The following is a 56,291-nucleotide window of genomic DNA, read 5'->3' on the forward strand; positions in this document are numbered from 1 at the left end:
AAGCACTGGTTCGCTACCGCCGACGGCGCGTTCCAGCAACTCGTCGGCAGTGCGGGGAATAGTCCGGTCACGCATCGCAAGGGCAATGGCGTTGCGGACATATCGATCAACTACCGGTTCTGAGTGACGCACAAACGTGCAAGCGACAGGGAGCGTAACCGGACCGGTTACGCAACCAGCGCGGTTACGGATTCACGCGCGGCGCCGCTTGCAGCCGATGCGTGTTTTTCGACGCCGCAGCGGCGGATGCCGCCGCTTCCGATACGCCTGCGGGACCGGCTGCAATATCGCTCGGACGCGAACTGCTGACCGCCTGCGGATAGAGCGCGAGCAACGCGCGCAATACGCCGTTGGTCCAGCCGAATCCATCCTGCAACGGATATTCGCCGCCGCCCGCGGACACGCCGGGCGAGGCCGCTTCCACATCGTATTTTTCGACGAGTTTTCCAGTGTGCTGAAAGTAAGAGACGTTGGTCTTGATCCAGCGCGTCGCGATGGTTTGCGCGAGCGCGGGTTCGCTGTAACGGCGCAGGCCGATCACCGCGAGATATTGCAGCGGCGCCCAGCCGTTTGGCGCATCCCATTGCTGACCGCTCGCGACCAGTGTAGTAGCGAGGCCGCCGGGGCGCAGCAACTGGCGCTGCACGGTCGCCGCGACGGCCTTCGCCTGCTGCCGGCTCGCGACGCCCGCATAAAGCGGATACACCGTGGCCGCGGTCAGCCTGTGCGTGAGCGTGCGATGCACGAAGTCGTAGTCGCCGAACGCCTGCAATTGCGGGTCCCACAGCACGCGTCGAATGGTGTCGGCGCGGCTCGCGGCGCGCTGCGCCATGTTCTCCGCATGCGTGACGTCGCCGCGCATCCGGTACGCCTTCGCAAGCGCGCGTTCGAGATCGACCAGCAGGCAATTGAGATCGACGGGCACGAGCGACGTGACATCGACGGTAGCGAGCGTCTTGCCGTCGGCGAACCAGCGCGAGCTGAAGTCCCAGCCCGTTTCGCCGCCCGCGCGCAGATTGCGCCACAGGTCCTCCGCGTTGCGTTGCGGCGTTTGCTGCGACGTGGCGACGTCTTCGCGATACGACTCGTCGCGTGGCGCCGCGCGCTCGTCCCAGTAACGGTTGAGCAGCGTGCCGTCCGCGAGGCGCACGACATGGCGGTTCGCATGGCCGGCGGCGAGGCCTTCGCTGCCGTTCATCCAGTACGCGTATTCGCGTTGCAGCTCGGGCAGGTATTGGGCGTAGACAGCGTCGCCGTCCTTGTCGGCCACGAGCCGCACCATCTGCGCGAAGAAAGGCGGTTGCGAGCGGCTCAGATAGTAAGTGCGGTTGCCGTTTGGAATATGGCCGTAGCGATTGATCAGGGTTGCGAAATTTTTCAGTTCGTCGACGACCCACGCATGCCGGCCGCTTGCCTCAAGACCGAGCATGATGAAGTACGAGTCCCAGTAATAGATTTCGTCGAAGCGGTCGCCCGGCACGATGTACGCATCGGGCAGCGGCAGCAGCGACGACCAGCGGCTTGCAGTCGAGTCCGGCTCGCGGCGCAATACCGGCCACAGCGTATCGATGTGGCTCACCACGTCCTCGTTCGGATTGGACACGTAGCTTTTCGATGCTCTTGCAGGCAGCGTGAAATTGCGCTTCACGAAGTCGCCGAGATTGAAGCCGGGCTGTTGCCGCGTGCTCGCGTAGTCGGCGGCGATCTGCTCCGGGGGCGCGAGCGGCACCATATCGGCGAACGTCTTGCTGTCCGGAAAGAGGTGAGCGAGCTGGACGTCGCGATAAAGCTCGGGATATTGCCCGGAAGGCGGGACGGGCACAACCGGCGATGCCTGCGACGGCGGCTCGACGTGCAGCGCGACGCGCGTGATGCCGTTCGCCGTGTGGGCAACGTCGGCAGTAGAAGCAGCAAAAGCAGCAGTCGCGAAAGACGCATGCAGCACGAACGCCGCAACGAGCGCGCTGCGCAAACGAAGGCGGTTGGAAGCGAAGGCTTTATCGGTCATCGGCTGAGCCAGGAGAAGGAACGCATGAATGAATAAGCGGGCATTGTTCGCATCATTGACCGCGGCCGGTCCAGCAAAGTTGCGTGCTTCTTGCGGTCTTCGCGAAGTAAGTCAGAGCGCGCTCACGCACGCAAAAAACGAGACCCGTCCTGTATGATTAAGCGTTTGCATAGCCACGCATGAATCTCGCCGGAGCCCTGAAAAATATTCCGGATCGCAATGATCCGCCTTGCCGAATATAGAAAAAATGACCGCATCCCAGGCTGTCGACGAACACTACTTTCGCGGCATCATTCGCCGCAACATCGCGTTGCCCTTGCTAGTCGGACTGATCACGATAGCCGTGTTCGTCGGGCTCATTGCGTACCTTGTTTCCACCACGAGTCTGGCCGAGCATTCGGAGCGCGTGATTGGCAAGGCGAACCAGATGCTGCGTCTCGCAGTAGACCGCGAATCGTCGATGCGCGGTTTTCTCATCACCGGCGACGAGCATTTTCTCGCGCAATACGAAAACGGCGGACCGCAGTTCAAGGCGCAAATGGACGAATTGCAGGCACTCGTCGCCGACAACCCGCCGCAAGTCGAAAAGCTCAAACAGGTCGCCGCGATTCAGGAGCGCTGGAACCGCGTGGCCGAAGACATGATCGATGCACGGCGCAGAATGCGCGACGTCGCGAGCATTGTGGCGAGCGGCCGCGGCAAGATGGAATTCGACGAGATACGTAAAGAGTTCGACGACTTTCTCGCCGTCGAATTGCGCCTGCGCCAGGAGCGCAGCGAAGCGTCGCGGCGCGTCACTGGAATACTGGTGAGCGTCTTCCTGCTCTTCAGCATCGGCGTGAACGGTCTGCTTGCGTGGCTGGGCCGCCGTGAACTGCTGAACCTCGCCGGCATCTACGACAAGGCTTTGCGCCAGCAGGAGGAGCAGACGGAAGTACTGGAAAAACAGGTGTGGTTGCGCTCGGGGCAGCGCCTGCTTGCCGAGCGAGTAGTGGGCCAGGCCACGCCGCAACTCGTCGGCCGCGCGATGCTCGATTGCCTCGCGCAATACCTGGATGCGGCGGTCGGCGCGCTCTACGTGCGCGACAAGCGGCAAGGCACGCTGCGCCGCATCGCAACTTACGGCTTTAGCCGCGAAAGCGAGCAGGCGAGCGCGCGCGACCTGGGCGAAGCCGACACGCTGATCGGCGAGGCAGCGCTCTCGCGTCGCATCGTCGTGTTGCATGAGGTGCCCGAGAACTACATACAGGTCGTCTCGGGAACCGGAAAAAGCGCGCCGAAGAATCTCATCATCGCGCCGGTTGCGAGCGAGGGCGAGGTCAACGGCGTGGTCGAATTGGGCTTTATTCGGCCACTCGCGCCGCGTGACCAGGAGTTTATCGAAGTCGTCAGCAACAGCATGGGCGACTTCATCGAGGCCGCGCTTTATCGGGAGCGCTTGCAGGATGCGCTAATCGAAACGCAACAGTTGAACGAAGAGTTGCAGGTTCAGCAGGAAGAACTGCGCGTGTCGAATGAAGGCCTCGAAGAGCGCGGCCGTGCGCTGCTCGAATCGCAAACGCGTCTCGAGGCGCAACAAGCGGAACTCGAACAGACCAACGTGCAACTCGAGGAATACGCGAACCGGCTCGAGCGGCAGAAAGCGGACCTGCTACGCGCACAGGACGATCTTGCGGCAAACGCGGAGCGTCTCGAACAGTCGAGCCGCTACAAGTCCGAGTTTCTCGCGAACATGTCGCATGAACTGCGCACGCCGCTAAACAGTTCGCTGATTCTTGCCAAGCTGCTGCAACAGAACCGCACCGGTAATCTGACCGAAGAGCAGGTGCGTTACGCGGAAACGATCCACGCATCGAATAGCGACTTGCTGGTGTTGATCAACGACATCCTCGATCTTTCGAAGGTGGAGGCCGGACAGGTGAACGTCGAACTGGAGACGGTTTCCATCGACGCAACGCTGCAATCGCTCGAAGAACTCTTCAAGCCATTGGCGGGCGCGAAGCACCTGAGTCTCGTATTCGACCGCTTGCCGGGCGTGCCGGATACGATGGTCAGCGACGGCCAGCGTGTCACGCAGATCCTGCGCAATCTGCTGTCGAATGCGGTCAAGTTCACGGCGCATGGCGAGGTCGCGCTGTCGGTCGCGCCGGCGGACGACGACATGCTGCGTATCGACGTGCGCGATTCCGGCATCGGCATTCCCGCCGACAAGCTCGAGATGATTTTCGAAGCGTTCCAGCAGGCCGATGGATCGACGAGTCGCCAGTACGGCGGCAGCGGCCTCGGCCTGTCTATCTCGCGTGAATTCGCGCGCTTGCTGGGCGGCCGCATCACCGTTGCAAGCGAAGTGGGCAAGGGCAGCGTGTTCACGTTGTGGCTGCCGCTCGATGGCCGCGCGGCGCTCACTGCGGGCAACGAGAGCGCGCTCGCGGATTCGGCTGCGCAAACGCTCGCGAGTGCGACCGCGTCGAACGGCAACGCGCAAGACGCGCTGCTCGCGCGTGCAGCGTGGAGCGACGCAGCGCCCGCGGTGATCTCGCCCGCCAACGGATTGATGCCGGCAATGTCGGCGAACGGGGCGAATGGTGCAGGCGCCAGCGCCGCGCAGGGCAGCGCACCGGAGGGCGGCGTGGCGTCCATCGCTTCCATCGCCGACGACCGCGACAACCGCACGCGCACGGGCCGTCTGATCGTCGCGATCGAAGACGATCTCGCGTTTGCTGAAATCCTGCGCGATCTCGTGCACGAACTCGACTTCGACTTCGTGCATGCGAGCAACGCGGCAAGCGGCCTCGCGCTCGTGCGCGACATGCGCCCCGCAGCGGTATTGCTCGACGTGGGCTTGCCGGACCGTTCGGGACTGACCGTGCTCGAATGGCTGAAGAACGATCCGCTGACGCGCCATATTCCGATTCATATCGTGTCCGCGACCGACCACGCGGACAAGGCGCTGCATCTCGGCGCAATCGGCTATACGCTCAAGCCGACCGCGCGCTCGACGATGGAAGCCGCGATTCGCCGTCTCGAAGCACGCTTGCAACAGCAACTGAAACGCGTACTGGTGATCGAAGACGATGCGCCGATGCGAGAAAGCATCCGCGCGCTGCTGCAAAGCGAGAACACCGAGATCGTTGCCGCTGCAACGTTGTCGGAGGCGCTGCAGTATCTCGAGAAGTCGTCGTTCGACTGCGTGGTGACCGACCTCGCGCTGCCGGACGGCACCGGCTACGATTTGCTGGAGCGCCTCGCGGCAAACGCCGAACATGCCGCGCTGCCGGTGATCGTCTACACGGGGCGCATGCTGTCGGACGAAGAAGAGCACCGCCTGCGCCGCTATTCGAAATCCATCATCATCAAGGGTGCGAAGTCGCCCGAGCGCCTGCTCGACGAAGTCACGCTGTTCCTGCACAGCGTGGAGTCGTCGCTTGCGCCCGAGCAGCAGCGCATGCTGCGCACGGTGCGGCAGCGCGACAATGCATTCGAAGGGCGCACGATCCTGCTTGCCGAAGACGACGTGCGCAACATCTTTGCGCTTTCGCATGTGATCGAGCCGCTCGGCGCGAAGCTGCAAATCGCGCGCAATGGCCGCGAAGCACTCGAAGCGTTGGAAAACGGCCCTGAAGCAGACCTGATCCTGATGGACATCATGATGCCCGAGATGGACGGCTTGACCGCGATGGGCGAGATACGGCGCAATCCGCGTTTCGCGCATCTGCCGATCATTGCGCTGACGGCGAAGGCCATGGCGAACGATCGTCTGCGTTGCCTCGAAGCCGGCGCGGACGACTACGTGTCCAAGCCGATCGACGTGGACAAGCTCGTTGCGCTGTGCCGCGTGTGGCTGCGCCAGCGCTAGCCGCAAACGGATCAGCATAGCGACACGGAAAGAACGAATGAGCCACCCAGAATTCGACGCACGGCAACGCATGAGCGATTTCGACATCGAGTTGAAATTGCTGCTGGAGGCTATTTACCTGAAGTACCAGCACGATTTTCGCCACTACGCGATGTCGTCGCTGCGCCGCCGCCTGTCGCAGGCACTCGATGAGTTCGGGCTCGGCACGCTGTCGCAATTGCAGGACCGCATCATGCGCGACAGTGAGCAGTTTTCGCGGCTGTTCCAGTATCTCACCGTGCAGGTCAGCGATATGTTTCGTGATCCTGCCTATTTTCTCGCGCTGCGTGAACATGTGTTGCCGCGTCTTCGCACGTATCCGTCGATCAAGGTGTGGGTCGCCGGCTGCAGCACGGGCGAAGAGTTATGGTCGCTGAAGATTCTCTTCGATGAGGAGGGCTTGACCGAGCGCACGCTGTTCTATGCGACCGATATCAACCCCGACGCGCTCGCGCGCGCCGAAGCCGGCATTTACGCGCTGGACCGCATTCAAGGCTTCACGCAGAACTATCTCGCGGCGGGCGGCACGCGCTCGCTGTCGGACTACTACCACGCGGCGTATAGCGGCGCGCGTTTTGCCGGCTCGCTCAAAGGCCGCGTGGTGTTCGCCGACCACAGTCTTTCCACCGACGAAGTCTTTCTCGAAGCACACCTCGTCTCATGCCGCAACGTCCTGATCTATTTCGATCGCGGCTTGCAGGACCGCGCGTTGGGGCTATTCGAAAACGCGCTGGTACGGCGCGGTTTTCTCGGCCTCGGCAGCAAGGAGACCTTGCGGTTTTCCCGTCATTACGAAGCCTTCGACGAATTCCGTCCAGGCGAGCGTATTTACCAGAAGCGCTGAGACCAACGTGATGCCGCGCTCAATCACTCAACCTGACGTCGACGCAGTGCGTGACGCACGCGATGCGCGCGCGTGCGAACTCGTCGTGATCGGCGGTTCGGCTGGCGGCATGGAGGTCATCAACTTGCTGCTCGCCGCGCTGCCGGCGAGCTTTGCACCCGCTGTGATGATCGTCATGCATCTGCCGCCCGACCCGCCGAGCTATCTCGTGCAAGCGTTGGCGCACCGTTGCGGGTTGCCCGTGATCGAACCGGACGCGGGCGAGCAGATCATGCCGGGCCGCGTGCATGTCGCGCCGCCCGGCTATCACATGCTGGTCGAAGTAGACCGGACCGTTGCACTTTCAACCGATGCGGCCGTGCGTTTCTCGCGGCCTTCCATCGACGTGCTGTTCGAGTCCGCGGCCGACGTGTATCGCGAGCATTTGCTGGCGCTGCTGCTCTCCGGTGCGAACGACGACGGCGTGAATGGCTTGCAGCGCGTGCGTGCGTTGGGCGGCGTCGCGTGGGTGCAGGACCCGGCCACCGCCATGTCGTCCGAGATGCCGCGCACCGCGATTGAACGCGGCGCGGCCGACTACGTCTATTCTCCCGAAACCATGGCCCGGCGGCTCGCAGCATGGCCGGCCTCTCTTTGACCCGATGCCATGTCGAACTCACCCGTCAATATTCTTATCGTCGACGACATCGCCCATAACATCACCGCGCTGAAGGCGTTGCTGACGCGTCCCGATGTGGCCGTGCTGGTGGCCGACTCGGGCACGGCCGCGCTCGATCTGCTGCTCAAGCACGAGGTGGCGCTCGCGATTCTCGACGTCAACATGCCCGGCATGAACGGCTTCGAACTGGCGGCGTTGATGCGCGGCAGTCCTCGAACATCGCATGTGCCGATCATCTTCCTGACCGCTACCGCGCAGGATGCGTCGCGCACGTTTCGCGGCTACGAAGCGGGCGCTGTGGACTTTCTCTACAAGCCGTTCGATCCGCGCATTCTGCAATCGAAGGTGGATGTATTCGTTCAGCTCGAACAGCAAAAGCGCCAGCTTGCCGCGCAGCTCGTCACCACGCGTCAGATGCTCGAAGCCAACGAGATGCTAATGGCCGTGCTCAGTCACGATCTGCGCACGCCGCTTGGGGCCGTGCTTGCGTCGGCGGAATACCTGATGCGCACGGCAGCCGATCAGCAATCCGCAACGGTCGCGGCGCGCGTTAAAAACAGTTCGCTGCGCATGGCGCGGATGGTCGATCAGTTGCTCAACCTCGCGCGTCTGCAAGGCGGACGTCTGCCGTTGCAGCCTCGTTCGATCGAACTGGCAACGCTATGCCGGTCGGTGATCGACGAATTCGCTTCGCGCGAGAACGGCAAGCGCATCCTGTTCAGGAGCCGCGGCAATACGGCGGGCGCGTGGGATACGGATCTCGTGTGGCAGGCGGTGTCCAATCTCGTCAGCAATGCGCTGCACCACGGCGCGGCAGGCGACGTGAACGTGGAGGTGGACGGCGAAGCGGCGGATTTCGTGCGTCTGAAAGTGGCGAATCGCGGCGTGATTCCACCCGAGGTTTTTCCGCATCTCTTCAAGGCGTTCGGGCCCAACAACAACGGCTCGCGTTCGCGCGAGGGACTGGGTCTCGGCTTGCATATCGTCCATGAAATCGCGCGGATGCACGGCGGTACGGTCGACGTGAAATCGGACGAAAGCGGCGGCACGGTGTTCACGATCGAGTTGCCGCGAATGGTCACGCTGCAACGCGGGTCGTTTTCGGGGAGGTGATCGGGACGAACTGCGCGCGACGAACTGCGCGCGACGAACCGCGCAGTGCTTTTGCCGCGACGGCATGCGCTATGAACACCGCTGCCGACGCACGCCGCGACGCGCTGTGCTACGCTTGACGCACCCCATCAATGCCGCGCGAGCCCGAAGCCATCATGCGTTCCTGGCGCATTTCCCCGCCTCACCGAAACGAACAGATCAGCACCGCGCGCGCGGCCGATCTGGTCATGTCGATTGCGCACGGCGACGCCGACGCGCTCGCCGCCAGCATGCTGAGAACGGTCGGCGACATGATGCCGGTTTCGCAGTGCACCGTATTCGCGTATGAATTCGACGCACGGCCGCGCACCATTTCCGCCGCCGACCATCGCGGCGGGCGTTTTCTCCGCGACGTCGCGAATCGCTATGCCGCGCATTTTTATGCACTCGACGGCAACCGCGCGATTGTCGATAACCCGCACTCGCGCGACGCGCTCGTCTTGCATCAGCAGCAAAGCGACGAGATCGGGAACGAAGCGTATCGCGCGGCGTGTTACGCGCAGCCCAATGTGTCGGATCGCCTGTCGTTGCTCGTGCAACCGATGGAAAGCGTGTGGCTGTCGATCAACCTGTATCGCGATCGCGCTTACGGCGTCTTCGAGACGAGCGAGTTGCAGCGAGTCGAAAGCCTCGCGCAGCTCTTCGCGCAGGCGGCGAAAACGCATTACGCGCTGCATACGCAGCATGAAGAGAGTCCGGCGGCAACCATGCTCGCACGCGTCAGACGAATCTGCCCGGCGCTCACCCCGCGCGAACTCGACGTGCTGCGCGGCACGCTCGAAGGTGCGAGCGCAGTCGAAATCGCGGAACGAATGGGCGTGAAGCCCGCGAGCGTCGTCACTTATCAGAAGCGCGCTTACGCGCGGCTCGGTATTTCGGGGCAGCGGCAACTGTTTGCGCTATGCGTGACGCCGCAGCGCGGCTGATTTCCCGCTTAAACCACGCTTCAACCACGCCCCAACCGCGTTTCACCCGCGCTTCACCCGCGTATCCGCCTGCGTCTCACGATCCCAGCGCTTGAGCCACGGCAGCAAAAAATCCGCGAAGCCCGCAGCAGGCGGCGATAACGCGCGTTCGGTCGAGCGGTACAAACACACCTCGCGGATCGTCTCCGGTTCGACAATCCGCTTCATCACCAGACCGAAGGTGCGTGCGAGCGGCGCGACATAAGCCGGCGCGAGCGTCACCGCGAGGCCGCGCGATGCGATACCGAAAGCGGTGGTCACGTTGTCCACCACGTCCGCGGGAACGATGCGCGCCTCGACGGGGAGATCGGCAAGCATCTGGTCGACCGCGCGTTCGTGATCGCGGCCGGTCGCGACGATAGGGACGTCGCGCAACTGCTGCCATTGAACACGTCTGCGCGCGGAGAGCGGATGCGACGGCGCGCACCACATCACCCACGGACTTGCGAACGCCGCGTCCCGGCGCACACGCGCACCGCTTGGCCTGTCCGGCCCGATCGCCAGATCGACGTCCGCGCTTTCCACGCGCTCGACCAGTTGCTCCACCACGGTATCGCAAATGCGCACGACGACCTTGGGCTTGTCGCGCGCGTAATCGGCAATCGCCGCGGGCAACGCGGTGGACGCCAGCACGAGCGGCGCGCCGATCCGCACGATGCCGGCCGCGCGGTTGCGAATATCGTCGGCAGATTGGGCGGCGGCGCGCACGTGGCGCAGCACCGATTCCGCCGATGCGAGGAAATCCTGACCCGCGCTCGAGAGATTCACGCGCCGCGTGGTCCTGTCGAAAAGACGAAAGCCGAGTTCCGCTTCGAGTTCCGCGAGCAATTGGCTCACCGCGGACGAAGTCAGCCCCAGCCGTTCGGCCGCCGCGCCGATGCTGTGAAGATCGACAATGGCGAGAAACGCCTCGTATTGACGGATGGTGACGCGAGTAAGTGCCATGACGCGATTCTAAAGAAAAACTTACGAATCGTGCAAAATCGGTTGATTGTAGATTGCCGCGCGGTCATCGACACTTGTCCCAATCGACGGAAGCACACAAAGGCGCTTAGACTTTCCGCCTCGCCTCTGTGGACGTATGCGTGCGCCACGCCAGGCTCCCTTCAAGGAAATGCCATGTTCGACCATATTCCCGCCTATCCCGGCGACCCGATTCTCAGCCTGAACGAAGATTTCCAGCTCGATCCGCGCCCGAACAAAGTCAATCTGAGCATCGGCATTTATTTCGACGACGCCGGCAAGCTGCCCGTCATGGATGCCGTGCGCCGCGCCGAAACCGCGTTGCTCGACGCAATCGGCCCGCGTTCCTATCTGCCGATGGCAGGCTTGCCGCTCTACCGGGAAGCCGCGCAGACGCTGGTTTTCGGCGCGAGCAGCGAAGCGCGCGCGGCGGGCCGCATCGCGACACTGCAAACCATTGGCGGCTCCGGCGCGCTGAAGGTCGGCGCCGATTTCCTGCGGCGCTATTTTCCCGCTTCGCAAATCTGGATCAGCGACCCGAGCTGGGAGAATCATCGCGTCGTGTTCGAGGGCGCGGGCCTAACCGTCAACACCTATCCGTATTACGACGAAGCGACAGGCGGCCTGCGTTTCGCCGATATGATCGAGACGATCGGCCAATTGCCCGAGCGCAGCATCGTGCTGCTGCATGCGTGCTGCCACAATCCGACGGGCGTCGATCTGAGCAACGAGCAATGGGCTGAACTCGTGCCGGTATTGCAGCGTCGCAAGCTGATTGCGTTCGTCGATATGGCTTACCAGGGCTTCGGCGCGGGCCTCGAAGAAGACGCCGCTTGCGTGCGTATGCTCGCGGAAGCCGACATACCGCTGATTGCAGCCAATTCGTTTTCGAAGAATTTCTCGCTGTACGGCGAGCGTTGCGGCGCATTGAGCGTGGTCTGCAAGAGCGCCGATGAAGCGGGCCGCGTGCTCGGCCAGTTGATGTCCACGGTGCGCGCGAACTACAGCAATCCCCCGACGCATGGCGCGCGTCTTGTCGCGAACGTGCTGTCCGATGCGTCGTTGCGCGCTTCGTGGGAAGCGGAACTCGCCACCATGCGCGAGCGCATTCTCGCGATGCGCGGCACGATTCACGCGGGACTCGCAGGCCGTGTCGATGAAGTGATGCGCGCGCGTTACGTCGCGCAGCGCGGCATGTTTACCTATACGGGCCTGAGCGAGAGCCAGGTCGAGCGCCTGCGCAGCGAACACGCGGTGTATGTGCTGCGCTCGGGCCGCATGTGCGTCGCGGGCCTGAATGCGCGCAACGCGGAGTACGTGGCGTCGTCGATTGCCGCGGTGGTCGCGGGCGCATAGCGACCGCGGCAGCGCAGCCAACGCGAACGAGCACGCAACGCGCACAGCCAACAGATAACCCTGGAGACGTCGATGACGACACTTGATATGCCACCGGCAAGTGCGCCGCAAAAAGCCGGCATGCATGCGGACGAATGGCAGGCGCGCGTTCAACTGGCCGCGTGCTACCGCATCTTCGACATGCTCGGCTGGACCGAGATGATCTACAACCACATCACGTTGCGTGTGCCGGAGAGCGTGAGCGGCGGCGAGCGCCAGTTCCTCATCAATCCGTTCGGCTTGCACTACAGCGAAGTCACGGCGAGCAATCTGGTGAAGATCGACGCGCAAGGGCGCGTGCTCGACGGCTCGCGTTATCCGGTGAATCCCGCTGGTTTCGTCGTGCATGCGGCGATTCACGAAGGCGTGCCCGGCGCGCATTGCGTGATGCACACGCATACCACGGCGGGCGTCGCCGTCGCGTGTCTCGAAGACGGTTTGCAGCAGACCAACTTCTACACCGCGCAATTGCACGACCGCATCGCGTATCACGACTTCGAGGGCATCACCGTGCATGCGGAAGAGGGGCCGCGGCTCGTCGAACATATCGGCGACAGGCAGGCGGTGATTCTGCGCAATCACGGGCTGCTTGCATGGGGCCGCACGTTGCCGCAAACTTTCGCGGTTCTATGGACGCTCAACCGCGCATGCGAGATTCAGATGGCGACGTTTTCGATGGGCAAGGCGCGGCCGGTTCCCGAAGACGTCGCGATTCGCTGCTCGCGCGACGCGTTGCAATTCGATCCCCGTCACGGCGCGGGACAGGACGTGTTCGATGCGCTCGTGCGGCGCGTCGAGCGCATCGATGCGAGTTACAAGGAATGAAGCGATGAAAGTAGCGATTTACGGCGCGGGCGCCATTGGCGGATGGATCGGCGTGAAGCTCGCGCAGGCGGGCCACGAGGTCGGCGTGGTGGCGCGCGGCGCGATGCTGGCCGCGTTGCGCGAGCAGGGCTTGAGGATGATCGAAGGCGGCAGCACGCAAACCGTCACTGTGCAAGCCGCGCAAGACCCGACCGAGCTTGGTGTACAGGATCTCGTCGTGGTCGCGGTCAAAGGGCCGGCAATGGCCTCGGTGGCCGCGCACATCGCGCCGCTGCTCGGCGCGCAAACCGTCGTGCTGACCGCAATGAACGGTGTGCCGTGGTGGTTCTGCGACGGTCTGCATGGCGACTTCGTGGGCAAGCGGCTCAAGTCAATCGATCCCGACGGCGCAATCGCCGCCGCGATTCCAAGCGCGCAAACAGTGGGCTGCGTGGTGCACGCGAGTTGCCTCGTCGAGGCGCCGGGCGTGATCCGGCATCATCAAGGCAATGGGCTGATTATCGGCGAGGCTCTCGGGCGTCCGAGCGAACGCGTGAAGGCGCTCGCCGAGACGCTGGCCGCGGCGGGTTTCAATGCGTCGGTGTCGGAGCAGATTCAGCGCGACGTCTGGTACAAGCTGTGGGGCAACATGACGATGAACCCGATCAGCGCGATCACGGGCGCCACCACCGACCGCATTCTCGGCGATGAACTGGCGCGCAACTTCGTCACGAGCATCATGCTCGAGGCGAAGGAAATCGGCGCGCGTTTCGGCATTCCCATCGATCAGGCGCCCGAGGACCGGCACGCGGTCACGCTGAAACTCGGCGCGATGAAAACGTCGATGCTGCAAGACGTGCAGGCGCGCAAGGCGGTCGAACTGGACGCACTCGTGAGCGCGGTCCGCGAACTCGGGCAATTGACCGGCGTGAAGACGCCTTATACGGATGCGCTGCTCGGTCTCGCGCGCTTGCATGCCAGCACGCTGGGTCTGTATTGAACGCAGCGCAGTGCCACGTTAAAGCAGAAAGCCGCCGCGTGTTTTTCTCGCGGCGGCTTTTTTATGCCTGTTTTATAGGGCTATTCCAACTAAACAGCCGTCGCCGTGACGGCTTCGGACCTTGGCAAGCGCGCCGCTTCGATCAAGGACACAGCCCGTTGTGCATCGTCGAGGTCGGTGATGCACAGCAGCGCGAGGCGAGCGAGATACAGCGGAGCATCGGCTTCGCCTTCGGCGCTGAGCGTATGACAAAGCGCCGTATAGACGCGGTCGAGATCGCTATCGGTCATGACTGGCTCTCCTTGTTTTCCATGTTCAGTGCGGCCATCAGCGCGCGCTGCGTGGCGGCCGCGCTGCCTTCGCGCCAGCGCGCGAGCACATGGCCGTCGGGGCGGATCAGATAGACAGTGCCTTTTTCGGCATCGAGCATTTGATGCAGACGGCCGGTGTGATCGATTGCGGTTGTGCCGTTAGCGTTGGCCTCGTCGCTTGCATGAACCACCACGGTGATTACGTTGAACGGAATCGCGCGGCTTGCCAGGTCCTCTTGCATGTCCCGCCACGCGCTCTCTTGCGATGCATCGGCGGAAAAGCGCAGCGCGGTGAAGCAGGGCGCAAGCAGATCGGTGAGGTGCATGTCGAGCAGCTTGCCATCGCGAATGGACTTGAGGCGGCACTCCGGCAGCACACTGCCTGGCGCCGTGCCATTGGTGAACGGGTTCTCCGTTGCCTCGGCCGCCACGCGATTGAGCGGCGATTGCGCATAAGCAATCGGATGCGTCTGCCGCGGATTGATCAGCGGACGCACGGCGGCATGACGTTCGGCGAGGCCCAACACGGCGCTTCTCATCAGCTCGAAAGCGAAGGTCGGCGGCGCCATGAATTCGGTGCTCTTCATGCCGTAGCTCAAATTTTGGCGTGCGGCGAACACGCGCTCGTCGCTATAGCTATCGAGCAGCTCGGGCGACGCGATGCCGTTCACCACGCAGCCGAGTTTCCAGCCGAGATTGTCGGCGTCGTCGATACCCGAGTTCGCGCCGCGCACGCCGAAGATCGGCACCAGATGCGCCGCGTCGCCCGCGAACAGCACCGAGCCGTGGCGATAACGTTCGAGCGTCAGCGCGTTGGCCTTGTAGACGGTGATCCAGATCGGCGACCATTCGCCTGTTTCGCCCATCGCGTCCAGCACGCTTTGCACGCGCGGCATCACGTTGCCGGGTTCGACGGCCGCCTGCGGGTCTTCGTCGTCGCGTAGCTGGTAGTCGATGCGCCACACGTTGTCCGGCTGCTTGTGCACGAGAACGGTCGAGCCGGGATTGGACGGCGGATCGAAATAGGCGAGCCGCTCGGTCGCGCGGTCGCTGTGCAGTTCGATATCGACGATCACGTAGCGGCCTTCGTACGTCGTGCCGGTCAGTTTGAGTCCGAGCGCCTCGCGTATCGTGCTGCGCCCGCCATCGCACGCGACGACCCAGTCGGCTTCCATTTGCCATGCGATGTCGCCGGTCTGCAGATCGAGCGTGGCGCCGCGCGAGGCGTCCGACGCAGCGCGTTGCCCGATTGCGGTCACACGCGTTTGCCAGCGAATCTCGATCAGGTCCGCGTGCCGCTCCAGTTCGTCGAGCAGGAACTGTTCGATCTGATACTGCGCGATGTTGATCATCGGCGGCAGCGATTGCTCGTCGTCCTGATGCATCGAAAAGCGGAACACCTCGGTATCGCGATAGAAGCTGCGGCCGCCCGTCCACGGCAGACCTTTTTGCAAGAAGCCTTCAACGGCGCCCAGGCGCTTGAGTATTTCGAGGCTGCGCCGCGAGATGCAAATGGCGCGGCTGCCGGTGCATACGCTGTCGTCGGCTTCGATCAGAACGGAGCGCACGCCCTGGCGGGCGAGCGCCAGCGCGAGCGTCATGCCGACCGGCCCGCCGCCGACAATCGCAACGGACCGTCGCACGGGATCGCGTCCGTCGACGAGTGGAGGCACCGCGCCCTCGTAACGGCGCGGCGAAAATGGATAGGGTTTGAAGCTGCGGCTCATGCGGGTCTCCTCGATGTTCGCTGCATTCGCGGCCGCTGGCGTGTTCGGTTCTTTTAGAAGCGGCGCGAAATGAAAAAGCGATGAGCGAAGTATGGAGGAGAGCTTGTGCGCGCCTGTCCTCATTTTGGGTACAGGCGCGGGGTGGTTTTACGCGGTGGTTGGATCGACCACGATCAATCCGCCCCACCGGCGACATGCGAATGCCGGCCCGCCTGCAACGCCCACGCGGCGACCTGGCATTCTTCGATCATCGCGCGGAAGGTGGGCGCCGAGTGCGCCGCGGCAGTCGAGCCCATGCCGATGTCGTGCCCGTTTTCCGCGCTGCCGCCCACGCCGACCACGAGCGTCGCGCGCGGCCGCCATTCGCGCGTGCGCCGCAGCATGTTGCGCAGGTACGGCGGCGAATCGGGCGCGTCGAGCGTGACGATGCAGATGATCGGCGCATTTTTGTAGCTCGGTTCGTCGGCGCGCGCGCTGCGATAGCCCGAGTGCGTCGCCATGATCGGCGCGAAGCCGACGCGCCCGAGCAGTTGCACGGCGATGGCGGTCGTCACCTCGTCGAACGCGCCGCGTCCCGGCACGCATAGCACGGCGGTCTTTTCGTCGTCGTGATGTTCGGACGAATGCTCGCGGGTCTGCTCGTGCCGCTCCGACAGATCCGCCGATGACGCCGCGTGCAGCGCGGCCGCGTCGCCTGGTTCGGGACGCGCGAGGCGGTCCGGCAAACCGTCCGCGATCTCGAGGTTTTCCACGATGTCGACCAGCGCTTCGTTGACGCTCGCCAACTGGTCGGGCATCAACACGCCGCGCATCGCGTCGTTGCGCGCGAGCTTGAGCCCTTCGAGCGCGACCTTGTCGTAGTAGTCGATCAGCGACATTTCGCGCAACAGACGCTCGGCCTGCACGATCGCCTCGTGCGGATCGTCGGCGAGCAGCCGCTGATAGAAGTTCTGCGCGGGCGTGAGCGCCGGCTGATCGCCGAGCAGCACCGTGAGAAAGTTCAGACGGTCGGCGTAACGCCCGAGCGTGACCACGCACAGCGTGAGCGGCGTGGACAGCACGAGGCCGATCGGCCCCCATAGCCAGCTCCAGAAAATCGCCGCGACCACGACCGCGAGCGGCGAGAGCCCCGAACGGTGCCCATACAGCAGCGGCTCCGCGATCTGCCCGGCGACCACATCCACGACGATGAACAGTATCAGCGTGTACACCGCCATCGTCCATTGCGGCTGAATCGCGGCGGCGAGAAACACCGCGAGAATCGCCGCGATCCAGATGCCGATATACGGCACGAAGCGCAGCAGCGCCGCGATCACGCCGAATAGCAGCGCGCCCGGCACGCCGATAATCGCGAGACCGATTGCAATCACGCCGCCCGCGCTCAGGTTCACGCCGAGTTGCGCGACGAAGTAGCGGCTCAGGCGCACGGCGGCGTCGTTGATCGCGGTCGTCGTGCGATGCAGGTCGCGCGAGCCGAACAGACTGATCAAACGGTCACGCAAATCCTCGCGTTGCAGCAGAATAAAAATCGTCACCACCAGCACGATGAAGGTCGTTTCGATTGGCGCGATGGCCGGCGACAACGCGCGCTGCGCGAGCTGCATCGGCGTAGGCGACGGCTCGTGTACTTCGACCGGTGTAGGCACCGCGGGCGCATTGCGCGCCGCGCGGCCGGTGGGACGCGGCGGCGGCGGCTTCGAGGGCGCGACGCGTTGCAGCGTGGCCGCGGCGCGGCTCATCAGCGAATCGGCGCGGCCGATCGTTTTCTCCTGCACGGTTTCGATCTTCTGCTCGATCGCCACCTGATACTGCGGCAAGTCGCCGGCCAATTGCACGAGCTGCGCGCCGATCAGCGCGCCGATAGCGAGCAGCGCGGCGAGCGCGAACAGCACCGCAATGAAGATGGACGGCAACTGTCCCATGCGCAAACGCCGCAGCATCTGCACGAGCGGCGCGAGCAGAAAGCTGAGCAGCACGGAGAGCGTGATCGGGATCAGCACCGCGCGGCCGAAGTAAAGCGCGCACACCACCACGACGCCCGTGATCACCGAGGCAAGGCCGTGCAGGCCTGGTGCGCCAGGCGGATAAACGCGATTGGGCCGCCCAGGCGGCGGCAACGATATTTTCATGAGCACACTGTCCGATTGTGTGGCGCGGTCGCTTCTGGTCCGGCGCGATGGACGCGGCGGCGGCATAGGCCGTGTGCGGCCCATGCGGGAGAGCAAACCTTATGCCCGGATTGTAGGCGCTTTGCGTCGCGCGACGCTATATCGCGCGCTCAGCCGATGTGCACGCGCAGCAAGCCGAACAGTTGCGTGCTCACATAAAGCAGCAAACCGATAAAGCCGCCGACCACCGTTCCGTTGATGCGGATGTATTGCAGATCCCGGCCGATGTTCAACTCGATTTGCCGCGACATCTCCGGCGCGTTCCAGTTTTTCACGGTATCGCTGATATGCCGTGTGAGGAATCGCGCGAACTCGGGCGCCATCGCGCGCGCGGCTTCTTCGAGGTGATCGTTCAGCGACTGGCGCAGCGCCGGATCGTTCGCGAGTTCGCGGCCCACCCATTGACCGGACGCGACGACTCGCGCATGCAGCGCCGAGTCGCTGCTATGCAGATCGCGCTTGAGCCACGCGCGCAATTCGCCCCACATGTCCTTCACATACGAAGCGAGCGCTTCGCCTTCCACGAGATAGCGCTTCAGTTCCTCGCCTTTTTGCAGGAACGCGGGGTCGCTCTTGAGCTTGACGATCAGCTTGTGCGCCGCGCCGTCGAACTTCTGCCGCAGTTCGTGCGTCGGGTTCTCGCTGATCTGTTCGAGCATGCGGTTCACCGCGTTGGCCAGCGCCTCGGCGCCTTTTTCGCCGAGCCATGCGGACGGCAGAATCTTCTCCATCTTCGGATACTCGCTCCTCACCCAATCGACGATACGTTCCGCGATAAACTCGCGCGCCTGCGGTTCGCGCAGCAGCGCGACGACCTGTTCGATGCCGGCGTCGAGCAGTTCCTGGTGACGGCCGTCCTTCGTAAGCGTATCGAGAATCGAGCCCATCGACTGCGAGAGGTCGACCTTCGCGAGCACGTCGCGCAGCGCGTCCTTGATGAAGACCTGAATGCGCACGTCGTCGGTGAGATCGAGCATGCCGCTCGTCAGTTTCACCACGTAATCGCCGAGGCGCGCGCTGTTGGCGGGCTCGGCGAGCCAGCGCGCGATGCTCTGCGCCGGATCGTGCTTCCTGATCAGACCGACGAGCGACGGCACGTCGAGAAATTTGTCCTGCACGAAGACGGCGAGGTTGTCGGCGATCTTGTGCTTGTTGCGCGGAATGATCGCCGTATGCGCCGACACCAGCGGAATCGGCACGCGTCGGAACAGCGCGGCGACCGCGAACCAGTCCGCGAGTGCGCCGACCATCGCGGCCTCCGCCACCGCCTTGATGCCGTCGATCCACAAGCCGCGCGGCATCAACGCGGTCGCGACGAAGACGCAGGCCGCGGCCGCGAGCAGCAGCAACGGCGTGCGTTTGGCTTTCTTCAGTTCGAGTGCTTTGTTCATCGGCGAGAGAGCCCGGGTCTGGAAACGCGAGTTTAGCGCCGTGAGGGGCGGGGCGGGGCCATGCGAGGCGATGTGAGGTGACGAAGCCCGAGCGATATGGGAAGCACATACGGCTCTTTCGACGCGTCGGCGCGGTAACATGCACGGTTGAACCGCCGCGGCGATGCGCCGAGTCGAATCGCGCGCGCCATGCGGCAACGCAATCGAATGCAATGGAGGCACAGTGATCAGGTTTCTGCACACCGCGGACTGGCAGATCGGCACGCAGTTCGGCCAGTTCGAGCCGGACGAGGCCGCGCATCTCGCGCAGGCGCGCTTCGACACGGTGCGCCGCATCGCGGACGAAGCCACCGCGCGCAAGGTCGACGCCGTGCTCGTGGCCGGCGACGTATTCGATCTGCAAACCGTGTCCGACACGGTGATCCGGCGTCTGTTCGCCGCGCTGCAGGCGTTCGCCGGTCCGTGGATCATGCTGCCAGGCAATCACGACGCGGCGCTCGTCGAAAGCGTATGGACGCGCGCGCAGCGCCTGAACTGCGTGCCGCCGAACGTGCGCATCGTGCTCGAGCCTGGCGTCGTGTTGCTCGACGCATGCCGCTGCGCGCTCCTGTGCGCGCCGCTCACGCAACGCATCACTTACGACGACACCACCGGCTTCTTCGATAACGTCGAAACGCCGCCGGGTTATCACCGCGTCGGCCTCGCGCACGGCAGCGTGAGCGGCATCCTGCAGGAAGGCATCGACTCGTCCAATCCCATTTCGCCGACGCGCGCCGCGAGCGCGCGCCTCGACTATCTGGCGCTCGGCGACTGGCATGGCCACCTTCGCGTCGACGATCGCACGTGGTACGCGGGCACGCACGAGCAGGACCGTTTTCGCGCGAACGATCCGGGCTTCGTGCTCGATGTGAGCTTGAGCGAGCCGGGCGCGCGAGCCGTGGTGGAGGCCGTGCGGGTCGGTCAGTATCAGTGGCATCGGTGGGATGAAACGATCTCCGTGCCGACCGACGTCGACGCATTGAAGGCGCGCCTCGCCACGCTGAGCGGCAGCGACGTGCTGCGCGTCACGGTGCGCGGCACGGCTGCGCTCGCCGATGCCGAAGCGCTCCACGTCGCCGTCGAGGAAACCCGCGCGCGCGTGCGCGCATTGCGCGTCGACGTGAGCGCGCTGCAAGTGCTGCCCACCACCGAAGATCTCGCCGAACTCGGCGCGCAGAGCGGTTATCTGGCGAAAGTGGTCGCGCGTCTGCGCGGTCTGCAGGAAGACCCGCAGTCCGATCCGCAACAGGTCCGGCGCGCGGCCGAGGCGTTATTGCTGCTGGCGCGTTTTCAACGTGAACTGCCGCGTGAGGCGAGGTCCGCATGAAGCTACAAAGCATCGCGATACAGGAATTCAAGCAGTTCACCGGACGGCTTTTTATCGACGACCTTCAGCCCGGACTCAATCTTTTTGTGGGGCCGAACGAAGCGGGCAAGAGCACGATTGCCGAGGCCGTGCGCGCGGTGTTCCTCGAACGTTACAAGGCTTCGCACCTGAAGGATTTGTTGCCGTGGGGCAAGGCGAGCGGGCAGCCTTCCGTCGAAGTGAGCTTCGATCTGGACGGCGTTGCATGCCGCCTGTCGAAGCAGTTCGTCACGCGTCAGCGCTGCGAACTGAAGATCGGCCAAAGCGTGTACGGCGAGGACGAAGCGGAAGACAAGCTCGCGGCCTTGCTCGGCTTTTCGCGCGCCGCGCGCGGTCCGCTGAAGGCCGAGAACGCGGGCGTGCCCGGCTTGCTGTGGGTGCAGCAGGGCGGCACGCAGGAAATGCGCGACTCGACGGGACACGCGGCGCAGTATCTGCGCGATGCGTTGTCGCAATTGTCGGGCAGCCGTGAATCGGCGGGAGAGGACGCGTTGATCGCCGTCGTGCAGCGCGAGCTTCGGCAATTGCTGACCGCGCGCACGCAGAAGTCCACCGGTCCGCTCGCGGAAGCCGAAACGGCGCTGAGCACATTGAGCGCCGAGCGCGACGATCTCGTCCGGCAGCGCGAGCAGTTCGACGAAAACATCGCGCGTCTCGCCGCGCAGCAGGAAGCGTTCGACGACGCCGAGCGCAAGCGGCCCTGGGAGCTTCACGAGCAGAAGGCGCTGCTCGCGCAACAGCGCGCCGATGCCGCCGTGCAACTCGAGCGCGGCGTGCAGGATCTCGTGCAGGCGCTCAAAGTCGCCGAGGCGCAACTCGCGCTGCCGATGCAGCAGGAACAGGACGCGGTGGCACTCGAGGCGGCCGTCGCGCGCGATCGTCAGCAACTCGACGCGGCGCGCGCCAACGTGTCCGCCGTCGAGACCGAACATGCGCAAGCGTCGAGCCGCGTCGTGCAACTGGAGCAAGCCTCGGCCGATGCCAACCGCGCGCTCGAACTGGCCAACGCAGCGGTGAGCGCCGCGGATTTGCGCAGCCAGATCGGTCTTTATCGCGCCGAACTCGAACGGCTCGAAGCGGCGATCGGCGCGGCGAGCGAAGCGCACGAAGCGCTTGTCGAAGCGACACGCGCCGCGGCCGCGCTCGAAATCGACGAGACGAAACTGAAGCGCCTGGCTTCGCTCGATGCGTCGTTGACCGTGCTGCGCGCGCGCACCGAAGCGGCGATGACGCGTATCGAATACCGGTTGAACGGATCGATTACGGTCGGCGATGCGCGGATCGGCGGCGAGGGCGTGCTGCGTCTGGAAGAAGAAAAGCGCATTGGTCTCGGCGAACTCGGCGAGTTGCGCGTGATTCCCGGCGTCTCCGATTTGCCCGCGCGATTGTCCGAACTCGCGGCGCTCGAAGCGCAGCACGCGCAGTCGTTGCAGGCGCTCGGCGTGGCGTCGCTCGCGCAAGCCGAACAAAGGCATGAGCAGTGGAAGGCGCTCGTCGCGCAGCAGACGAGTCACGCGAAGGTGCTCGACGCGCATGCGCCGCACGGCATCGACGCGTTGCGCGCGGCGTCGGCTTCGGCGAGCGCGCGCTTGCAGGCCGCGAACGAACGGCTCGCGAGTTTGCCCGATGTCTCGTCGGCGTTGCCGCTCGACGAAGCGCGGCGCAACGCGGACCTTGCGCGCGCCGCGTTGGAAAGCGCCCGCAAGCTGTTGAACGATGCCGCGGAAAAGCGTTCGACCGGCATTGCCACGGCCGAATCGCTCGCGCTTCAATTGCAGCGCAAGGAAGCGCAATTGAGCGACGCGGCGTTTTGCAGCAACCGCGCGCAATGGCAGGCGAAGATTGTCGAACAGCGCGTGCAGGTCGAAGCGCTGACGAAGCAGCGCGAAGGACGCGAGCGCGAACTCGAGGCCGCGCGTCTGGACGATCCCGCCGCCGAGGCGCAGCGTTATCGCGCGTCTGCGCAGCTTGCGCGTCAGGAGCAGCATGAGCGCCAGGTGCGCATTGCGCATTTGCGCAGCCAGTTGGAGACGGTGGGCGCATCGGGACTCGGCGAGCGGCTCGCCGCGCTCGAGGCAAAGATCGAGCAGGCCACGCGCCGCAAGGACGAATTGAGCTTGCGCGCCGGTGCGTTGAGTCTGCTCGATGAAGTGCTCGTCGCCGAACGCGATGCGGCGGTCGCGCAACTGCGCGCGCCGTTGACCGAGCGCCTCGGCCATTATCTGAAGCGGATTTTCCCGCAATCGACGATTGCGCTCGGCGACGATCTGAGTCCCGCGACGCTCGACCGCTATGGCCGCGCCGATACGCTCGACGCGTTGAGCTTCGGCACGCGCGAACAGCTCGGCATTCTCACGCGGCTCGCGTACGCGGATCTATTGAAGGCGTCGGGCCGGCCGACGCTGCTCATGCTCGACGATGCCGCCGTGCATACCGACGCCGCTCGCCGCGACGCGATCAAGCGGGCGTTGATCGACGCGGCGTCGCGGCATCAGATACTCGTGTTCACCTGTCACCCCGAGTTGTGGGACGACCTGGGCGTGAGGCAGCGCGCGATCGACGATATCAAGGCGGCGGCGTGACTTTTGCTCCTACACGCTCTACAGGCCGCGCTCATTGATACCAGCGCGGCGTATAGACCCATTGCGCGCCTTTGCTAAAGCGGCGCGTCGTTGACGAGCCGACGATCACCATCGTGCGCATGTCGACATCGGCGGAATGCAGTTCGGCCAGCGTGACCGTGCGCAGCGTGCCGCCCGGTCTGCCGATGTCGCGTCCGAGCACGACCGGCGTATCGGCCGCGCGGTATTCACGCACGATGTCGAGCGCCTTGTCGAGTTGCCACGGACGGGCGCGCGAAATCGGGTTGTAGAACGCCATCACGAGGTCCGCTTGCGCTGCATGCCGCAAGCGGTTTTCGATGATGCTCCACGGCTTCAGATTGTCCGACAGCGACAGCATGCAGAAGTCATGGCCGAGCGGCGCACCCGCTTGCGCGGCGGTGGCGAGCGCGGCCGATACGCCCGGCACGATGCTGAGTTCGACGGCGGCCCACGCGTTGTTGTCCGACGCGTCGAGCGCTTCGAGCACGGCCGCGGCCATCGCGAACACGCCGGGGTCGCCGGACGACACCATCACCACCGAGCGTCCCTCGCTCGCGAGTTCGAATGCATGGCGCGCGCGCTGCATTTCCTCGCGGTTGTCGGTCGCGTGCACACGCTGGTCGGCGCGCAGCGGGCCGGCCATTTTCACGTAGGTCTCGTAGCCGAGGATGTCGGTGGCTTCGTCGAGCGCGTCCCGGGCGGCGGGCACCATGAGATCGGCGCTGCCGGGGCCGAGGCCGATCACCGTTAGGCGGCCGCGCGCACGGCCTATCGTGTGGGGATCGATGGCCAAAGGCGATAGGGCGAGCGCGACGCCTTGGGCGTGGTCGTCGTTGAGCGTTTCGTAAGGGATGCGCAATGCGGCGTTTAAGAGCGTGTGCAGCACGCTCGCCGATGAGCGGTCGTCTGCGGAACGAGGTTCGACAAAACGCAGCGGCACGTTCAGGCTTGCGGCGGCTTCGGCCAACGCCGCGTGCGCCATATCTTCCGACGACGCCACCAACGCCGCGAGCGAAAGCGGAGCAAGCCCGTGCGCCTCAAGTGAAGCGCGCACGCGAGCGACAATCTCCGACGCTTCTCCCAACGCCACCGCCGCAACCACGCTGCGTGGATGAATCACAAGCTCATCCTCGCGCCCATTCCACGCGTGCGGCGTCACGCGAATCGCGAGCCGCGCGGATGCGGAACGCGGCAGTTGCGCGTCGTCGAGCCACGGCGCGTCGCCTTCGACGCGCGTGCTTTCGCCCGCCAGCAGATCCGACACGAAGCGCTTGCCCTGGCCTGGATCGGCGAGCGCGTAGCCTTCGGGCGGATTCAGCACGCAGGTGCCGAACCGCAGTTCTCCGCTCGTCGTGATGGCGGGCGAGACACCGAGCGCGGCCGCGATGTCGCGCGCCATTACGTTGACGCCGGCAAGGCCGCCGAGCAGCGGCACGACCGCGCTGCCGTCTTCGGCGACGGCCAGCACCGGCGGCTCCGCGCCCTTGTTCGACAAGAGCGGCGCGACGCAGCGAATCACGATGCCGGCCGCGCACAGCGCGATGATCGGCGTGCCGCGCGCGTACAGCTCGCGCAGATGCGCGCCGAGTTCTGTGTAAGCGACATCGGCCTGCACGCGTCCTTGCAGCGCATGCACCTGCGAACCGGCCGTGAGCGCCTGAATGCGCCGCGCCGTGTCCAACGCGCCCACGCCCAGAATGACGATGGCGGGCGGCATCATCCTTGCCATTTTTCCCCCGGCACGACGAGCAGCGAGAAATACGGCGACGCCATCGGATCGACTTCGGCGAGCGGCACGATGCGCTGATTGCCCATCGTCGCGCGCTCGACGTACAACGCGCGATGCGCGAGGCCGAGATCGCCGAGCACGCGCCGCACCTTGTCGAAGTTGCGGCCGAGTTTCATCACAACGGCGGCGTCGGCATCGGCGAGACGGCGGCGCAGTTCGTCTTCGGGCAGCACGCCCGACAGCACCGACAGGCTCTGGTTGCGATAGACGAGCGGCGCCCCGAGCACGGCCGCGCCGCCGAGCATCGAGCACACGCCCGGCACGACCTCGCTCTCGTAGCGCGCGGCGAGCCGGTCGTGCAGATACATATACGAGCCGTAGAAAAACGGATCGCCTTCGCAGATCACCGCGACGTCGCGCCCCGCGTCCAGATGTCCGCCGACGATCTGCGCGGCCGTGTCGTAGAAGTCCGCGATGATCGCTTCGTACGAAAGCGGCGGCTCGAGCGCCTCGGTCGTCACGGGATAGACGAGCGGCAGATGCTGCTGCGCGTCGTGCAAATGCGCCTCGATGATGCTGAACGCGTTGCCCTTCTTGCCCTTCGCGACGAAGTACGCGACCACCGGCGCGGCCTTCAGGAGACGCAGTGCTTTGAGCGTGATGAGTTCGGGATCGCCCGGACCCACGCCGAGTCCGAAGAGACGCCCTGCACGTTGCGGCGCGGCGGTCATTCGACCTCCGTCGCCAGCGCGTTGACCGCGGCGGCGGCCATCGCGCTGCCGCCGCGGCGGCCATGCACGACGACATACGGCACGCCGCGGCTGTCGCCCGCGAGCATGGCTTTCGATTCGGCCGCGCCGACGAAGCCGACCGGAAAGCCGAGAATCAGCGCGGGTTTCGGCGCGCCGGCATCGAGCATGTCGAGCAGATGAAACAGCGCGGTCGGCGCATTGCCGATCACGACGACGCTGCCCGCAAGACGCGGACGCCACAATTCGAGCGCGGCGGCCGAGCGCGTGTTGCCGAGTTCGCGCGCGAGGTCGGGCACGTCTTCGTGCGTGAGCGTGCAGATCACGTCGTTGTTCGCGGGCAGGCGCGCGCGCGTGATGCCTTGCGCGACCATGCCGGCGTCGCAGAGAATCGGCGCACCTTGCGCGAGCGCGAGGCGCCCCTCCGTGCCGGCATTCGGCGAGAACGCGAGATCGCCGATCACGTCGACCATCCCGCACGCGTGGATCACGCGCACCGCGAGCTTTTCGAGGTCGGCGGGGATGCGCGACAGATCGGCTTCGGCGCGGATCGTCGCGAAGGATTGGCGATAGATCTCCTGACCGTCGCGAATGTAATCAAGCATCGGTATCACTCATTTGAGTCGGGCATTCTGGTCGTGCGTCCTGGGCGTGCGTCTGTCCGGCTTGGGCGAGTTGCGCGAGGGTGTCGGCGGCTTGTGCGATCGTCAGTCGGCGCGCGACGCATTCGCCGAAACCCGGCTGTGCGTCGCGCCGGTAAAGATCGTAGAGGCCGGGCGCCGCGGCAAGCAGCGTGAACGGCGCGCAATGCGCGGCGGCGCAGGAGCGCGGGCAGCCGCTCAGGTGCACGTCGACGCCCGCGGGCAGGCGCGCGGCGAGCGCGAGCGCGTCGGCTTTGGTATCCGCGAGACTTTTTGCACAGCCGGTGGAACCGGCGCACGCGATGAGGCGTGAAGCGGGGTCGTCCAGGTCGCACGCAAAGCCGAGCGTTTTTAGCGCGGTAAGCACGGCGGGCACGGCATGTGTGGCGATGTCGGGCAGCAGAACGCTTTGCCACGGCGTGATGCGTAGCGCGCCGTTCGCGTGTTGCCGCGCCAGCGAAGCGAGGCCATGCAGCGCGGTTGCGTCGATGCGGCCGAGCAGCGGTTGACCGCCGACGTGCCACGTTCCCGCGATACGCTGGGCGTGAGCGCCGACGCGCAGCGTGGCATCGGCGGGCGTGCTGCGCTGCCACTCGGCGAGCGCTGCGTCGCGTGCCAACGGGAAATCGACGTAGGTTTGCGCGTGTCGCAGGATTGCGTCGGCGGAATGTTCGGCGAGCAGGTGACGCATGCGGGTCGTGTCGGAGTCGGCGGCGAGATCGAGAAACGTATGCAGCAGCGCCCGCACCAGCGCCGGAACTTGCGACGGCAGCACGGCGGCGAGTGCGCCTGCATGAATCGTCGCCGAATTCGTCGCAGCAACCGGTGGACAACCGGCGAGGCCGAACACGAAGCGGATCTCGCCGGAACCACCCTGCGATGCCGCGAGCCACACGTCATGCGGATGATCGAGCCGCGCAAGACGCTCGCCGCCGTCGACGAGCAGCGCGAATTTCGGCGACAGCGCCGCGAAACGCGCGTCGCTTTGCAAGAGCGCGAGCAAAGTCGTGCAAAGCGGCCTTGTGTCGAAAAGCGCAGAACGGTCGCGCCCCGCGGCAGGGCTGATCATCACATTGCGGATGTCGTCGGCGGCTGAAGCGGTGAGGGCGGCGGCAGAGTTCGCATCGGCCTCGGCGGGAGCATCAGCACCAGCCTCCGCCAAAGGCCCAAGCCCCGCATCGACCAACGCCGCAATCAACGCCGCTTCCTCGCCGCCACGAACGCCGCGCAGTTGCAGATTCGCGCGGTTCGTCAACTCGATCACGCCCGCCGCGTGCCGCGTGCTCGCATCCGCGATCGCGTGGGCCTGAGCCGCGCTCAGCTCGCCGCCCGGCAGCTTGATCCGGCAGATGCCGCCGTCGCGCGCGGCGACGATCCGCGCGAGCCCCGGACACGCCGAGGGCCGCAGCGCGAAAGCCGCGTCAGGCAATACAGTGGAGGAGGGAGAAGCTCGATTCAAGACGGACACCGCGGTTAGCGTCGCGCGACGGCCCGAGCAAGCGATAAAGCGGCTTGGCTGCGGCATCGGTACACCCCGCCCGATGTTGGCTGGCACGAACAGTCTCGCCGGCAGGTCTCCTGGCTCGCAGGTCGTCGTCCGCCGCGGCCTTCCCGGTCGAACCAGTGGCGCTTAGCGCAGGCGGACTCGCTGCATACAGTTGCGGGGGCAGCCGCAGCGGCGATGGTTTCCCCGCTGTGTTCCCTCTTAGGCCCCGAAGGGCACCGGCGGCTGTATTATGCCTTTTTTCGGATAGCACAACGAGGCTGGACGCTTTGACCGGCGTGGCGCAGCGCATTGTTTTGAGAGACATCATGAGGAAGGATGCATGCCGGCGTGGCTGACGGTAGTGGGCATCGGCGACGACGGCTTCGCCGGTTTGGGACGGCCCGCGCGGCGTGCGTTGCTGGAGGCGTCGGCGATTTACGGCGGCGAGCGTCATCTGTCGATGCTGCCGGCGCGGCTTGCCGCGCGCCGCGCCGCGTGGCCGCGTCCGTTCGATCTCGCGCCGTTGCTCGCCGAGCGCGGCCGCTCCGTCTGCGTGCTGGCGAGCGGCGATCCGATGCTGTTCGGCGTCGGCGCGACGCTGGCCAGGCAGTTGCCGGCCGACGAGTTGCGCGTGCTGCCCGCACCTTCGTCGTTGTCGCTGGCCGCCGCCCGGCTTGGCTGGCCGTTGCAGGATGCGGCCGTCGTGTCGCTGGTCGGCCGGCCGCAGCCGACGCTGAACGCGCATCTGCATGACGGCGCGCGCGTGTTCGTGTTGAGCGCGGACGGCGGCACGCCCGCGGCGCTCGCTGCGCTGCTGAACGCGCGCGGCTTCGGCGCGACGCGCATGACCGTGCTCGAACATCTCGGCGGCGACGCGGAGCGGCGCATCGACGGCCGCGCGGATCAGTGGTCCGCGCGCGACGTTGCCGCGCTGAACCTGATCGCGCTCGAATGCCGCGCGACGGATGGCGCGCCGCGTCTGCCGCTCACTTGCGGCTTGCCCGACGACGCGTTTCGCCACGACGGCCAGTTGACCAAACGCGATGTGCGCGCGATCACGCTCGCGCGCCTCGCCCCGACGCCCGGCGAATTGCTGTGGGACGTGGGCGCGGGCAGCGGCTCGATTGGCATCGAATGGATGCGCGCGCATCCGGCTTGCCGCGCGATTGCCATTGAAGCGCACGCGGAGCGGCAGCGCTTTATCGAACACAATCGCGATGCGTTGGGCGTGCCGGGGCTGCAACTCGTCGCGGGCCGCGCGCCTGAAGCACTCGACGGGCTGCCGACGCCGGATGCGGTGTTCATCGGCGGCGGCGTGACGGTGCCGGGTGTACTCGACGCGTGCTGGGCGAGTCTGCGCGACGGCGGCCGGCTGGTCGCCAACGCGGTGACGTTGCAAGGCGAGGCGGCGCTTGCCGCATGGCGCGAACAGCATGGCGGCACGCTGACGCGCATCGCGCTTGCCGATGCACAACCGCTCGGCGGATTCGATACGTGGCGGCAGGCGCTGCCGATCACCTTGCTCGATGTGGTGAAGCCCTGCGGCGACGAGCGCGCCGCAAGCCGCCCACAGCCCGAACGCTCCGCCTGACCGCGATGCGCGACGAGACCCCCGAACAACCCGCGCCGCTGCGCAGCGGCTACACGACCGGCAGTTGCGCCACCGCGACGTCGCTGGCGGCGGCGCGTCTGCTGCTCGCGGGCGTGGTCAGCGACATCGCCGAAATCGTGTTGCCGAAGGGCCAGCATGTGCCGATGCCGCTCGTGTTCTGCCGCCTGACCGACGACGGCGCCGAGGCCGGCACGATCAAGGACGCCGGCGACGATCCCGACGTCACGCACGGCGCCGTGGTGTTCGCGCGCGTGCGCCTCGTCGCGGAAGCGGGCGTGGTGTTTCGCGCCGGACCGGGCGTGGGCACCGTCACGCGCGCCGGTCTGACGCTCGCGGTCGGCGAGCCGGCGATCAACCCCGTGCCGCGTCAGATGATGACCGCGCACCTCGCCGAACTCGCCGCCGAGCACGGCTATCGCGGCGGCTTCGAAGTGACGATCGGCGTCGAGGGCGGCGAAGCGCTCGCGCTCAAGACGATGAACCCGCGGCTCGGCATTCTCGGCGGGCTGTCGATTCTGGGCACGACCGGCATCGTGCGCCCGTTCTCGTGCTCGGCGTATATCGCGTCGATTCATCAAGGCATCGACGTCGCGCGCGCGAACGGCTATACGCATGTCGCCGCCTGCACCGGCAACGCCAGCGAAGACGCGATGCGCGCGCATTACGGCTTGCCCGACATCGCGTTGATCGAAATGGGCGATTTCGTCGGCGCGGTGCTCAAGCATATGAAGCGCGCGCCGGTCGAGCGGCTGAGCATTTGCGGCGGCTTCGGCAAGCTGAGCAAGCTCGCGGCGGGCCACCTCGATCTGCATAGCCGCAACTCGAGCATCGACCTTGAACGGCTCGCCGTATGGGCCGCCGAACACGGCGCCGACGACGCGTTGCAGGCCGCGATTCGCGCGGCCAACACGAGTCAGCAGGCCGTCGCGCTCGCGCATGCGCAACAGGTGCCGCTTGCCGACATCGTCTGTGAACATGCGCTTCGCGTGGCGCGCGAGATCGTGCCGCCGCAGGTGAGCGTCGAGACATTCGCGATCGACCGCCAGGGCAATCTGATCGGAGCGGCGCGATGACGCGGGTTCTGCTGCTCGGCGGCACCGGCGACGCGTTGCACATCGCGCGGCAGCTTGCCGCGCACGATGTCTACAGTCTCGCCGGACTCGGCAAGGTGCCCGACGATCTGCGCTGCGCGGTGCGCGTGGGCGGCTTCGGCGGCAGTGAAGGGATGCAGCGCTATATCGAACAGGAGGCGATCGGCCTCGTGATCGACGCGACGCATCCGTACGCGGCGCAAATTAGCGCGAACGCGGCGCAGGCGGCCAGGTCCGCGCGCGTGCCGTGCTGGGCGCTGCGCCGGCCCGCCTGGCAGCCGCAAGCCGGCGACGACTGGCGCATGGTCGATGACTGGGACGAACTCACGGCGGCGCTGGCGCCATTCGCGCGGCCGCTCTTCACGCTTGGACGCGAACCGCTCGCGCATCTCGACGAGATTCCCGCGCATCAGTTCTGGTTCGTGCGCTGCCTCGATTCGCACGCGGATACCGCACGCGCTCGCATACTCGCGGCGCGCGGACCGTTCACACTGGAAGGCGAACGCGCGCTGTTCGCGCTGCAACGCTTCGACGTGCTCGTCAGCAAGAATAGCGGCGGCAGCGCGACCGAAGCGAAGCTCGAAGTCGCACGCGAGCGCCGCTTGCCGGTTGTGATGCTGCGCCGGCCGTCATTGCCTGCGGTGGATCGCGAGTTTGACAGCGCGGCCAGTTTGCTCGAAGCGTTGCCTCGGTCGCACTGAATGGTCTGCATCAATCATGGAGCTTTGAATGACGGTGTTTTTTATCGGCGCGGGTCCTGGGGACCCCGAACTAATCACGGTGAAAGGGCAGCGCCTCGTGCGCCGTTGTCCGGTGATTCTGTATGCCGGTTCGCTCGTACCGGCTGCGGTGCTCGAAGGACATTCGGCGGTCGATGTCGTCAACACCGCTGAGCTTGATCTCGATCAGATCGTGGCCTTGCTGAAACGCGCACACGATAAAGGCCAGGATGTGGCGCGCGTGCATTCGGGCGACCCGTCGTTGTATGGCGCGATCGGCGAACAGATTCGCAGACTGCGCGAACTGGCGATTCCGTACGAGATCGTGCCGGGCGTGACGGCGACCGCTGCCAGCGCGGCCGCGCTCGGCTGCGAGCTGACGTTGCCCGGCGTTTCGCAGACGCTCATTCTCACGCGCTACGCGACGAAAACCGCGATGCCCGAAGGCGAGCAACTTGCCGATCTCGCGCGGCATCGTGCGACGATGGCGATTCACCTGGGCGTGCGGCACCTTGCGCGTATCGTCGACGAATTGCGGCCGCATTACGGCGGCGCATGTCCGATCGCGGTGATCTATCGCGCGAGCTGGCCGGACGAAGAAAAGATCACCGGTACGCTCGACGATATTCTCGGCAAGGTGCAGTCGACGCAGATCGAGCGCACCGCGTTGATTCTGGTCGGCGACGTGCTCGCGGCTGAAGGGTTTGCCGACTCGACGCTGTACGCGAAGGGCTGACGCGTTGCGCATGGGCGGCGCGAAGCGGCGGCGTTGGCTTGCCGTCGCGCAGCTCGCATCGCAAAGCCTCAATCTTCCAGCGGCGCCAGCGCCTCCAGCGGCATCTTTTTCTCCGCGCCGATGTGGATCGCCGGCACCAGCGTCAGCAGCACGACCACAAAAATCGCAATCGCGAAGATCGACATGAACGTGAGGTGCAGCGATTGATGCAGCACCATGCGGATCGCGTCGCCGCCGCCGAAATTCGCCGCCTGATTTTGCAGCAGGCTTTTCAGTTGATCGGACCTGACGGCGGCGCTGCCTCCCGAATGACTCAGCCCGAAGTTGAGCACCGCGCCGAACAGCGTCGCGCCGAGCGTGCTGCCGAGATTACGCGAGAAGAGGTTCGACGCCGTCGCGCTGCCGCGCTCCTCCATCTTGACGATTTCCTGGATCAGGATGAGGCAACTGACGCTCGACGTGCCCATGCCGAAGCCCATGATGAGCGAGCCGAACGCGGCGACGAGCGGCGAGCCGCCCGGCGCGAGAAACAGCAGCAGCACCGCGCCGACCGGAATGAACGCACTGCCGGCGATCAGCATGCGCCGCAGGCCGATGCGGTGAAACACCTTGGCAGCGAGCGTGGCGCCGACGGGCCAGCCGACCATCATCATCGTCAGTGCAAGGCCGGCGATCACGGGCGAGCGGTTCAGCACGCCTTGCACGTACATCGGCAGGAACGTGGTCGAGCCCATCAGGATCATGCCGGAGAGCAAGGTCGCGCCGTTGCACGCGGCAATCGGGCGGCGGCTCCACAGTGCGAACGAGATCATCGGCTCCCTGGCGCGGCGCTCTTGCGCGACGAACAGCAGCAGGCACACGACGAACGCCGCGCCGGCCATCGACGCATGCGCGAGGTCGTCGTCGCCCGCGTAGGTGAGCGCCGTCATCAACGCGGCGATGGCGGCCATGAAGAGCGCTGCGCCCGCGAAGTCGATGGAAGGGCGCGCGTGCCGCTCACCCTCGCGCAGGAAAGCGATGAAGCCCGCAGCCGAGGCGAGGCCGATCGGCACGTTCATCCAGAAGATCCACGCCCACGACATGTTGTGGATGATGAAGCCGCCGACCATCGGCCCGACGACTGCCGAAATCGCCCACACGCTCGCGAGATAACCTTGCACCTTGCCGCGTTCGCGCGCCGGATACAGGTCCGCGACGATGGTCAGCGTGACCGGCTGGATCGCGCCCGCGCCGACGCCCTGAATCAGCCGGAATGCGATCATGGCCGGCATCGACCACGCGAAGCCCGCGAGCACGGAGCCGATCAGAAAGATCGCGATGCCCGCCAGCATGATCGGCTTGCGGCCGTAGAGATCGGCCAGCTTGCCGAACACGACGGTCATCGCCGTTTGAGCGAGCAGGAACGACGAGAAGACCCAGCTATACAGATGCAGATCGCCGAGTTGTGCGACGATCTGCGGCATGGCGGTGGATACGATGGTGGCTTCGATGGCGACCATCGCCATCGAAGCCATGACGGCGGCAATGACCAAAGGACGCGACGATTGCGGATGGCGGGACATGGGGCGAAGTTGGTATCAGAATAGTGGGTGCGTCTGCCGGGCGGCGCCTGGCTGATGCATGATGCGCGGTCGGCGCTATGACGTCGGCGTGGCCGTTCGAGCGGCCGAAAGCGAGTATGCACCTTGCAGGGAATCTTCGCAGCGTAGTGCTGCAGTGAAGCGGTGCGTGCCGTCATGGCACAACGCTTGCGACTCCCGCAATTCTTTCGACACATGGAGGATCATTATGAGGATCGAATTCACCGGACGCCGTGAAGTGGTGGCGGCTGCGCGCGTCGCCTTCGAAGCCAATGTCGACGGAAAGGACGTCTGGTGCAGCGTATCGCTCGACGCGCTCAACGACCATTTCGGCAACGGCGGGCCGTCGGCGCACGATCTCGTGGGCACGTTCGAGGCGAACCGCGCGCAGATCGAAAACGCCACCAAGCGGGTGCTCGAAAAAAACGGCGGGCAATCGGTGGAACTCGAAACGCGCGATTTCGACAAGACGGGGCCGTGAGGTCGTCGTAGCCGGGGCCGGCATGCGCCGGCTTTGACGGCGCGACGACGCGGCAAGGACACACACGCCGGGCCGCACTGGCGCGGCGTGTTACGCGGCGGCCTCGGCGGCGCATGCCTATCGCGTGGCAACGCGGCAACGCGGTATAGTCGCGCGAATCCGTAGCGGCTGTGCGCTGCGCGCCGCGCAACTTCGAACCTTCGACTATCGGAGAGAACATCTTGCAGGAAATCATCGAGGGCTTGATCCGCTTTCAACGCGACGTGTTTCCGCAGCAAAGCGCTTTGTTCAAGCGCCTGTCCGCCGCGCAAAGCCCGAGCGCGCTTTTCGTGACGTGCTCGGACAGCCGCGTGGTGCCCGAACTGCTGACGCAGTCGGAACCCGGCGCGCTGTTCGTGATTCGCAACGCGGGCAATATCGTGCCCTCGTATGGTCCCGAGCCGGGCGGCGTGTCGGCGACCGTCGAATATGCGGTCGCGGTGCTCGGCGTACGCGACATCGTGATATGCGGCCACTCGAATTGCGGCGCGATGACCGCGATCTCGAGCAACACCAACCTCGAACATCTGCCGGCGGTGGCGGGCTGGCTGCGTCACGCCGATGCCGCGAAGGCGATCAATGCGTCGCGCACCTATGAGTCGGCGGCGGAACGTCTCGACGCGCTGGTCAAGGACAACGTGGTGGCCCAACTGGCTAATATCCGCACGCATCCGTCGGTGGCGGTCGGGCTCGCGAACAAGACGCTGCAACTGCATGGCTGGCTCTTCCAGATTGAAAGCGGCGTGATGCTTGCACTCGATGGCCGCAGCGGTAAGTTTGTGCCCTTGCTCGAAAATCCGGACGTTTTTGCCGTGTGATTGGGCGGGGGATGGGGGCGGGGGCTTGCGCGCGCGCAGGCGTGCCTACTCCCGTGGCCCGTTGTAGCAGCGAAATGCCAGGCTGATACGCGGCCCGACGCGCTCGCCGAGCTTTGGAATGCCGTGGTCGTGCGTGAACTGCGACGCGTAGCTCATCACCAGACAGCTACCCGGCTCGAGGTCGACATGCACCGCGCGGCCGGGGCCTTTCTTCGGGCGGATCGTCATGCGACGGGCAGCGCCGAGCGATACGATCGCGATCGGCTCGCCGCGCACCAGGTTCGCCGTCTTGTCGCTGTGCGGCGCGACGCTGTCGTGTTCGTCGCGATACAGGTTCAGACCCACGCGGTTAAACGGCGCGCCGACGAGCGAGCGCACGGCTTCGAACGCCTCGCCAAGCGGCGCCGGCAAGTCCGCCGATTCGCGCAGGAACGTGGCGATCAGCCGAGGCACGGCCACCTCGCGCTCGTACATCATCCGCTGATGGCTGCTCCAGCCGATGTTCTTCAGCGCCTCGCCGAACCACTGCTGCGCGAGCGCAAGCGGGACCAGGTCGGGCAGATAACGCATTCCGCCTTCGTTGTCGCTAAACAGGGTAACGGGCTCGGGGGCAAACAGGCCTTGCTGGGACACCATGATTCAACGCCGGGCGCGCAGGCCCCGGCCAGGAAATGACGGGTTCATGCGTGTCATTATACTGTGTTTTTATACAGTGTTTCTACGTCCCGGGAGTCTGCCGCCAGCCTCTGGTCTCCTCGCGCCGCGGCGAACTCACTCGCCGGGGCTATACAGGTCCAGCAGTTTCAGCGTCACGCCGTTCGTCCAGCCAAAGCCGTCCTGAAGCGGATATTCGCCTCCGCCGCCACCGCCAGTGCCCGCGCCTTCCACTACGTATTTCTCGACGAGCTTCTTGTCCGACGCATAGACGCCTTTCACGTCGGCGAGAAAGCGCGTGCCGATCTGCTGCGCGAGCGCGTCCTGGCCATAGCGCTTCAAGCCCTGGATCGCGACCCAGTGCAACGGCGCCCAGCCGTTCGGCGCATCCCACTGCTGCGTGGTGTTGTAGGTCGTCGTGACGAGGCCGCCTGGTTGCAACAACGTCGATTGCACCTGCTGCGCGGTCTTTTTCGCGCGATCCGGCCACGCGGCGCCGACGAACAGCGGGAACACCATCGCCGCGGTTTTGTTGTCGCGCGGTTTGGCGAGTTGCCAGTCATAGTCGCCGTAGTAGCCGTTCGCGTTCCACAAGTAGCGATTGATGCCGAGCGCGCGCTTCGCCGCGCGTCCCGCGAATTCGCCGACACAGCGGAAATCGCGCGTCTCGCCGCAGCCCTTCGCGATGGTGATCTCCAGGTGGAACATCAGGCTGTTGAGATCGACGGGGATGATCGACGTGGTGCGCACCGTCGCGAGCGTCATGTTGTCGCCGAACCAGCGCGAGCTGAAATCCCAGCCGCTTTCGGCGGTGGCGCGCAGTTCGCGGTAGACGTCGTTCGGATTGCGCCCGGTCGCCTTTTGCGCGGTCTGAATGTCCTCAAGATAAGACTCGTCGCGAGGCGTGTCGAGCTCGTCCCAGTAGCGGTTCAGCACCGTGCGATCGGGCATCACGACCACGTTGCGCGTCGCCGATCCGGCCGGCGTCGAGCTTTCGCCCTGCATCCAGTAGCCGTATTCCTTGCGCAGCGCCGGCAGGTACTTCTGATAGACGCCGCGTCCTTCCACCTTGGCCGCGAGTTCGACCATATGCGAGAAGAAGGGTGGCTGCGAGCGGTCGAGGTAGTACGTGCGATTGCCGTTGGGAATATGGCCGAACGTGTCGATCATGTACGCGAAGTTGTCGAGCATGTTGTCGACGAGATCTTCGCGGCCCGCTTCCTGAAGGCCCAGCATCGTGAAGTAGGTGTCCCAGTAGTAGCCTTCGCGAAAGCGTCCGCCGGGCACCACGTATGGCTTCGGCAAGGGAATCAGCGAGCTGTTCGGCGGCGCGCTCATGGTCGTGCGTGTGAGCGCGGGCCACAGCCAGTTGATGTGCTCACGCAGCGTCTGATTCGCGGGCGGCGTGATGACCGGCTCGCTCGGCGGCGTGAAGTACTGATTCACGAAGTTCGCGAGCGAGAAGCCGGGCTTGCTCCTCTGCTGGTGATAAAGCTGCACGATTGCGGCGGGATCCGCATTCGGCGTTGCATCGACGAAGGTCTTCTGGTCCGGATAGATCTGCGCCGTTTGCACGGCCACGAACAGGTCGCCATAGAGTATGTCCGGCGCGGGCGGCAACGTGCCGCCGACCTGCGTGTCGGCGTGACAGACGGACGACAGTCCGATTAGGAAAGCGAAGCTCGACACGGCGGCCGCGCGATGCAGGTACTTGAACCGCGCGGCGGGAAGGGAAGGCTGCGATAAAAAAGCGGGGAAACCGGCGACGCCGGGCGCGCGTCCGGCACAGCGAATGCTGCGCGCTTGCGATGACACAATCATGTCTCCTCCTGAGGAATGGACAACAGGATTGGTCGCCTCTCACGCCCTCTCTTTTGATGACTAGCCGTGATGATCCTTTTGGGGCGTGGCTAGCATGGCATAAAACAGACGGCGCTTCAAACTATGCGGGACGAATGGGCGGGCAGCGTTCTGATGAGGTGTCGGGAGTGCGTGCGGGCCGCGCTCTTTGATTAGTTCGGATGGCGAATTAGTTAATGCTTAAGTCGACGCCGTTACTGTCCGCGATGCGGAGCTAAGCGCGCCGGCGTGTTTCAGATTAGCCCTTGATTCACGGGCTAATCTGTTTCTGAAGCATGAAAGAAACCTTCGCTCACACACCCAACCAGCGTGCAACAACCGGCATCAGCACAGGAACCACGAACGCGGTGAACACGCCGTTAAGCCCCATGCCGAGCCCTGCAAACGCGCCCATCTGCTCGCTGACCTGGAAGGCGCGCGCCGTGCCGATGCCATGCGACGCTATGCCGAGTGCGAAACCGCGCACTTCGGGTTCTGCGATCTTCAGCGCGTTGAGGATGGCCCGTGCGAAGACCGCGCCGAAGACGCCCGTCGATATAACGAGCACTGCGGTCAACGACGGAATCCCGCCGATTTCGGACGCGACGGCCATCGCGATCGGCGTCGTCGCGGATTTCGGTGCGAGCGACGCGAGCGTTTGATGCGATGCGCCGAACAGCGCGGCCACGCCGATCGCCGAAACGATCGCGGTCAACGAGCCGGCGACGAGCCCGCCTAACAGCGGCAACGCATAGCGCCGCAGCTTCGGCCACTGACGAAAGAGCGGCAACGCGAGCGCGACCGTCGCGGGACCGAGCAGGAAGTGCACGAACTGCGCGCCCTCGAAATACGTGGCGTACGGCGTGCCCGTGATCTCGAGCACCGCGACCAGCAGCGCGACCGCGATCAACACCGGATTGGCGAGCGGATTGAAACGCGCCTTCGCATACAACGTCTGCGCGATCAGATACGCGATCAACGTGATGGTGAGGCCGAGCAGCGGGCTTGCCGCAAGATAGACCCAGATCGCGCCCAGCTTGGGTAACGCGGTCATTGTGCGGCCTCCGTATCGGCGCGATCGTGTGGTTGCCGGCGCTGCTGCCGGCGCATCAACGCGCGGGTGACGAGCGCGGCGACCGCAATCGCGAGCGTCGTGCTGACGGCAATCGAGACGATCACCGCAACGGCATCGCCGCGAATGCGGCTTGCCGACACCATGATGCCGACGCCCGCAGGCACGAACAGCAGCGACAGATGCCGCAGCAATTCGAGCGCGGTCGGCTCGATTGCGTCCGCCGTTTGTGGGCGCATCATGATGAAGCCGAACAGCAACAGCATGCCGATCACCGGGCCGGGCACCGGCAAATGGAATACGTAAGACACGCCTTCTCCAAGGCATTGAAATAGAAGCAGGGCGGCGAGCGCTCCCAGCATGTCGATCTCCAGCGCACAAAACGGAAATGCGGCCATTGTGTACCATGCCGATAATTTCGTGGTTCGCGCGAGCGCATTGCCGCGAGTCTCGCGGCTCGGCAGTGCGCTATCGGCTACTTCAACCTGGATGACGCCCATGCAAATCGAACCGTTTCATATCGCCGTGCCTGATGCCGACATCGACGATCTTCACCGACGTATTCGTGCAACGCGCTGGGCGCCCGCGACGCCGTCGCTCGCGTGGCAGCAGGGTATCGACCCTGCATGGCTGCGCGAGTTCGTCGACTATTGGGCGAACCGGTTCGACTGGCGCGCGGCCGAGCAGCGCCTGAACCGGCAGCCGCAATTCATCGCCGATGTGCAGGGACAGCGCGTGCATTTCATTCATCGGCGCGGCGTGGGTCACGCGCCTTATCCGCTCGTCGTCACGCATGGTTGGCCCGGTTCGTTTGTCGAGTTCGAGGCGCTGCTCGAACGGCTCTGCGATCCCACGGCGTTCGGCGGCGATCCCGCGGACTCGTTCGATGTGGTCGTGCCTTCGCTGCCTGGCTTCGCGTTTTCGCCGGCGCCCGCGCAACCGGGCACGTCGGCGTTTCAGGTCGCGGATCTTTGGGTGTCGCTGATGAGCGGGCTTGGCTATCGGCGCTTCGGCGCGCAAGGCGGCGACCTTGGCGCGGGTGTATCGCTTGCGCTGGCGGCGCGGCATCCGCAGGCCGTCGACGGCGTTCATTTGAACTTCCTGCCGAGTTCCTACGAGCCGGCAATCGGCGCGGCGCAACGACCGTTGACATCGGAAGAAGAGCGCTTTTTGCGCGAGAAAAACGACTGGGCCGCACTCGAAGGCGGCTATGCCCACATGCACGCGACGAAGCCGCTGACGCTCGCCGCCTCGCTGAACGATTCGCCGGTTGGACTCGCCGCCTGGATCGCCGAAAAATTCCGCGCGTGGAGCGATTGCGAAGGCGACGTCGAACGCGTGTTTTCGAAGGACGAGTTGCTGACCAACATTTCGCTCTACTGGTACACGCAATGCATCGGGCCGGCCATACAGATGTATTGGGAGAACCGCCTTCAGCCGATGCGTTTTGCCGAAGGCCAGCGCATAGTGCCGCCCGTCGGCTTTGCGCGCTTTCCGAAAGAGATCAGCCATCCGCCGCGCAGTTGGCTCGAACGAACCTTCAACGTCGCGCAGTGGACGGACATGCCGGGCGGCGGCCATTTCGCCGCGATGGAGAAGCCTGACCTGCTGGCCGCCGAGATCCGCAGCTTCTTCAGACCGCTACGCACGTAGCGCGTCAAATCGTGCCGAACAGCGCGCGCGGACGATCTTTCAGCGTGCCCGCCAGCAAGCGCAACGCGCTGACGAGCTGATCGCGGTTCGCGGCGCAGGCGAGGTTGGATACGTTGCTCAGCGCCGCGCCAATTCCCCGGTCTCAAGCTCCGAGAAAAAGTAGACATAGAACACCTTGACACCGCGCGCCGAGTCTCTATAGTTCACCACATGGTGAAGTCTCCTGTCAGTCAACTCGATCGTACGTTTTCCGCGCTGGTGGACCCTACGCGGCGGGCCATCCTCGCCCGCCTCGAGCGGGAGCCGGGCCTGTCCGTCACGGAAATCGCACGCCCATTGCCGCTCAAGCTGCCCGCCGTCATGAAGCATCTCGACGTGCTGAGCGACGCCGGGCTCATCACGCGCGCCAAGCATGGGCGGACCGTGTCGGTTGACCTGGTGGCCGGCCCAATGAAAGAGGCGATGGCGTGGCTCAGACGCTATGAGCGCTTCTGGTCCGCGAGCCTCGACCGGCTCGCCGATTTTGTCGAAGGAGAGGAGTGAATATGCAGAAGCCGAGCCTGACGATCGTGCGGCGCCTGAAGGCGCCGCCGCAGAAAGTCTATGCCGCGTGGACGAGACCGGAGTTGATGGCGCGCTGGTGGGGCCCCGACGCCGGGCCGGTGCTGAGCGCCGAAGCCGATCCGCGCGTGGGCGGCCGTTTTCGCGTGGTGTTCCAGACGCTCGACGGCGAAACGCATGACTGCCGCGGCGAATATCAGGAAGTCGAGGCCGACCGCAAGCTCGTGTTTACGTGGCAGTGGGTGACGCTGCCCGAGCGCCGCTCGCTCGTGACGATCACGTTTCGTCCCGTCGACGAAGGCACGGAAATGAATTTCACGCACTCGCAGTTCTTCGACGAAGCCGCGCGCGATGGTCACGATGCGGGCTGGAAAGGCGCGTTCGAGAAGCTCGATGCATTGATCGCGGAACTCGGCGGCACGGGAATTTAAAGCGCTTGAAGAGGCAACATCGAATGGAGTGAACTCACACGGAGACGTCACATGCAGCTTTATTATTCAGAAACGCTGGCCCCTCGCAAGGCTTGCGCAGTTGCGCGTTATTTAGGGTTGCCAATCGAATATGTTTTCGTTGACCTCGGCAAAGGCGAGCACGTTGCGCCCGCTTATCTGGCGATTAATCCGAACGGCAAAGTGCCGTGCCTCGTCGACGGAGAGCGAAGCATCTGGGAAGCCGACGCGATCATTTGCCATCTCGCGCAACTTGCGCAATCGCCGTTGTGGCCGCAGAACGCCGAGCAGCAGACAGACGTGCTGCGCTGGCTGAGCTGGAATAGCCAGCATTTTTATCGCCACGGCGGAACGCTTTACTTCGAGCACCTGATTAAGCCCGCTATTGGACTCGGCGGACCCGACAGCGCGAAGATCGCCGAAGCGCAAGGCTGGTTTCGCAAGCACGCAGCGGTGTTGGACCGGCATCTCGAGAACCGGAAGTGGCTGCTCGGCGACGCGATGAGCATTGCTGACTTCTCGGTCGCCGTCACGTTGCCGTATGCGTCGCGCGCCGCGATGCCGCTCGGCGAGTTTCCGAATGTGGTGCGCTGGCACGATCGGCTGAACGAACTGGAAGCGTGGCGCAATCCGTTTCCTTCGCGGCAGACCAAGGCGGCGGCAGCCTGAGCAAACGCATGGGCCGCGCGATCGTTGCCATGACCTATGACGATCGCGCGCGGCTCGGCTCTCCACCGAACCCACCCGCTGGACTCAATAGCTAGTACAAATTCGCCACCGGTTTTCCAATCGGGTAGCTCATCTCCCGCTTATCACATCCCGCCCCCGGAAAATAAAAAATTTTCCGTAGTCCCGCGCGAAAATCCCGCTATTTAGAGTATTAACTCAGGCCGATTACTTAAGGCATTCGCTTTGCATACGGCGAGCGCCAATCGAAGAAAGATTGTGAAAGGAAGTTGACACGGTAACGTTTGCCAAACTAGGCTACGCACTGTCGTCAATACTGATCCTGTTTTATTGCATTGCACCCGGAAGAGCAGGCGGGCTGCGCTTGACCCGTCGATCCGCAAGGGCGGCTTTAATCGTCTTTCTGAAAGTTTTGTAATAAACGAGTTTCCGCTTTAAAAATCAGCCATTAGTGCTGAGGACATAACACGTCCATATATTCTCGCTAGCAATTCGGTGCTAGTGCGGGAGACCTTTTTCGCTGAAAAAAGAAACACGGCTGAAGTGACTCAACGCACTTTCTTTATACCGATATTGTCAGTCGAGGATTAAAAATGCGTATTAATTTCCGATTGCAGGTGCAGTGCCTGGCGTTAGCCGGAATTATGGTAATGGCCGGCTGCGGAGGAGGCGACGGCTCGGCTTCGTTGACGGGCAAATCCGCGCAAGCTCCAACGGCCGCATCCGACGTTCCGCTAGTGCCGCCGGCGAGCGCCGTGCTGGCGAATACATCGATCGACAAGACCGTGCAGCCGGTCGAATTGCCGAACACGGTCACGCCGATCAACTACAAGCTGTGGTTCAGGCCGAATCCGGCGCTTTCCTCGTTCGACGGCCGCGCCGACGTGCAGATCAAGGTGCTCAAGCCGGTCAACGCGATCACGATTGCCGGCCATCGCGTCAAGTTCACCAACGGCACGATCACGCTTCAACCGGGCAACATCGCGTTGATCGCCACGCCGCAGGACGACGGCGATTTTTATCAGCTGCGGCCCGTCAGCGGCCAGATCGCCGCGGGCAACTACTCGCTGCACATGGAGTGGAGCGGCATCATCAACTTCAAGAGCTATGACGACCCGGTGGCGAAAACGGGCGGCAGTTGCGGCGACGACCACTATCCCGGCTGCTCGGCGGCGGAGGGCGTGTTCCGCGTCGATCTGAAGTCGACCGACGGCACCACGAGCGGCGCGATTCTCACGCAAGGCGAGTCGAATCTCGCGCGGCAATGGTTCCCTGGCTGGGACGAGCCGGCATTCCGGCCGACCTACGAGGTGAGCGCCGAAGTGCCGCAGAACTGGAACGTCGTGTCGAACGCAGCCGAAAAGCCGGCGGTGAACGTGGATAGCGGCTACAAGCTGGTGTCGTTCGAAAAGACGCCGCCGATGCCGTCGTATCTGCTGTTCTTCGGCGGCGGTCAGTTCGATATTCTCGAAGACGATTTCACGAGTCCGCTGCCGGACGGCAAGGGCTTGCATCTGCGCATCTTCACGCCGCCCGGCATGCGTGACTGGGCCAAGCCCGCGATGCAGCAGACCAAGCAGGCGCTCGATTACTACTATCGCTACACGGGCATCCCGTTGCCGCTCACGAAGTTCGACACGGTCGCCGCGAACGACGCGTTCAAGGAGCAGAAGGACCTGAACTTCGGCGGCATGGAGAACTGGGGCGCGATTCTGGAATTCGCCGACGACATCCTGCCCGCGCCGGGCACCACCATGTCCGATTACGGCGTGACGGTGCTCACGCACGAAGCGGCGCATCAGTGGTTCGGCGATCTCGTTACGCTCGACTGGTGGGACGACGTGTGGCTCAACGAATCGTTCGCGACGTTCTTCGAGAACAAGACCAAGGTCCGTTTCTTCCCCGACCGCTTTAGCTGGGTCGACGACGTGAAGAACAAGTACGCGGTCATCAACGCCGATCTCAAGTCGACATCGTTCCCCGTGCAGCCGAACTTCAACGGCTGGGCGTCCAACGACTTCGTGCTGAGCGCAAGCGCCTTCACGTACGACAAGGGCGGCCATGTTCTGAAGACGATCGAGAACTATCTCGGCGAGGAAACGATGCGCAAGGGTCTGCAGCAGTATCTCGCGGACTATTCGCTCGGCAACGTGACGCCGAAACGGCTGTGGGACGAACTCGCGAAGGCGAGCGGCGAACCGATGGTCGCGATCGGCGACAGCTTCGTGCGGCAAACCGGCGTACCGCTGATCTCGCTCGACACGCAGTGCGATCTGACGACGAACCAGACCATCGTGACGCTGAAACAGTCGCCGTTCCCGAATCAGAACCAGTACCCCGGCACGCAGTGGACGATTCCGTTGACGCTTGCTTATGGCGACGGACTCGCCTCGCGCAAGACGGTCGCGATGAAGGACCTGCAAACGCAGTTGCGGCTGAACGGCTGTTCCGCGGTGCTGGCCGATCCGAGCGGCCTGGACTACTACGTGACGAACTACAGCAACAACGCGTGGAGCCAGTTGCTCGCACAAAGCAGCGCACTGAAGGACCCGGTGCTGCTGACGAGCCTGCAACTCGAAGCCAAGCTGCTCGTCGCGCATGGTCTCGCGGACCCGTCGCGTGAATCGAGCATCGGCTCGCTCAGTTCGTCGAATGCGATGGTTGCCCGCCAGTTGCTGAAGGCACCGGCGCCGACCACGCAATCGCTGCGTCCGACGATCCGTTACCAGGGCAAACTGCGCCAGAAGGCTCAAGGAGAGTAAGCCGATCCGCAGCATGGCCGGCGTCGTTCGCGCGATGCCGGCCACTGCACGGTAGCGCTGCAATGTTGAAGACAATGTTGAAGATTCGCGGCCGCCGGGAATAAATTCCGCGCGGCCGCAGTCATGCCTGACGAACCGGGCCCGAAGAACGCTGGATAAGCCGGCGCTCTGTCGGTGGCCCGTCATCGTGAGGCCAACATGTCGTCCCATCCCTTCGATCCATCGCGCCGCGGCGCGCTCAAATGTCTCGCGTTCGGCGGCGCGGGCACGCTGTTCGTGCTTGCCGGCGGCGTGCTGGCGCCGGTTCAACTCGCACTCGCCGCCGACGGCAAACCGGCCGCGGCGAGCGGCGTGCCGCTCTTTCTTCAGATCAGCGATACGCATATCGGCTTCAACAAGGAAGCCAACCCCGATGTGGCCGGCACGCTGAAGCAGACCATCGAGTTCGTCAACGCGATGCCCGTCAAACCGGCGCTCGCCATTCATACCGGCGACATCACGCATCTTTCGAAAGCGTCCGAATTCGATCTCGCCGCGCAGTTGCTGTCGGGACTGCCCGTCACCGAACTGCATACCGTGCCCGGCGAGCACGACGTCACCGACGGGCCCGGAGCCGAGTACTTCCAGCGCTTCGGCAAGGCGTCGAATAACAGGGGTTACTACAGTTTCGACCATCAAGGCGTGCACTTCGTGGGTCTCGTCAATGTGATGCACTTCAAGCCGAACGGCCTGGGCAGTTTCGGCGACGAACAATTGAAGTGGCTCGAAAACGACCTGAAGGCGCGCTCGTCCAGCACGCCGATCGTGGTGTTCGCGCACATGCCGATGTGGACGATTTACGAGCCGTGGGGCTGGGGCACCGGCGACGCGGGCGAGGCGATGAGCTATCTGAAACGCTTCGGCTCGGTGACCGTATTGAACGGACATATCCACCAGATCGTGTCGAAGGTGGAGGGCAACGTCACGTTCCATACCGCGCGCTCCACGGCTTATCCGCAGCCGGCTGCGGGCCAGGGCTCGGGTCCCGGCCCGATGAAGGTCGCCGACGCCCAGTTGCCGAGGATGCTCGGCGTGACGAGCGTCACCATCGCGCGTCATCCGCTCAGCGCGACGCTCGCCGACGCGACGCTCGTCTCGTAGCGCCAATGCCCGCTTCATGGAGATCAGTCATGCAGAACAATTTCATTCGCCGCGGATGGTTTCGGCTTGCTGCCGGCGCAGCATCTGTCACGTTCGTCGCGGTCATCGCGGGCGCCGGCGCACTGTCGGCCTGGGCGGAAACGCCCAACCAGATCGTCATCAAAGACTTCATGTTTTCGCCGATGGCGCTCACCGTCAAAGCCGGGTCCACCGTCACCTGGAAGAATCTCGACGGCGAGCCGCACACGGTCGTCAACGACGCGGGCATCTTCCGCTCCGCGGCACTCGATCAGAACGACACGTATCAGTTTCGCTTCGACAAGCCTGGCGTCTACAACGTGTTTTGCGGCATTCATCCGAACATGAAGGAGACGATCACCGTTCAGTAACTGGGAACTCGTGTCGATGAACCGCGAGGCGTGCCGTTTTCGCCATAGCGCTTTTGTGCCGAAACCTCGTCGAAACGCGCCATCGTTTGGCCGCGCCAGACGAGAGGCGCAAAAACGACGTCGCATTGACGTTGCATCATCGCAGCCAGCATCTCCTGCTTGCGCTCACGCACGACGTCGCGAGAAAATTTCTCGATTTGGTGGAGGGCGCAACCATTTCCGTGCGCGTCGTGGCGCGAAGGGTTGAAGTCTGTCCGCGCGGCGTTCGTCGAAATCGGCCATGACCGGCCCGATTTTTGCATGGAAGGGAGCCCCCGCATCCGCCGCTGGTTTCATCGCCATGCGCGGCGGGCTTTCGCAGCGGGACTTGCCCCCATCGAGGCACTAAAGTGTGTCGCATATGCATGCGGCGTTGAACGTTTTACCTGCTTTTCCAGGCTCGAATGCGATCTGCCGAACAGACGTTCGAAGCAGAGCCCGTCGTGTTGTCGCTATCGGACGAGAGAGTTACATTCTTCCAGCAGCGTTTGCATCGACCGTGCGAATTGTGTGATCCAGGCCTGATGGAGCGTCAGACGGAAGAATTGCGGAGCGTATTACGATGTACAACGATCCTGACTTGCCTCCTGTTCGCGGAGACTACGACGATGCAGCGCGCGAGAGCGACGCCGCGGACGTGACGGGCACGGCCCCCCGCTTCGGACGTCTTGCGCTGTGCGTGGCGGCAGCGAGCGCGCTGGCGTTCGGCGTCGTCGGCACGGTCGCTTATAGCGTCTGGTTCAATAGCGATCAGCAGACTTATGCGGAGGCCATCGCCCGCGCGCGCCAGGCGTTGCGCATGCCGGCGCCTGGCAACGCGGCAACGGTGCTGGCGAAATCGTCGGAGGTGAATGGCAATGCGTCGGATACGCGACCAGCGACGACCACGCCCTCGGCAGCATCGGTCGCGACCACGCCGTTCGTGACGTCCGCGATCGGCGCACCTGCGCGAAGTCCCGGCTCTGCGCCCGCCGCCGCATCTGTCACTGCACCCGCCGTTGCACCCAACACGCCCGCCGACTCCATCGCACTGCTCGACTTGCCCGCAATGCCGGCGCAAGCATCCGCATCCACTGCCGATGACAATCGCAAGCCGTCGACGTGGGCCGGCCAGATCATACGTCCGCAGCAAGACGAGGTCGAAGAGGTGCTCGCGGACGACGGCGCCGACGCGCCCTCGACGTTGGCGGCTGCGCGAGGCGCTGCGCGTCCCGCGATGCAAGCCACCGCGGGCCCGGCCGAAGCGCCCGCGCCGGAGCTTGCCTCGAGCCGTCCCGCGCGCGAAGCGAAATACGCACCGCAGGAACGGCGCGCGTCGGCAAACGGCGCGCGGCGCAAAGGCAATCTCTTCACCAAAATGGGTTCGTTCTTTCGACGCATAAGCTATCGACAACATGGCAGCGGAAGCCAGCAAGACCTCTACTCCCATCCCTGAGCCGCTGTTCGGGTCGCGCCCGGGCCTGCCGCGTGCCAACGGCTGGCGGCTCACGCTCGGTCCCGCCACCGTCGCCGTGGCGTCGCTGCTGTGCCTGCTGGTCGGCCTGCTGTATCTGGCCATGCAGATCAGGACCGTGTTCTCCGATCACGTCAAACAGGAATACGCGAGTCTCGTGCTCGAAGCGGTCGAGCGGGCCGAGACGGCGCGCGCGCGCGTCGGCGTGTGGGACGAGGTGCCCGGCGCGCACGAGTCCGCAGCCGCGGGTTACCGCGACGCGCGCGCCGAACTGACGCGGCGCCTCGCGTCGCTTGCCGCGCTGGTGAATGCGAGTCCGGCGGGCTCGCCGCGCATTCCCTCGTCCGTGCTGTTGCCGGATACCACGCTCGCGCAGATGGACACGTTGCTCCACGACGCGTCGTCGTATTGGCACGCGCGACGCGACGCCGAAAGCGCCGACATGCGCAAGCGGATCACGCTCGTCGCGCGTATGTTGCTCGCCGTCGCGGCGCTGCTTTTCTGCATGCTGCTGACGGCGCTCGGCATGTATGCGAAGCGCAATCGTCTGTTGGCCGGGCAGTCGCACGAGTTCGAACACGCGGCGCTGCACGACCCGATGACGGGCCTCGCGAACCGGCGCAAGCTGGTTGCCGCGTTGGAGCAGGCCGCCACTCAGGTGTCGACCGGCGCGAGGCTGCGCAAGATCGCCGTGCTGTATATGGATCTCGACGGCTTCAAGAAGGTCAACGATTCGCTGGGTCATCGCGTCGGCGACGAGTTTCTCATCGAGGTCTCCAAGCGCTTTCGCGAATCGGTGCGCAAGGACGATGTCGTCGCGCGCATCGGCGGCGATGAATTCGCGGTGCTGGTGCGCGAATTCTCCGAGCAGGACGAGCTGCGCCACATCGCGCAGCGGCTGATCGGCTGCGTGGTTCGCACCGACGAACAGATGGGCATGGGCATGGTTCGCGCGAGCATCGGCATCGCGAGTTATCCCGATCTCGTCGACGACTATCGCCGCCTCGTGGTTGCCGCCGACGAAGCCATGTACCAGGTCAAGCGCAGCGGCAAGGACGGTTACGCGTTCGCATCGCGCGGGCGCGAGCAGTGAGGCAACGCTGCGCTTCACCGCTGTCCCTTACATCACGCGCTTCTCACCATCTCCTCGACACCCGCATTGAACGCTTCATCGCGGCCGCGGCGAACCTGCCGCGCGCCGGCAGCGTTCGCCGTTCTCGCGCGGCCCGGCGTCTTGCGAACACGCGTGTCCTGCACGGCGGGACGTGCATCGACGAGATCCGCATACAGCGCGAGATAGTTCGACGTCGACACTTCCCAGCTCGAGTCGCGGCTCATCGCGTTGCGCTGCAACGCATGCCACGACGACGGCTGCGCGAATGCCGCAAGCGCGCGGCCTACCGCATGCACGATGTCGTGCGGATGCTGGCCGTCGAATAGAAAGCCGGTCGCGCAATCTTCGTCGCGCGCTTCATGCGGCGCGTAATCGACGATCGTATCCGCGAGGCCGCCCACTCGCGAGGCCACCGGAATCGTGCCGTAACGCATTGCATAGAGCTGCGTGAGTCCGCAAGGCTCGAAGCGGCTGCCGTGCAGCAGCATGTCCGCGCCCGCGTGCAGCATATGCGCGCGCCGCTCGTCGTAATCGATCTGCACACCCACACGGCCCGGCCACGCTGCGGCCAGTTCCTGCATCGCGTGTTCGAAAGCGCGCTCGCCCTGGCCGAGGATCGCAAACTGCAAACGCGGATGCTGCTCGAGCAACATGGGCAGTGCGCGTATCGCTACATCGGCGAGTTTCTGTTCCGTGAGACGGCTGCCGATGGCCACAAGCGGCGCAAACGGCTCGCGCGTCAAACCGAATGCCTGTTGCAGTTCGCGCTTGCAGGCCTGCTTGCCGGCGGTGTCGTCGACCGAATAGGCGCGGGCAATGTACTCGTCGCGAGCGGGATTCCACACCGACATGTCGATGCCGTTGACGATGCCGGTGAGTTTCGCCGCCTGCGCCTGCAACACACCTTCCATTCCGTGGCCGAAGCAGGGCGTGAGGATTTCGCGCGCATAGCGCCGGCTCACGGTCGTGACGCGATCCGCGTGTACGATGCCGGCCTTCATCATGCTGAGCGATCCGTAAAATTCGATGCTGCGCTCGTCGGTCAATGCGGGCACGAGTAACTCGGGCGGCACGCCGATCCAGCCGCCCATCGCGAGCGGATGGTTGCCCTGGAATGCGAGGTTGTGAATCGTGAACACGCTTTTCGCGGCCACGCCCGCGAGGCGCATATAAAGCGGCGTGAGACCTGCATGCCAATCGTGCGCGTGCACGATGTCGGGGCGCCTCAGATTGCGAACGCCGCGCGCCACGCGCGTCGCCGCGGCGGCGAGCGACGCAAAGCGCGTGAGGTTGTCGAGGTAATCGCGTCCTTGCGGATTGCGGTACAAGCCTTCGCGTGCAAACAGATGGTCCATTTGCAGCAGCAGCACCGTCACGCCCGTGTCGGGCATCCGCCCGCGCAACAGGCGCGCGTCGCCGCCGGGCAGGCCGGTCATGCGCGCAACTGGGGCGATGTCGACAGCGCGTTCCAGCGCGGACGGATAGGCGGGCATCAGGATAGAGACGTCGACGCCCGCGTCGCGCAACGCGGCGGCATAGGCGCTGACCATGTCGCCGAGTCCGCCGGATTTGGCCAGAGGCACGGCTTCGGAAGCGACAAGTAGAACGTTAAGCGGCAAGGTGGCCCCCAGAGGACGCGATATGCACTTGTGCAGTGCGGCGGAAACACAGGGCCATAAAACAGCAAACGCTGTGCCCAGTACGTCGTTCTTCGCGGGCAGCGTCGATGCGAATGTTTCAGCGGTTAGGGCGGTTGCGCTCCCGCCGATTTTTCACGCGCGTGTACTTTTGACGTCCGTTCGTCGAGCGCAATAAAAAAAGCCGTCGCGCGAGGCGACGGCTTTCGCAGGCGGCGTGCGCCGTCCGTATCAATGCGCCGATGCGTGCGTGTGCTCGACGCGTCCGCTTTGCGTCATCGCACTCACGATGACGAAGACGATCACGTTGACCGCCAGCGCGACGAAACCGATGTTCACGTCTTTCATCGCGTCGGGCAGGAAAGGCATTAATTGCCCGATGGTCAGGTGCATCGTCGTGGTGATCGCGACCACGGCCACGCCCGCGAGGATGCCGCAGAACGCGCCTTGCTTGGTCGCCCGGTTGCGCGGAAAGAGACTGCAGATCACCGCGGGGAAGAGTTGCGTGACGAAGCTGTAGCCCATCAGCAGCAAGGCCACGATGGTCTCGCCGCCATGCAGCGTGAAGGCAACCGCGACCAGCGCGACGACCGGCACGAGCACGCGCGCGAGGTTGGCGACCGTAGCGTCGGACGCATTGCGGTTCACCATGCCGCGATAGACGTCGTTGGCGAGCAGCGTGGACGCCGACGTGAGAATCATCGAGCCCGGCACCAGCGCGGTCAGAATGCCGGCCGCGCCGATCACGCCGACGAACCACGGGTCGAAGGTCTGCAACGAAAGACGGAACAGCGACAGGTCGATGTCGCCGCCTTTCAGCCCCGGCACCTTGAGCGTCGCCGCGAAGCCCACGAAAAACACGAACAGCAGAATCAGTTGATACAGCGGCAGCACCATCGCGTTGCGGCGAAAAATGCGCTCGTCCTTCGCGGTGAAGATCGAGCCGAACGTGTGCGGCCACATGAAAAAGCCGAGCGCCGTGAGCAGCACGGTCGACTGGAACCACGTCACGCTCGAGCCCTTCGCCGGGAAAGTCAGGAAGCCGGGGCGGGCGGTGTCGATGGCATGGAACATCTCGCCGAGGCCGCCGTAGTAGTGCAGCGGCAGATAAATGCCGAGGAACAGCACGATGGCGAGAATCAGCAGATCTTTCACGACCGAATTCCACGCGGAGCCGCGCACGCCCGAGACGATCACATACACGGTGACCACGGCCGCGCCGATCCAGATCGCCGCCGTCGACGAAATCGCGCCATACGAAGCGGTCGCGACGATGATGCCGAGGCCCTTTAGTTGCAGCACGAGGTAGGGAATCAGCGCGGCCACGCCGACCAGCGCGACGAGCGTGCCGAGCGCGGGGCTCTCGTATTTGCGCGTGAAGAAATGCGGCTGCGAAACGAGGCGCTGCTGTTTCGCATAACGCCAGATGGGCGGCAGCATCCAGTACGAAAGAATGTAGGCGAGCGTGCCGTACGCCAGAATGTAGTAGACAGGCGCGCCCTTGCCGTATGCAAAGCCGCTGCCGCCGAGGAACGTGAACGTCGTATAGATCTCGCCGGCCATCAGCAGGAACACGAAGGCGGTGCCGAAGCTGCGGCCGCCCACGGTCCACTGTTCGAGGCTCATGTCGTGGCCATGCCTGGCGCGCACGCCCAGAAACAGCGCAAACAGCGTAATCGCTGCAATGATGACGAGTGCGCTCATGGGCGGACCTCCTCGCTGTCCGCCGCGATCTGCCGGTTCGACGGATCGAGACGGTAGATGATCGCCATGATGATCGAACTCAACACCACCCACGCGACGATCCATCCCAGCACGAACGGCATGCCGAGCAGCAGCGGCTCGACGCGGTTCACAAACGGAACACCGAGCAGAATGCCGATGAACGGCAGCGCGGCGAGTACACGAAGCAACATGGGGCAACTCCTCGAACGGTGAGTAGATCTCGTTGAAACTGCGGCTTCGCTGGCGACTGTATGCCGGATGCTTTGGTCGCGTAAAGCAGTTCAAAATAAATGTAGGCTGTCTGAAAGTTGCGCGCGCATCGATTCACGCTCGGCGGATCGGCTTGTTGCATTGCAATGCGCCAGGCTCGTGAGCAAAGGCCGCATTGCAATGCCGCGCGTCCGCGCATTTTCCGCGAACTTATATCGCGCCGCGATATGATTCCGGCTGAGCAGCCGCCATGCCGGGCCGCCGCACAACACGGATCGCATATGATCGAAAGCCTGATCTCGGACATTCTGTTTGGCTTCACGGGGCTCATCAGCATCATCAACCCGATCGGCGTCGCCTTTGTCTTTCTGGACCGGACGGCTTCGCTGACGACCGAAGAGCGCAGGGTGCTCGCCAGAAAGATCGCGATCAATGTGGTGTGCGTGCTGCTGGTGGCGTTTTTCATCGGTACGCCGATTCTGCATTTCTTCGGCATTTCGATGGAGGCGCTGCGCATCGGCGGCGGGCTGGCCGTCGCGGTGGGCGGCTGGCAAATGCTCAATGCGCCCGACACGCAGCCCGCCGAACAGCCGGGCGTGAAGCGCGTCGACGCCGAGAACGCGAAGGCGCGCGCCTTCTTCCCGCTGACCATCCCGCTCACAACCGGGCCGGGCTCGATTGCCACGGCCATTGCGCTCACCGCGAACCGCACGCATAAGCTCTCGGAATTCGTGCTGTCGGGTATCGCCTCCGTGGTGATCTCGCTCGCGGTTGCGCTTACCGTCTACGTGGTCTATAGCCGCTCCGACGTCTTCGCCAGGTATCTCGGCACGGAAGGCACGAAGGTGGCGATGCGCGTGTCGTCGTTCCTGCTGTTGTGCATCGGCGTCCAGATCATGCTGACCGGCTTCTCCGAATTCCTCATTCCCATTGCGACGATGCAGCCGGCGGTGAGCAAATAAGCGCCCTCCATTGAGCACGCCGCAAAAATCTATTGCGAAAAACGGATAGTGAACGGGCGCTGCATCGCCTATAGTTCGGCGGCAATTGTGTCTTGGTTTTACTCCTGGTTTTGCCTCTGCTTTGCCCCCGCGTTGCCCAGTACAGCGTCACAAGAAGCATCATAAAAACTCACGGCGAGACAATGAGATTACACACAAAACTGGTGGCCGCACTCGCGGTCGCGAGCCCGCTTGCATATGGTCAAACGAGCGTCACGCTATATGGCCGTCTCGATGCGGGCATCGAATACATGAATCACATCGACAACGGCGCGGGCGGAAATTCGAGCCGTTGGCGCGGCGAAGGCGGCGACTGGGGCACCAGCATGCTCGGCCTGAAGGGCACCGAGGAACTGGGCGGCGGACTCAAGGCGATCTTCAATCTCGAGACCGGTCTGCAGGTGATGGACGGCACGACGAGCGGCGGACGCCTGTGGTCGCGGCGCGCATTCGCGGGCCTGAGCAGCCAGACGTGGGGCACGCTGCAAGCGGGCCGCAATCTTTTCATCGACAGCGACGGCGTGTGGGAATTCGATCCCTTCGTGCAGCAGGCGTTTTCGTCGGCGTCGCTCGTGCGCGGACGCAACTGGCAGCAAACCAGCAATAACGTCGAATATCACAGCCCGAATTTCTGGGGCTTCGACGTGCAGGCGCAGTACGCATTCGGCAATCAGCCGGGCGCGTTCAACAGCGGCGCGAGCGGCGAGTTCGGCCGCTCGGACGGCATCATGCTGACCTATCATTCGCAGCTCTTCGACGTACGCGGCATCTACGACGAACTGCGCGACAGCAATGGCCGGTTCTCGAATATCTTCCAGAGTTCGCGCGAGTACTTTGTCGGCGCGAACGTGCATTTCGACGCGGTGAAGATTCAGGGCGCCTATACGCATTACTCGGCGCCCGATTCGCCCGCAGGCGTGGCCGACACCGCCGACCATTACTGGCTTGGCGCGACCTACAACTTCCAGCCGCGCTGGGCGGTGACCGCGGGCGGCTACTACGTGAAGGTCGGCGACGGCACCGGAGATGCCGCGCATGATCCGTCCGGCCACGCGATGATGTACGTGCTCGGCACCACCTATAACCTGTCGAAGCGCACGTTCGTCTACGGCACCGTGGGCTATGTGCGCAACAGCGGCAACTCGAACTTTTCGCTGCAGGCTTCGCCGCGCGATGCCGCGAACAACACGAACCCGCTCGTCGGCGAATCGCAGACCGGCGCTTACGTCGGCATGCTGCATCAGTTCTGATTTGCTATGTGGGTTAGCGGCGCGCGATTTTTAGCGCGCCGCTTTTACGTTGCGCTGTGCGTCCGCGCGTCCGCGCGTCCACGCGAAACACACAAAACACACGAACCGCGAAGCGAATTCAAGCCCGCCGCACGCCAGGCCGCAGCGCATGCAGCGGCGGTGGCGCCGCGGGCGGATCGCCTTCGGGTGCGCCCGGCGGCGGGCCGCCTGGATCGTCGTCCGGCGCGGGCGGCGGATCGGGATCGATGTTCGGCGGCGGCGGCGCTTCCGGGTCTATCTCCGGCGGCGTCGGCGTGTGCATGACAAAAGTCGCTGCGTCGTGCGTGTCCCTCAGGGTCATCGTGACCTCCGTCATCGTTCGTGTTTTGCGCGCAATGCGCATGCCTCTCTGATTCCTCCATCGCCTTTTGCGTAGCGGCTTTCGCGTGTGGAACGGACGTTGCTCCGTTCCGTCACGCGGCATGCGCGGAGCATGACGCGGCACAGCGTGGGCTGCTCCCCGAGCAGCGGGTACAGGGACAAGGAAATACACATGGCGCGACACAAGGCCGACGTCGCCGACGGCGAGTTCGAGATTTTCGCCAGCTATCACGGAACAGGCGACGGCCGTTACGTAGGTGGACTGAAGGTTGTCCGCAAAGCGGACAGGAGGATTCTTTTTCCGTTCGACGGCGCTCCCGAGATCGGGCCCTACGAGACGGCGGACCAGGCGCGCCGCGCCGCCATCGAGTACGGCAAGCAGATCGTCGCCGCCGACCGGGCTTCGCCGGAAAAGTGACGACAGCGCGCTCGCACTCGTCAAGGCATTCCGCCTAACGAAGGCGAGATCGTGCTGCCGCGGTTCGGATCGTCGGGATGTTCGTCCGGGACCACGGGACGCGCCGACAGCGGCGGATGGCTGCGATAACAAACGTCGATGGAATCGTTTATTACGCATTGCGCGAACGCATCGGCGTCGCTCTTTTGCGAGAACGTGTAAAGCGTTCGTTCGACTTGCACTTCCGTATCGGACACGCGAATGGTGGTGACTGTCATGAGGCGCTCCTTTTTACAAAGATGAATCCGAAGCTTCAGCAAGTTTCGATGCAATGGCCGTGCCCAACCCGCGCGCCCATGCGTGCGGTGTGTCGAGAGAACGCGGGCTTCGCGTGATGGGGTCCGTATGTTGCTGACATAGCGGAGTAGCCGATAAAAATGGAGAGCGCCATGCAGCCCAACACGCAGCAAGACACGCAACCTGATCCGCAACGCGATCCGCAAGCCGATTCACAACGTGACCCGCAACTCGACGCACGCCGCGACGATTCCGCCACTGCCGACCTCGCGCCGGAAGTCAAAGAGCGCAACAAGCCGAGCGGCGAGCAATACGTCGAGCCGAGTCCGCTCGGCATCGAACCGGTCGTGCAGACGGGCGTCGATCGGCAAACGAATCCCCCGCGCTCGAACGAGCACCCCGAGCAAACCGCCGAGGTGCCGCTCGGCACCGGCACGCACGGCGAGCCCGCGGGCGGCGGCGGGCGCGCGTCGCACAAGAACTGATCGCGTCAAACCGAACGGAGAGACACATGCAACAGGACAACGAACCCCTCAATCCCGGCGATGAAGCGCCCCCCGACGCGCCCGGCGTCGGCGAAGACATCTGCCGCGCGTGTCACGGCACCGGCAAAGTGGAAGGAAAGCAATGCA

At 64.5% G+C, this 56,291-nt stretch carries 52 protein-coding genes and 1 riboswitch (2 of these 53 running past the window's edge); of the genes, 31 read left to right on the top strand and 21 right to left on the bottom strand.

Features of this window, described 5'->3' with window-relative positions; all coding sequences use genetic code 11:
- Nucleotides 1-123, top strand: partial view of a MipA/OmpV family protein gene (locus P0D87_RS05110; protein WP_006046992.1) — the 3' portion only. 774 nt of this gene lie to the left of the window's left edge; the window shows 123 of its 897 coding nt (coding positions 775-897); the start codon falls outside the window, past its left edge; its stop codon occupies nt 121-123.
- 61 nt (nt 124-184) lie between these two features.
- Here the strand turns inward: P0D87_RS05110 and treF are convergent, their stop codons facing one another.
- Nucleotides 185-2,008 carry an alpha,alpha-trehalase TreF gene (gene treF / locus P0D87_RS05115; protein ID WP_171799905.1) on the bottom strand — a complete coding sequence of 608 codons (1,824 nt, stop codon included), beginning with the start codon at nt 2,006-2,008 and terminating at the stop codon, nt 185-187.
- Between the two features lie 247 nt (nt 2,009-2,255).
- Between treF and P0D87_RS05120 the strand changes: the two genes are divergently transcribed.
- From P0D87_RS05120 to P0D87_RS05140, 5 genes are all read left to right on the top strand, one after another.
- Entirely contained in the window at nt 2,256-5,864 is a 3,609-nt protein-coding gene (locus P0D87_RS05120) for a response regulator (RefSeq protein ID WP_053859166.1), read from the top strand.
- Between the two features lie 37 nt (nt 5,865-5,901).
- Nucleotides 5,902-6,747: a CheR family methyltransferase gene (locus P0D87_RS05125; protein WP_053859165.1), complete on the top strand. Its 846-nt coding sequence runs from the start codon at nt 5,902-5,904 to the stop codon at nt 6,745-6,747.
- 10 nt (nt 6,748-6,757) lie between these two features.
- Entirely contained in the window at nt 6,758-7,384 is a 627-nt protein-coding gene (locus P0D87_RS05130) for a chemotaxis protein CheB (protein WP_053859164.1), read from the top strand.
- A gap of 9 nt (nt 7,385-7,393) precedes the next feature.
- On the top strand, nt 7,394-8,518 hold the full coding sequence (locus P0D87_RS05135; protein WP_053859163.1) for a hybrid sensor histidine kinase/response regulator: 1,125 nt from the start codon (nt 7,394-7,396) through the stop codon (nt 8,516-8,518).
- 155 nt (nt 8,519-8,673) lie between these two features.
- Complete coding sequence (locus P0D87_RS05140) at nt 8,674-9,483, top strand: helix-turn-helix transcriptional regulator (protein ID WP_053860708.1); 810 nt, start codon at nt 8,674-8,676, stop codon at nt 9,481-9,483.
- A gap of 42 nt (nt 9,484-9,525) precedes the next feature.
- On the opposite strand, the gene P0D87_RS05145 is transcribed toward P0D87_RS05140, so the two are convergent.
- Entirely contained in the window at nt 9,526-10,467 is a 942-nt protein-coding gene (locus P0D87_RS05145; RefSeq protein ID WP_006047000.1) for a LysR family transcriptional regulator, read from the bottom strand.
- A 174-nt stretch (nt 10,468-10,641) separates the two neighbouring features.
- On the opposite strand from P0D87_RS05145, the gene P0D87_RS05150 reads away from it, so the two are divergent.
- The 3 genes from P0D87_RS05150 to P0D87_RS05160 all read left to right on the top strand — a co-directional run bounded on the left by P0D87_RS05150 (nt 10,642) and on the right by P0D87_RS05160 (nt 13,684).
- Nucleotides 10,642-11,841, top strand: a complete 1,200-nt coding sequence (locus P0D87_RS05150) for an amino acid aminotransferase (RefSeq protein WP_053859162.1) — start codon at nt 10,642-10,644, stop codon at nt 11,839-11,841.
- Between the two features lie 72 nt (nt 11,842-11,913).
- On the top strand, nt 11,914-12,705 hold the full coding sequence (locus P0D87_RS05155) for a class II aldolase/adducin family protein (RefSeq protein ID WP_053859161.1): 792 nt from the start codon (nt 11,914-11,916) through the stop codon (nt 12,703-12,705).
- A 4-nt stretch (nt 12,706-12,709) separates the two neighbouring features.
- The gene (locus P0D87_RS05160; RefSeq protein ID WP_053859160.1) at nt 12,710-13,684 is read left to right on the top strand and encodes a 2-dehydropantoate 2-reductase; all 975 of its coding nucleotides are present in this window, start codon (nt 12,710-12,712) and stop codon (nt 13,682-13,684) included.
- 89 nt (nt 13,685-13,773) lie between these two features.
- On the opposite strand, the gene P0D87_RS05165 is transcribed toward P0D87_RS05160, so the two are convergent.
- The 4 genes from P0D87_RS05165 to P0D87_RS05180 all read right to left on the bottom strand — a co-directional run bounded on the left by P0D87_RS05165 (nt 13,774) and on the right by P0D87_RS05180 (nt 19,281).
- The gene (locus P0D87_RS05165) at nt 13,774-13,974 is read right to left on the bottom strand and encodes a hypothetical protein (RefSeq protein ID WP_053859159.1); all 201 of its coding nucleotides are present in this window, start codon (nt 13,972-13,974) and stop codon (nt 13,774-13,776) included.
- On the bottom strand, nt 13,971-15,722 hold the full coding sequence (locus P0D87_RS05170; RefSeq protein WP_053859158.1) for an FAD-dependent oxidoreductase: 1,752 nt from the start codon (nt 15,720-15,722) through the stop codon (nt 13,971-13,973). Before P0D87_RS05170 ends, P0D87_RS05165 begins: the two co-directional genes overlap by 4 nt.
- 173 nt (nt 15,723-15,895) lie before the next feature.
- Complete coding sequence (locus tag P0D87_RS05175) at nt 15,896-17,851, bottom strand: AI-2E family transporter (protein WP_006047007.1); 1,956 nt, start codon at nt 17,849-17,851, stop codon at nt 15,896-15,898.
- A gap of 149 nt (nt 17,852-18,000) precedes the next feature.
- Nucleotides 18,001-19,281, bottom strand: coding sequence for a DUF445 domain-containing protein (locus tag P0D87_RS05180; protein ID WP_053859157.1), 1,281 nt, complete (start codon nt 19,279-19,281; stop codon nt 18,001-18,003).
- A 223-nt stretch (nt 19,282-19,504) separates the two neighbouring features.
- Here P0D87_RS05180 and P0D87_RS05185 point away from each other — a divergent pair, with 223 nt between their 5' ends.
- Both P0D87_RS05185 and P0D87_RS05190 read left to right on the top strand, forming a co-directional pair.
- Complete coding sequence (locus P0D87_RS05185; protein ID WP_053860707.1) at nt 19,505-20,647, top strand: metallophosphoesterase family protein; 1,143 nt, start codon at nt 19,505-19,507, stop codon at nt 20,645-20,647.
- Complete coding sequence (locus P0D87_RS05190; RefSeq protein WP_053859156.1) at nt 20,644-23,268, top strand: AAA family ATPase; 2,625 nt, start codon at nt 20,644-20,646, stop codon at nt 23,266-23,268. The genes P0D87_RS05185 and P0D87_RS05190 overlap by 4 nt, the downstream gene beginning before the upstream one ends.
- Before the next feature lie 31 nt (nt 23,269-23,299).
- On the opposite strand, the gene cobJ is transcribed toward P0D87_RS05190, so the two are convergent.
- The 4 genes from cobJ to cobG are packed head-to-tail and all read right to left on the bottom strand — an operon-like array spanning nt 23,300 to nt 27,876.
- On the bottom strand, nt 23,300-25,009 hold the full coding sequence (gene cobJ / locus P0D87_RS05195) for a precorrin-3B C(17)-methyltransferase (RefSeq protein WP_082367080.1): 1,710 nt from the start codon (nt 25,007-25,009) through the stop codon (nt 23,300-23,302).
- Complete coding sequence (locus tag P0D87_RS05200) at nt 25,006-25,749, bottom strand: precorrin-2 C(20)-methyltransferase (RefSeq protein WP_029970557.1); 744 nt, start codon at nt 25,747-25,749, stop codon at nt 25,006-25,008. Before P0D87_RS05200 ends, cobJ begins: the two co-directional genes overlap by 4 nt.
- Entirely contained in the window at nt 25,746-26,372 is a 627-nt protein-coding gene (locus P0D87_RS05205; RefSeq protein WP_053859154.1) for a precorrin-8X methylmutase, read from the bottom strand. Before P0D87_RS05205 ends, P0D87_RS05200 begins: the two co-directional genes overlap by 4 nt.
- Nucleotides 26,365-27,876 (bottom strand): precorrin-3B synthase, encoded by a 1,512-nt coding sequence (gene cobG, locus P0D87_RS05210; protein ID WP_321175858.1) that lies wholly within the window; start codon nt 27,874-27,876, stop codon nt 26,365-26,367. The genes P0D87_RS05205 and cobG overlap by 8 nt, the downstream gene beginning before the upstream one ends.
- 83 nt (nt 27,877-27,959) lie before the next feature.
- A riboswitch (cobalamin riboswitch) is annotated at nt 27,960-28,150 on the bottom strand.
- 84 nt (nt 28,151-28,234) lie between these two features.
- Between cobG and P0D87_RS05215 the strand changes: the two genes are divergently transcribed.
- Genes P0D87_RS05215 through cobM form a run of 4 tightly spaced genes read left to right on the top strand, consistent with a single transcriptional unit; the run spans nt 28,235 to nt 32,052 of the window.
- Nucleotides 28,235-29,485, top strand: coding sequence for a bifunctional cobalt-precorrin-7 (C(5))-methyltransferase/cobalt-precorrin-6B (C(15))-methyltransferase (locus P0D87_RS05215; protein WP_053859152.1), 1,251 nt, complete (start codon nt 28,235-28,237; stop codon nt 29,483-29,485).
- Between the two features lie 5 nt (nt 29,486-29,490).
- Nucleotides 29,491-30,579, top strand: coding sequence for a cobalt-precorrin-5B (C(1))-methyltransferase (locus tag P0D87_RS05220; RefSeq protein ID WP_053859151.1), 1,089 nt, complete (start codon nt 29,491-29,493; stop codon nt 30,577-30,579).
- Complete coding sequence (locus P0D87_RS05225) at nt 30,576-31,298, top strand: cobalt-precorrin-6A reductase (RefSeq protein WP_053859150.1); 723 nt, start codon at nt 30,576-30,578, stop codon at nt 31,296-31,298. Before P0D87_RS05220 ends, P0D87_RS05225 begins: the two co-directional genes overlap by 4 nt.
- Before the next feature lie 28 nt (nt 31,299-31,326).
- A complete protein-coding gene (gene cobM / locus P0D87_RS05230; RefSeq protein WP_029970563.1) occupies nt 31,327-32,052 on the top strand; it encodes a precorrin-4 C(11)-methyltransferase in 726 nt (241 codons plus the stop codon).
- A 68-nt stretch (nt 32,053-32,120) separates the two neighbouring features.
- Here the strand turns inward: cobM and P0D87_RS05235 are convergent, their stop codons facing one another.
- Nucleotides 32,121-33,614, bottom strand: coding sequence for an MDR family MFS transporter (locus P0D87_RS05235; protein WP_053859149.1), 1,494 nt, complete (start codon nt 33,612-33,614; stop codon nt 32,121-32,123).
- Between the two features lie 226 nt (nt 33,615-33,840).
- Here P0D87_RS05235 and P0D87_RS05240 point away from each other — a divergent pair, with 226 nt between their 5' ends.
- Both P0D87_RS05240 and P0D87_RS05245 read left to right on the top strand, forming a co-directional pair.
- The gene (locus tag P0D87_RS05240; RefSeq protein ID WP_006047020.1) at nt 33,841-34,113 is read left to right on the top strand and encodes a DUF1488 family protein; all 273 of its coding nucleotides are present in this window, start codon (nt 33,841-33,843) and stop codon (nt 34,111-34,113) included.
- 221 nt (nt 34,114-34,334) lie between these two features.
- Complete coding sequence (locus P0D87_RS05245) at nt 34,335-34,970, top strand: carbonic anhydrase (protein ID WP_006047021.1); 636 nt, start codon at nt 34,335-34,337, stop codon at nt 34,968-34,970.
- A 45-nt stretch (nt 34,971-35,015) separates the two neighbouring features.
- Here the strand turns inward: P0D87_RS05245 and P0D87_RS05250 are convergent, their stop codons facing one another.
- The 4 genes from P0D87_RS05250 to P0D87_RS05265 all read right to left on the bottom strand — a co-directional run bounded on the left by P0D87_RS05250 (nt 35,016) and on the right by P0D87_RS05265 (nt 38,897).
- On the bottom strand, nt 35,016-35,606 hold the full coding sequence (locus P0D87_RS05250) for an alpha-ketoglutarate-dependent dioxygenase AlkB (RefSeq protein ID WP_006047022.1): 591 nt from the start codon (nt 35,604-35,606) through the stop codon (nt 35,016-35,018).
- Nucleotides 35,607-35,741: 135 nt separating this feature from the next.
- On the bottom strand, nt 35,742-37,445 hold the full coding sequence (gene treA, locus P0D87_RS05255) for an alpha,alpha-trehalase TreA (protein WP_053859148.1): 1,704 nt from the start codon (nt 37,443-37,445) through the stop codon (nt 35,742-35,744).
- Between the two features lie 331 nt (nt 37,446-37,776).
- Nucleotides 37,777-38,517, bottom strand: coding sequence for an LrgB family protein (locus tag P0D87_RS05260; RefSeq protein ID WP_053859147.1), 741 nt, complete (start codon nt 38,515-38,517; stop codon nt 37,777-37,779).
- Entirely contained in the window at nt 38,514-38,897 is a 384-nt protein-coding gene (locus P0D87_RS05265) for a CidA/LrgA family protein (RefSeq protein ID WP_053860706.1), read from the bottom strand. The genes P0D87_RS05260 and P0D87_RS05265 overlap by 4 nt, the downstream gene beginning before the upstream one ends.
- Before the next feature lie 136 nt (nt 38,898-39,033).
- Between P0D87_RS05265 and P0D87_RS05270 the strand changes: the two genes are divergently transcribed.
- From P0D87_RS05270 to P0D87_RS05300, 7 genes are all read left to right on the top strand, one after another.
- Nucleotides 39,034-40,188 (top strand): epoxide hydrolase family protein, encoded by a 1,155-nt coding sequence (locus tag P0D87_RS05270; RefSeq protein ID WP_053859146.1) that lies wholly within the window; start codon nt 39,034-39,036, stop codon nt 40,186-40,188.
- 210 nt (nt 40,189-40,398) lie between these two features.
- A complete protein-coding gene (locus tag P0D87_RS05275; protein WP_053859145.1) occupies nt 40,399-40,731 on the top strand; it encodes an ArsR/SmtB family transcription factor in 333 nt (110 codons plus the stop codon).
- 2 nt (nt 40,732-40,733) lie between these two features.
- On the top strand, nt 40,734-41,180 hold the full coding sequence (locus tag P0D87_RS05280; RefSeq protein WP_053859144.1) for an SRPBCC family protein: 447 nt from the start codon (nt 40,734-40,736) through the stop codon (nt 41,178-41,180).
- Between the two features lie 51 nt (nt 41,181-41,231).
- Nucleotides 41,232-41,867, top strand: a complete 636-nt coding sequence (locus P0D87_RS05285) for a glutathione S-transferase family protein (RefSeq protein ID WP_053859143.1) — start codon at nt 41,232-41,234, stop codon at nt 41,865-41,867.
- Between the two features lie 611 nt (nt 41,868-42,478).
- Complete coding sequence (locus tag P0D87_RS05290) at nt 42,479-44,647, top strand: M1 family metallopeptidase (RefSeq protein ID WP_029970572.1); 2,169 nt, start codon at nt 42,479-42,481, stop codon at nt 44,645-44,647.
- 198 nt (nt 44,648-44,845) lie between these two features.
- Nucleotides 44,846-45,787: a metallophosphoesterase family protein gene (locus P0D87_RS05295; RefSeq protein ID WP_053859142.1), complete on the top strand. Its 942-nt coding sequence runs from the start codon at nt 44,846-44,848 to the stop codon at nt 45,785-45,787.
- A gap of 29 nt (nt 45,788-45,816) precedes the next feature.
- Complete coding sequence (locus P0D87_RS05300; protein ID WP_053859141.1) at nt 45,817-46,176, top strand: cupredoxin domain-containing protein; 360 nt, start codon at nt 45,817-45,819, stop codon at nt 46,174-46,176.
- On the opposite strand, the gene P0D87_RS05305 is transcribed toward P0D87_RS05300, so the two are convergent.
- Entirely contained in the window at nt 46,170-46,478 is a 309-nt protein-coding gene (locus tag P0D87_RS05305; protein ID WP_053859140.1) for a hypothetical protein, read from the bottom strand. The genes P0D87_RS05300 and P0D87_RS05305 overlap by 7 nt on opposite strands.
- Before the next feature lie 299 nt (nt 46,479-46,777).
- On the opposite strand from P0D87_RS05305, the gene P0D87_RS05310 reads away from it, so the two are divergent.
- Both P0D87_RS05310 and P0D87_RS05315 read left to right on the top strand, forming a co-directional pair.
- Nucleotides 46,778-47,650, top strand: a complete 873-nt coding sequence (locus P0D87_RS05310) for a hypothetical protein (protein ID WP_053859139.1) — start codon at nt 46,778-46,780, stop codon at nt 47,648-47,650.
- Complete coding sequence (locus tag P0D87_RS05315; protein ID WP_006047035.1) at nt 47,610-48,761, top strand: GGDEF domain-containing protein; 1,152 nt, start codon at nt 47,610-47,612, stop codon at nt 48,759-48,761. Before P0D87_RS05310 ends, P0D87_RS05315 begins: the two co-directional genes overlap by 41 nt.
- Before the next feature lie 32 nt (nt 48,762-48,793).
- On the opposite strand, the gene glgA is transcribed toward P0D87_RS05315, so the two are convergent.
- The 3 genes from glgA to P0D87_RS05330 all read right to left on the bottom strand — a co-directional run bounded on the left by glgA (nt 48,794) and on the right by P0D87_RS05330 (nt 52,335).
- Nucleotides 48,794-50,401, bottom strand: coding sequence for a glycogen synthase GlgA (gene glgA / locus P0D87_RS05320; protein WP_171799901.1), 1,608 nt, complete (start codon nt 50,399-50,401; stop codon nt 48,794-48,796).
- Between the two features lie 249 nt (nt 50,402-50,650).
- A complete protein-coding gene (locus P0D87_RS05325) occupies nt 50,651-52,123 on the bottom strand; it encodes a sodium:solute symporter family protein (RefSeq protein WP_006047037.1) in 1,473 nt (490 codons plus the stop codon).
- Nucleotides 52,120-52,335: a DUF3311 domain-containing protein gene (locus P0D87_RS05330; RefSeq protein WP_006047038.1), complete on the bottom strand. Its 216-nt coding sequence runs from the start codon at nt 52,333-52,335 to the stop codon at nt 52,120-52,122. Before P0D87_RS05330 ends, P0D87_RS05325 begins: the two co-directional genes overlap by 4 nt.
- Nucleotides 52,336-52,635: 300 nt before the next feature.
- On the opposite strand from P0D87_RS05330, the gene P0D87_RS05335 reads away from it, so the two are divergent.
- Nucleotides 52,636-53,316, top strand: coding sequence for a MarC family protein (locus P0D87_RS05335; RefSeq protein ID WP_006047039.1), 681 nt, complete (start codon nt 52,636-52,638; stop codon nt 53,314-53,316).
- A 182-nt stretch (nt 53,317-53,498) separates the two neighbouring features.
- Nucleotides 53,499-54,605: a porin gene (locus tag P0D87_RS05340; protein ID WP_053859136.1), complete on the top strand. Its 1,107-nt coding sequence runs from the start codon at nt 53,499-53,501 to the stop codon at nt 54,603-54,605.
- Nucleotides 54,606-54,723: 118 nt separating this feature from the next.
- Here the strand turns inward: P0D87_RS05340 and P0D87_RS05345 are convergent, their stop codons facing one another.
- Nucleotides 54,724-54,945 (bottom strand): hypothetical protein, encoded by a 222-nt coding sequence (locus tag P0D87_RS05345; RefSeq protein ID WP_029970581.1) that lies wholly within the window; start codon nt 54,943-54,945, stop codon nt 54,724-54,726.
- A 192-nt stretch (nt 54,946-55,137) separates the two neighbouring features.
- On the opposite strand from P0D87_RS05345, the gene P0D87_RS05350 reads away from it, so the two are divergent.
- Nucleotides 55,138-55,383 (top strand): DUF6723 family protein, encoded by a 246-nt coding sequence (locus tag P0D87_RS05350; RefSeq protein WP_006047043.1) that lies wholly within the window; start codon nt 55,138-55,140, stop codon nt 55,381-55,383.
- 20 nt (nt 55,384-55,403) lie between these two features.
- Here the strand turns inward: P0D87_RS05350 and P0D87_RS05355 are convergent, their stop codons facing one another.
- Entirely contained in the window at nt 55,404-55,640 is a 237-nt protein-coding gene (locus P0D87_RS05355) for a hypothetical protein (RefSeq protein ID WP_006047044.1), read from the bottom strand.
- A gap of 171 nt (nt 55,641-55,811) precedes the next feature.
- Here P0D87_RS05355 and P0D87_RS05360 point away from each other — a divergent pair, with 171 nt between their 5' ends.
- Both P0D87_RS05360 and P0D87_RS05365 read left to right on the top strand, forming a co-directional pair.
- Nucleotides 55,812-56,144 (top strand): hypothetical protein, encoded by a 333-nt coding sequence (locus P0D87_RS05360; RefSeq protein ID WP_006047045.1) that lies wholly within the window; start codon nt 55,812-55,814, stop codon nt 56,142-56,144.
- A gap of 26 nt (nt 56,145-56,170) precedes the next feature.
- Nucleotides 56,171-56,291 carry the 5' portion of a hypothetical protein gene (locus P0D87_RS05365; protein WP_006047046.1) on the top strand. It continues 50 nt past the right edge of the window, so only the first 121 of its 171 coding nucleotides appear in the window; the start codon lies at nt 56,171-56,173; its stop codon lies off the right edge, out of view.

The organism is Paraburkholderia sp. RL17-368-BIF-A (assembly GCF_046054045.1).
Lineage (GTDB): Bacteria > Pseudomonadota > Gammaproteobacteria > Burkholderiales > Burkholderiaceae > Paraburkholderia > Paraburkholderia graminis.

Excerpts from the sequence above, each read along its gene's own strand:
- treF (WP_171799905.1), bottom strand. The coding sequence starts at position 2,008 with ATGACCGATAAAGCCTTCGCTTCCAACCGCCTTCGTTTGCGCAGCGCG.
- P0D87_RS05120 (WP_053859166.1), top strand. The coding sequence starts at position 2,256 with ATGACCGCATCCCAGGCTGTCGACGAACACTACTTTCGCGGCATCATT.
- P0D87_RS05125 (WP_053859165.1), top strand. The coding sequence starts at position 5,902 with ATGAGCCACCCAGAATTCGACGCACGGCAACGCATGAGCGATTTCGAC.
- P0D87_RS05130 (WP_053859164.1), top strand. The coding sequence starts at position 6,758 with ATGCCGCGCTCAATCACTCAACCTGACGTCGACGCAGTGCGTGACGCA.
- P0D87_RS05135 (WP_053859163.1), top strand. The coding sequence starts at position 7,394 with ATGTCGAACTCACCCGTCAATATTCTTATCGTCGACGACATCGCCCAT.
- P0D87_RS05140 (WP_053860708.1), top strand. The coding sequence starts at position 8,674 with ATGCGTTCCTGGCGCATTTCCCCGCCTCACCGAAACGAACAGATCAGC.
- P0D87_RS05145 (WP_006047000.1), bottom strand. The coding sequence starts at position 10,467 with ATGGCACTTACTCGCGTCACCATCCGTCAATACGAGGCGTTTCTCGCC.
- P0D87_RS05150 (WP_053859162.1), top strand. The coding sequence starts at position 10,642 with ATGTTCGACCATATTCCCGCCTATCCCGGCGACCCGATTCTCAGCCTG.
- P0D87_RS05155 (WP_053859161.1), top strand. The coding sequence starts at position 11,914 with ATGACGACACTTGATATGCCACCGGCAAGTGCGCCGCAAAAAGCCGGC.
- P0D87_RS05160 (WP_053859160.1), top strand. The coding sequence starts at position 12,710 with ATGAAAGTAGCGATTTACGGCGCGGGCGCCATTGGCGGATGGATCGGC.
- P0D87_RS05165 (WP_053859159.1), bottom strand. The coding sequence starts at position 13,974 with ATGACCGATAGCGATCTCGACCGCGTCTATACGGCGCTTTGTCATACG.
- P0D87_RS05170 (WP_053859158.1), bottom strand. The coding sequence starts at position 15,722 with ATGAGCCGCAGCTTCAAACCCTATCCATTTTCGCCGCGCCGTTACGAG.
- P0D87_RS05175 (WP_006047007.1), bottom strand. The coding sequence starts at position 17,851 with ATGAAAATATCGTTGCCGCCGCCTGGGCGGCCCAATCGCGTTTATCCG.
- P0D87_RS05180 (WP_053859157.1), bottom strand. The coding sequence starts at position 19,281 with ATGAACAAAGCACTCGAACTGAAGAAAGCCAAACGCACGCCGTTGCTG.
- P0D87_RS05190 (WP_053859156.1), top strand. The coding sequence starts at position 20,644 with ATGAAGCTACAAAGCATCGCGATACAGGAATTCAAGCAGTTCACCGGA.
- cobJ (WP_082367080.1), bottom strand. The coding sequence starts at position 25,009 with ATGATGCCGCCCGCCATCGTCATTCTGGGCGTGGGCGCGTTGGACACG.
- P0D87_RS05200 (WP_029970557.1), bottom strand. The coding sequence starts at position 25,749 with ATGACCGCCGCGCCGCAACGTGCAGGGCGTCTCTTCGGACTCGGCGTG.
- P0D87_RS05205 (WP_053859154.1), bottom strand. The coding sequence starts at position 26,372 with ATGCTTGATTACATTCGCGACGGTCAGGAGATCTATCGCCAATCCTTC.
- P0D87_RS05215 (WP_053859152.1), top strand. The coding sequence starts at position 28,235 with ATGCCGGCGTGGCTGACGGTAGTGGGCATCGGCGACGACGGCTTCGCC.
- P0D87_RS05220 (WP_053859151.1), top strand. The coding sequence starts at position 29,491 with ATGCGCGACGAGACCCCCGAACAACCCGCGCCGCTGCGCAGCGGCTAC.
- P0D87_RS05225 (WP_053859150.1), top strand. The coding sequence starts at position 30,576 with ATGACGCGGGTTCTGCTGCTCGGCGGCACCGGCGACGCGTTGCACATC.
- cobM (WP_029970563.1), top strand. The coding sequence starts at position 31,327 with ATGACGGTGTTTTTTATCGGCGCGGGTCCTGGGGACCCCGAACTAATC.
- P0D87_RS05235 (WP_053859149.1), bottom strand. The coding sequence starts at position 33,614 with ATGTCCCGCCATCCGCAATCGTCGCGTCCTTTGGTCATTGCCGCCGTC.
- P0D87_RS05240 (WP_006047020.1), top strand. The coding sequence starts at position 33,841 with ATGAGGATCGAATTCACCGGACGCCGTGAAGTGGTGGCGGCTGCGCGC.
- P0D87_RS05250 (WP_006047022.1), bottom strand. The coding sequence starts at position 35,606 with ATGGTGTCCCAGCAAGGCCTGTTTGCCCCCGAGCCCGTTACCCTGTTT.
- treA (WP_053859148.1), bottom strand. The coding sequence starts at position 37,445 with ATGATTGTGTCATCGCAAGCGCGCAGCATTCGCTGTGCCGGACGCGCG.
- P0D87_RS05260 (WP_053859147.1), bottom strand. The coding sequence starts at position 38,517 with ATGACCGCGTTACCCAAGCTGGGCGCGATCTGGGTCTATCTTGCGGCA.
- P0D87_RS05265 (WP_053860706.1), bottom strand. The coding sequence starts at position 38,897 with ATGCTGGGAGCGCTCGCCGCCCTGCTTCTATTTCAATGCCTTGGAGAA.
- P0D87_RS05270 (WP_053859146.1), top strand. The coding sequence starts at position 39,034 with ATGCAAATCGAACCGTTTCATATCGCCGTGCCTGATGCCGACATCGAC.
- P0D87_RS05275 (WP_053859145.1), top strand. The coding sequence starts at position 40,399 with ATGGTGAAGTCTCCTGTCAGTCAACTCGATCGTACGTTTTCCGCGCTG.
- P0D87_RS05280 (WP_053859144.1), top strand. The coding sequence starts at position 40,734 with ATGCAGAAGCCGAGCCTGACGATCGTGCGGCGCCTGAAGGCGCCGCCG.
- P0D87_RS05285 (WP_053859143.1), top strand. The coding sequence starts at position 41,232 with ATGCAGCTTTATTATTCAGAAACGCTGGCCCCTCGCAAGGCTTGCGCA.
- P0D87_RS05290 (WP_029970572.1), top strand. The coding sequence starts at position 42,479 with ATGCGTATTAATTTCCGATTGCAGGTGCAGTGCCTGGCGTTAGCCGGA.
- P0D87_RS05295 (WP_053859142.1), top strand. The coding sequence starts at position 44,846 with ATGTCGTCCCATCCCTTCGATCCATCGCGCCGCGGCGCGCTCAAATGT.
- P0D87_RS05300 (WP_053859141.1), top strand. The coding sequence starts at position 45,817 with ATGCAGAACAATTTCATTCGCCGCGGATGGTTTCGGCTTGCTGCCGGC.
- P0D87_RS05305 (WP_053859140.1), bottom strand. The coding sequence starts at position 46,478 with ATGCAAAAATCGGGCCGGTCATGGCCGATTTCGACGAACGCCGCGCGG.
- P0D87_RS05310 (WP_053859139.1), top strand. The coding sequence starts at position 46,778 with ATGTACAACGATCCTGACTTGCCTCCTGTTCGCGGAGACTACGACGAT.
- P0D87_RS05315 (WP_006047035.1), top strand. The coding sequence starts at position 47,610 with ATGGCAGCGGAAGCCAGCAAGACCTCTACTCCCATCCCTGAGCCGCTG.
- P0D87_RS05325 (WP_006047037.1), bottom strand. The coding sequence starts at position 52,123 with ATGAGCGCACTCGTCATCATTGCAGCGATTACGCTGTTTGCGCTGTTT.
- P0D87_RS05330 (WP_006047038.1), bottom strand. The coding sequence starts at position 52,335 with ATGTTGCTTCGTGTACTCGCCGCGCTGCCGTTCATCGGCATTCTGCTC.
- P0D87_RS05335 (WP_006047039.1), top strand. The coding sequence starts at position 52,636 with ATGATCGAAAGCCTGATCTCGGACATTCTGTTTGGCTTCACGGGGCTC.
- P0D87_RS05340 (WP_053859136.1), top strand. The coding sequence starts at position 53,499 with ATGAGATTACACACAAAACTGGTGGCCGCACTCGCGGTCGCGAGCCCG.
- P0D87_RS05345 (WP_029970581.1), bottom strand. The coding sequence starts at position 54,945 with ATGACCCTGAGGGACACGCACGACGCAGCGACTTTTGTCATGCACACG.
- P0D87_RS05350 (WP_006047043.1), top strand. The coding sequence starts at position 55,138 with ATGGCGCGACACAAGGCCGACGTCGCCGACGGCGAGTTCGAGATTTTC.
- P0D87_RS05355 (WP_006047044.1), bottom strand. The coding sequence starts at position 55,640 with ATGACAGTCACCACCATTCGCGTGTCCGATACGGAAGTGCAAGTCGAA.
- P0D87_RS05360 (WP_006047045.1), top strand. The coding sequence starts at position 55,812 with ATGCAGCCCAACACGCAGCAAGACACGCAACCTGATCCGCAACGCGAT.